This is a genomic window from Bacillus sp. SRB_8 (assembly GCF_003264205.1).
Lineage (GTDB): Bacteria > Bacillota > Bacilli > Bacillales > Bacillaceae_G > Bacillus_A > Bacillus_A mycoides.
This window is the reverse complement of record NZ_NADT01000008.1, coordinates 287,861-345,531: the sequence shown is the minus strand read 5'-3', so window position 1 is coordinate 345,531 and position 57,671 is coordinate 287,861. Positions and strand designations below refer to the sequence as shown.

Annotated in this window: 56 protein-coding genes, 9 pseudogenes and 1 riboswitch (1 of these 66 cut by a window edge); of the genes and pseudogenes, 44 read left to right on the top strand and 21 right to left on the bottom strand. The window is 35.0% G+C overall.

Going from position 1 to position 57,671, the window contains the following annotated elements; translation table 11 throughout:
* Nucleotides 1–274: 274 nt before the first annotated feature.
* A pseudogene (locus B5P40_RS33375) lies at nucleotides 275–538 on the bottom strand (tyrosine-type recombinase/integrase); the annotation flags it as partial.
* Nucleotides 539–760: 222 nt separating this feature from the next.
* Between B5P40_RS33375 and B5P40_RS33370 the strand changes: the two are divergent.
* The 6 genes from B5P40_RS33370 to B5P40_RS08580 all read left to right on the top strand — a co-directional run bounded on the left by B5P40_RS33370 (nucleotide 761) and on the right by B5P40_RS08580 (nucleotide 4,509).
* A complete protein-coding gene (locus B5P40_RS33370; protein ID WP_258402129.1) occupies nucleotides 761–1,144 on the top strand; it encodes a hypothetical protein in 384 nt (127 codons plus the stop codon).
* A 247-nt stretch (nucleotides 1,145–1,391) separates the two neighbouring features.
* Complete coding sequence (locus B5P40_RS08600) at nucleotides 1,392–2,063, top strand: hypothetical protein (protein ID WP_113709138.1); 672 nt, start codon at nucleotides 1,392–1,394, stop codon at nucleotides 2,061–2,063.
* Nucleotides 2,064–2,475: 412 nt separating this feature from the next.
* Entirely contained in the window at nucleotides 2,476–3,126 is a 651-nt protein-coding gene (locus B5P40_RS08590; RefSeq protein WP_113709137.1) for a Yip1 family protein, read from the top strand.
* Nucleotides 3,127–3,391: 265 nt separating this feature from the next.
* A complete protein-coding gene (locus B5P40_RS08585) occupies nucleotides 3,392–3,658 on the top strand; it encodes a DUF4176 domain-containing protein (protein WP_113709136.1) in 267 nt (88 codons plus the stop codon).
* Nucleotides 3,659–3,678: 20 nt separating this feature from the next.
* A complete protein-coding gene (locus tag B5P40_RS32710) occupies nucleotides 3,679–3,846 on the top strand; it encodes a hypothetical protein (protein ID WP_000490950.1) in 168 nt (55 codons plus the stop codon).
* 261 nt (nucleotides 3,847–4,107) lie between these two features.
* Nucleotides 4,108–4,509 (top strand): hypothetical protein, encoded by a 402-nt coding sequence (locus tag B5P40_RS08580; protein ID WP_113709135.1) that lies wholly within the window; start codon nucleotides 4,108–4,110, stop codon nucleotides 4,507–4,509.
* Between the two features lie 178 nt (nucleotides 4,510–4,687).
* Here the strand turns inward: B5P40_RS08580 and B5P40_RS08575 are convergent.
* Nucleotides 4,688–5,117 (bottom strand): annotated as a pseudogene (locus B5P40_RS08575) (tyrosine-type recombinase/integrase); the annotation flags it as partial.
* Here B5P40_RS08575 and B5P40_RS33365 point away from each other — a divergent pair.
* From B5P40_RS33365 to B5P40_RS08565, 3 genes are read left to right on the top strand one after another with little or no spacing between them, the layout of a single operon-like run.
* Nucleotides 5,093–5,275, top strand: coding sequence for a hypothetical protein (locus B5P40_RS33365; RefSeq protein ID WP_258402128.1), 183 nt, complete (start codon nucleotides 5,093–5,095; stop codon nucleotides 5,273–5,275). The pseudogene B5P40_RS08575 and the gene B5P40_RS33365 sit on opposite strands and share 25 nt — an antisense overlap.
* Nucleotides 5,265–5,369, top strand: a complete 105-nt coding sequence (locus B5P40_RS33360; RefSeq protein ID WP_098343272.1) for an HNH endonuclease — start codon at nucleotides 5,265–5,267, stop codon at nucleotides 5,367–5,369. The genes B5P40_RS33365 and B5P40_RS33360 overlap by 11 nt, the downstream gene beginning before the upstream one ends.
* An 18-nt stretch (nucleotides 5,370–5,387) precedes the next feature.
* Nucleotides 5,388–5,867 carry an SMI1/KNR4 family protein gene (locus B5P40_RS08565; RefSeq protein ID WP_113709134.1) on the top strand — a complete coding sequence of 160 codons (480 nt, stop codon included), beginning with the start codon at nucleotides 5,388–5,390 and terminating at the stop codon, nucleotides 5,865–5,867.
* Between the two features lie 153 nt (nucleotides 5,868–6,020).
* Here B5P40_RS08565 and B5P40_RS08560 read toward each other — a convergent pair.
* Nucleotides 6,021–6,160 (bottom strand): annotated as a pseudogene (locus tag B5P40_RS08560) (tyrosine-type recombinase/integrase); the annotation flags it as partial.
* Between the two features lie 87 nt (nucleotides 6,161–6,247).
* Nucleotides 6,248–7,570 carry an MFS transporter gene (locus B5P40_RS08555; RefSeq protein WP_113709132.1) on the bottom strand — a complete coding sequence of 441 codons (1,323 nt, stop codon included), beginning with the start codon at nucleotides 7,568–7,570 and terminating at the stop codon, nucleotides 6,248–6,250.
* Nucleotides 7,571–7,954: 384 nt separating this feature from the next.
* Here B5P40_RS08555 and B5P40_RS08550 point away from each other — a divergent pair, with 384 nt between their 5' ends.
* From B5P40_RS08550 to dnaB, 14 genes and pseudogenes are all read left to right on the top strand, one after another.
* A complete protein-coding gene (locus B5P40_RS08550; RefSeq protein WP_113709131.1) occupies nucleotides 7,955–9,067 on the top strand; it encodes an RNA-guided endonuclease TnpB family protein in 1,113 nt (370 codons plus the stop codon).
* 141 nt (nucleotides 9,068–9,208) lie between these two features.
* Nucleotides 9,209–9,340 (top strand): annotated as a pseudogene (locus B5P40_RS08545) (Two-component sensor kinase citS); the annotation flags it as partial.
* A gap of 36 nt (nucleotides 9,341–9,376) precedes the next feature.
* A pseudogene (locus tag B5P40_RS08540) lies at nucleotides 9,377–9,529 on the top strand (DNA-binding response regulator); the annotation flags it as partial.
* A complete protein-coding gene (locus B5P40_RS08535) occupies nucleotides 9,526–10,500 on the top strand; it encodes a tripartite tricarboxylate transporter substrate binding protein (RefSeq protein WP_113709130.1) in 975 nt (324 codons plus the stop codon). The pseudogene B5P40_RS08540 and the gene B5P40_RS08535, both read left to right, overlap by 4 nt.
* A gap of 88 nt (nucleotides 10,501–10,588) precedes the next feature.
* Nucleotides 10,589–13,128, top strand: a pseudogene (locus B5P40_RS08530) (MrcB family domain-containing protein).
* Nucleotides 13,103–15,547, top strand: coding sequence for a restriction endonuclease-like protein (locus B5P40_RS08525; protein WP_113709159.1), 2,445 nt, complete (start codon nucleotides 13,103–13,105; stop codon nucleotides 15,545–15,547). Before B5P40_RS08530 ends, B5P40_RS08525 begins: the two are co-directional and overlap by 26 nt.
* A gap of 288 nt (nucleotides 15,548–15,835) precedes the next feature.
* Nucleotides 15,836–17,065: pseudogene (locus B5P40_RS08520) on the top strand (type I restriction-modification system subunit M); the annotation flags it as partial.
* The gene (locus B5P40_RS08515) at nucleotides 17,062–18,336 is read left to right on the top strand and encodes a restriction endonuclease subunit S (RefSeq protein WP_113709129.1); all 1,275 of its coding nucleotides are present in this window, start codon (nucleotides 17,062–17,064) and stop codon (nucleotides 18,334–18,336) included. The pseudogene B5P40_RS08520 and the gene B5P40_RS08515, both read left to right, overlap by 4 nt.
* Nucleotide 18,337: 1 nt before the next feature.
* Nucleotides 18,338–19,534: an AAA family ATPase gene (locus tag B5P40_RS08510; RefSeq protein ID WP_113709128.1), complete on the top strand. Its 1,197-nt coding sequence runs from the start codon at nucleotides 18,338–18,340 to the stop codon at nucleotides 19,532–19,534.
* Between the two features lie 38 nt (nucleotides 19,535–19,572).
* The gene (locus B5P40_RS33355; protein WP_258402127.1) at nucleotides 19,573–21,042 is read left to right on the top strand and encodes an HsdR family type I site-specific deoxyribonuclease; all 1,470 of its coding nucleotides are present in this window, start codon (nucleotides 19,573–19,575) and stop codon (nucleotides 21,040–21,042) included.
* Complete coding sequence (locus tag B5P40_RS33350; RefSeq protein ID WP_258402126.1) at nucleotides 21,014–22,672, top strand: type I restriction endonuclease subunit R, EcoR124 family; 1,659 nt, start codon at nucleotides 21,014–21,016, stop codon at nucleotides 22,670–22,672. Before B5P40_RS33355 ends, B5P40_RS33350 begins: the two co-directional genes overlap by 29 nt.
* Nucleotides 22,673–23,138: 466 nt before the next feature.
* Complete coding sequence (locus tag B5P40_RS08495; RefSeq protein WP_113709126.1) at nucleotides 23,139–23,501, top strand: nucleoside triphosphate pyrophosphohydrolase; 363 nt, start codon at nucleotides 23,139–23,141, stop codon at nucleotides 23,499–23,501.
* A 148-nt stretch (nucleotides 23,502–23,649) separates the two neighbouring features.
* Complete coding sequence (locus tag B5P40_RS08485) at nucleotides 23,650–24,510, top strand: DnaD domain-containing protein (protein ID WP_113709125.1); 861 nt, start codon at nucleotides 23,650–23,652, stop codon at nucleotides 24,508–24,510.
* Nucleotides 24,507–25,796: a replicative DNA helicase gene (gene dnaB, locus B5P40_RS08480; RefSeq protein WP_113709124.1), complete on the top strand. Its 1,290-nt coding sequence runs from the start codon at nucleotides 24,507–24,509 to the stop codon at nucleotides 25,794–25,796. Before B5P40_RS08485 ends, dnaB begins: the two co-directional genes overlap by 4 nt.
* Before the next feature lie 227 nt (nucleotides 25,797–26,023).
* Here dnaB and B5P40_RS08475 read toward each other — a convergent pair whose 3' ends face one another.
* On the bottom strand, nucleotides 26,024–26,809 hold the full coding sequence (locus tag B5P40_RS08475; RefSeq protein ID WP_002166243.1) for a TrmB family transcriptional regulator: 786 nt from the start codon (nucleotides 26,807–26,809) through the stop codon (nucleotides 26,024–26,026).
* Nucleotides 26,810–26,919: 110 nt separating this feature from the next.
* Between B5P40_RS08475 and B5P40_RS08470 the strand changes: the two genes are divergently transcribed.
* A complete protein-coding gene (locus B5P40_RS08470; RefSeq protein WP_002030085.1) occupies nucleotides 26,920–27,687 on the top strand; it encodes a TSUP family transporter in 768 nt (255 codons plus the stop codon).
* A gap of 223 nt (nucleotides 27,688–27,910) precedes the next feature.
* Here the strand turns inward: B5P40_RS08470 and B5P40_RS08465 are convergent.
* Together B5P40_RS08465 and B5P40_RS08460 are read right to left on the bottom strand one after the other, a co-directional pair.
* Nucleotides 27,911–28,111: pseudogene (locus B5P40_RS08465) on the bottom strand (EamA family transporter); the annotation flags it as partial.
* 310 nt (nucleotides 28,112–28,421) lie between these two features.
* Nucleotides 28,422–28,997 carry a TetR/AcrR family transcriptional regulator gene (locus tag B5P40_RS08460; RefSeq protein ID WP_113709123.1) on the bottom strand — a complete coding sequence of 192 codons (576 nt, stop codon included), beginning with the start codon at nucleotides 28,995–28,997 and terminating at the stop codon, nucleotides 28,422–28,424.
* 142 nt (nucleotides 28,998–29,139) lie between these two features.
* Between B5P40_RS08460 and B5P40_RS08455 the strand changes: the two genes are divergently transcribed.
* Entirely contained in the window at nucleotides 29,140–30,615 is a 1,476-nt protein-coding gene (locus B5P40_RS08455; protein ID WP_113709122.1) for an MDR family MFS transporter, read from the top strand.
* Nucleotides 30,616–30,657: 42 nt separating this feature from the next.
* Here the strand turns inward: B5P40_RS08455 and B5P40_RS08450 are convergent, their stop codons facing one another.
* The 4 genes from B5P40_RS08450 to B5P40_RS08435 all read right to left on the bottom strand — a co-directional run bounded on the left by B5P40_RS08450 (nucleotide 30,658) and on the right by B5P40_RS08435 (nucleotide 32,413).
* On the bottom strand, nucleotides 30,658–31,185 hold the full coding sequence (locus B5P40_RS08450) for a permease (protein ID WP_033730902.1): 528 nt from the start codon (nucleotides 31,183–31,185) through the stop codon (nucleotides 30,658–30,660).
* Nucleotides 31,182–31,664, bottom strand: coding sequence for a hypothetical protein (locus tag B5P40_RS08445; RefSeq protein ID WP_113709121.1), 483 nt, complete (start codon nucleotides 31,662–31,664; stop codon nucleotides 31,182–31,184). The genes B5P40_RS08450 and B5P40_RS08445 overlap by 4 nt, the downstream gene beginning before the upstream one ends.
* Complete coding sequence (locus B5P40_RS08440; RefSeq protein WP_002159060.1) at nucleotides 31,657–31,998, bottom strand: PadR family transcriptional regulator; 342 nt, start codon at nucleotides 31,996–31,998, stop codon at nucleotides 31,657–31,659. Before B5P40_RS08440 ends, B5P40_RS08445 begins: the two co-directional genes overlap by 8 nt.
* 289 nt (nucleotides 31,999–32,287) lie before the next feature.
* Nucleotides 32,288–32,413 (bottom strand): YjcZ family sporulation protein, encoded by a 126-nt coding sequence (locus B5P40_RS08435; protein ID WP_000540377.1) that lies wholly within the window; start codon nucleotides 32,411–32,413, stop codon nucleotides 32,288–32,290.
* Nucleotides 32,414–32,613: 200 nt separating this feature from the next.
* Here B5P40_RS08435 and B5P40_RS08430 point away from each other — a divergent pair, with 200 nt between their 5' ends.
* A complete protein-coding gene (locus B5P40_RS08430) occupies nucleotides 32,614–32,850 on the top strand; it encodes a hypothetical protein (protein WP_002140614.1) in 237 nt (78 codons plus the stop codon).
* 127 nt (nucleotides 32,851–32,977) lie between these two features.
* Here the strand turns inward: B5P40_RS08430 and B5P40_RS08425 are convergent, their stop codons facing one another.
* The 4 genes from B5P40_RS08425 to B5P40_RS08410 all read right to left on the bottom strand — a co-directional run bounded on the left by B5P40_RS08425 (nucleotide 32,978) and on the right by B5P40_RS08410 (nucleotide 36,617).
* Nucleotides 32,978–33,526: a DUF4352 domain-containing protein gene (locus B5P40_RS08425; RefSeq protein WP_113709120.1), complete on the bottom strand. Its 549-nt coding sequence runs from the start codon at nucleotides 33,524–33,526 to the stop codon at nucleotides 32,978–32,980.
* Nucleotides 33,527–34,080: 554 nt separating this feature from the next.
* Entirely contained in the window at nucleotides 34,081–34,182 is a 102-nt protein-coding gene (locus B5P40_RS08420) for a YjcZ family sporulation protein (protein WP_000505688.1), read from the bottom strand.
* A 661-nt stretch (nucleotides 34,183–34,843) separates the two neighbouring features.
* Complete coding sequence (locus tag B5P40_RS08415) at nucleotides 34,844–36,019, bottom strand: MFS transporter (protein WP_002125689.1); 1,176 nt, start codon at nucleotides 36,017–36,019, stop codon at nucleotides 34,844–34,846.
* Between the two features lie 286 nt (nucleotides 36,020–36,305).
* On the bottom strand, nucleotides 36,306–36,617 hold the full coding sequence (locus tag B5P40_RS08410) for an ArsR/SmtB family transcription factor (protein WP_002140623.1): 312 nt from the start codon (nucleotides 36,615–36,617) through the stop codon (nucleotides 36,306–36,308).
* A 77-nt stretch (nucleotides 36,618–36,694) separates the two neighbouring features.
* Between B5P40_RS08410 and B5P40_RS08405 the strand changes: the two are divergent.
* The 6 genes and pseudogenes from B5P40_RS08405 to B5P40_RS08380 all read left to right on the top strand — a co-directional run.
* Nucleotides 36,695–36,853, top strand: a pseudogene (locus B5P40_RS08405) (family 1 glycosylhydrolase); the annotation flags it as partial.
* 164 nt (nucleotides 36,854–37,017) lie between these two features.
* On the top strand, nucleotides 37,018–37,476 hold the full coding sequence (locus tag B5P40_RS08400) for a MarR family winged helix-turn-helix transcriptional regulator (RefSeq protein ID WP_002140634.1): 459 nt from the start codon (nucleotides 37,018–37,020) through the stop codon (nucleotides 37,474–37,476).
* A complete protein-coding gene (gene pssA / locus B5P40_RS08395; protein ID WP_002140635.1) occupies nucleotides 37,469–38,053 on the top strand; it encodes a CDP-diacylglycerol--serine O-phosphatidyltransferase in 585 nt (194 codons plus the stop codon). The genes B5P40_RS08400 and pssA overlap by 8 nt, the downstream gene beginning before the upstream one ends.
* Before the next feature lie 22 nt (nucleotides 38,054–38,075).
* The gene (locus tag B5P40_RS08390; protein ID WP_033708849.1) at nucleotides 38,076–38,447 is read left to right on the top strand and encodes an ATP synthase subunit I; all 372 of its coding nucleotides are present in this window, start codon (nucleotides 38,076–38,078) and stop codon (nucleotides 38,445–38,447) included.
* Nucleotides 38,448–38,896: 449 nt separating this feature from the next.
* Nucleotides 38,897–39,514: a VanZ family protein gene (locus B5P40_RS08385; RefSeq protein WP_113709119.1), complete on the top strand. Its 618-nt coding sequence runs from the start codon at nucleotides 38,897–38,899 to the stop codon at nucleotides 39,512–39,514.
* 137 nt (nucleotides 39,515–39,651) lie between these two features.
* On the top strand, nucleotides 39,652–40,287 hold the full coding sequence (locus B5P40_RS08380; RefSeq protein ID WP_113709118.1) for a hypothetical protein: 636 nt from the start codon (nucleotides 39,652–39,654) through the stop codon (nucleotides 40,285–40,287).
* Between the two features lie 328 nt (nucleotides 40,288–40,615).
* Here the strand turns inward: B5P40_RS08380 and B5P40_RS08370 are convergent, their stop codons facing one another.
* The 3 genes from B5P40_RS08370 to dhaS form a co-directional block, all read right to left on the bottom strand.
* The gene (locus B5P40_RS08370; protein ID WP_000505673.1) at nucleotides 40,616–40,723 is read right to left on the bottom strand and encodes a YjcZ family sporulation protein; all 108 of its coding nucleotides are present in this window, start codon (nucleotides 40,721–40,723) and stop codon (nucleotides 40,616–40,618) included.
* A gap of 294 nt (nucleotides 40,724–41,017) precedes the next feature.
* A complete protein-coding gene (dhaQ, locus tag B5P40_RS08365; RefSeq protein ID WP_113709117.1) occupies nucleotides 41,018–42,016 on the bottom strand; it encodes a DhaKLM operon coactivator DhaQ in 999 nt (332 codons plus the stop codon).
* Nucleotides 42,017–42,035: 19 nt separating this feature from the next.
* On the bottom strand, nucleotides 42,036–42,602 hold the full coding sequence (gene dhaS / locus B5P40_RS08360; protein WP_000204216.1) for a dihydroxyacetone kinase transcriptional activator DhaS: 567 nt from the start codon (nucleotides 42,600–42,602) through the stop codon (nucleotides 42,036–42,038).
* 178 nt (nucleotides 42,603–42,780) lie between these two features.
* Here dhaS and dhaK point away from each other — a divergent pair, with 178 nt between their 5' ends.
* Nucleotides 42,781–44,532 (top strand): dihydroxyacetone kinase subunit DhaK, encoded by a 1,752-nt coding sequence (dhaK, locus tag B5P40_RS08350; RefSeq protein WP_113709116.1) that lies wholly within the window; start codon nucleotides 42,781–42,783, stop codon nucleotides 44,530–44,532.
* 74 nt (nucleotides 44,533–44,606) lie between these two features.
* Here dhaK and B5P40_RS08345 read toward each other — a convergent pair whose 3' ends face one another.
* Nucleotides 44,607–45,248, bottom strand: a complete 642-nt coding sequence (locus tag B5P40_RS08345; RefSeq protein WP_113709115.1) for an FMN-dependent NADH-azoreductase — start codon at nucleotides 45,246–45,248, stop codon at nucleotides 44,607–44,609.
* Between the two features lie 210 nt (nucleotides 45,249–45,458).
* Here B5P40_RS08345 and B5P40_RS08340 point away from each other — a divergent pair, with 210 nt between their 5' ends.
* Together B5P40_RS08340 and B5P40_RS08335 are read left to right on the top strand one after the other, a co-directional pair.
* Complete coding sequence (locus B5P40_RS08340; protein ID WP_016101675.1) at nucleotides 45,459–45,965, top strand: RrF2 family transcriptional regulator; 507 nt, start codon at nucleotides 45,459–45,461, stop codon at nucleotides 45,963–45,965.
* Between the two features lie 191 nt (nucleotides 45,966–46,156).
* Nucleotides 46,157–46,327 (top strand): DAK2 domain-containing protein, encoded by a 171-nt coding sequence (locus B5P40_RS08335; RefSeq protein ID WP_336619607.1) that lies wholly within the window; start codon nucleotides 46,157–46,159, stop codon nucleotides 46,325–46,327.
* 98 nt (nucleotides 46,328–46,425) lie between these two features.
* Here the strand turns inward: B5P40_RS08335 and B5P40_RS08330 are convergent, their stop codons facing one another.
* Nucleotides 46,426–46,977, bottom strand: coding sequence for a DUF4352 domain-containing protein (locus tag B5P40_RS08330; RefSeq protein ID WP_113709114.1), 552 nt, complete (start codon nucleotides 46,975–46,977; stop codon nucleotides 46,426–46,428).
* Between the two features lie 292 nt (nucleotides 46,978–47,269).
* Between B5P40_RS08330 and B5P40_RS08325 the strand changes: the two genes are divergently transcribed.
* Nucleotides 47,270–47,659, top strand: a complete 390-nt coding sequence (locus B5P40_RS08325) for a hypothetical protein (RefSeq protein WP_113709113.1) — start codon at nucleotides 47,270–47,272, stop codon at nucleotides 47,657–47,659.
* Between the two features lie 249 nt (nucleotides 47,660–47,908).
* On the opposite strand, the gene B5P40_RS08320 is transcribed toward B5P40_RS08325, so the two are convergent.
* Nucleotides 47,909–48,115: a hypothetical protein gene (locus B5P40_RS08320; protein WP_002035364.1), complete on the bottom strand. Its 207-nt coding sequence runs from the start codon at nucleotides 48,113–48,115 to the stop codon at nucleotides 47,909–47,911.
* 257 nt (nucleotides 48,116–48,372) lie between these two features.
* Nucleotides 48,373–48,480, top strand: a riboswitch (SAM riboswitch).
* A gap of 82 nt (nucleotides 48,481–48,562) precedes the next feature.
* Here B5P40_RS08320 and B5P40_RS08315 point away from each other — a divergent pair.
* The 8 genes from B5P40_RS08315 to B5P40_RS08280 all read left to right on the top strand — a co-directional run.
* Nucleotides 48,563–49,621 carry an LLM class flavin-dependent oxidoreductase gene (locus B5P40_RS08315; protein WP_113709112.1) on the top strand — a complete coding sequence of 353 codons (1,059 nt, stop codon included), beginning with the start codon at nucleotides 48,563–48,565 and terminating at the stop codon, nucleotides 49,619–49,621.
* Complete coding sequence (locus B5P40_RS08310) at nucleotides 49,614–50,570, top strand: ATP-grasp domain-containing protein (RefSeq protein WP_113709111.1); 957 nt, start codon at nucleotides 49,614–49,616, stop codon at nucleotides 50,568–50,570. The genes B5P40_RS08315 and B5P40_RS08310 overlap by 8 nt, the downstream gene beginning before the upstream one ends.
* 387 nt (nucleotides 50,571–50,957) lie before the next feature.
* A complete protein-coding gene (locus tag B5P40_RS08305) occupies nucleotides 50,958–53,345 on the top strand; it encodes an immune inhibitor A domain-containing protein (RefSeq protein WP_181462934.1) in 2,388 nt (795 codons plus the stop codon).
* 224 nt (nucleotides 53,346–53,569) lie between these two features.
* Nucleotides 53,570–55,309, top strand: a complete 1,740-nt coding sequence (locus B5P40_RS08300) for an S-layer homology domain-containing protein (protein WP_113709109.1) — start codon at nucleotides 53,570–53,572, stop codon at nucleotides 55,307–55,309.
* Between the two features lie 122 nt (nucleotides 55,310–55,431).
* The gene (locus B5P40_RS08295) at nucleotides 55,432–56,082 is read left to right on the top strand and encodes a hypothetical protein (protein ID WP_113709108.1); all 651 of its coding nucleotides are present in this window, start codon (nucleotides 55,432–55,434) and stop codon (nucleotides 56,080–56,082) included.
* A 155-nt stretch (nucleotides 56,083–56,237) separates the two neighbouring features.
* Nucleotides 56,238–56,552 carry a PadR family transcriptional regulator gene (locus B5P40_RS08290; protein ID WP_001078068.1) on the top strand — a complete coding sequence of 105 codons (315 nt, stop codon included), beginning with the start codon at nucleotides 56,238–56,240 and terminating at the stop codon, nucleotides 56,550–56,552.
* A gap of 16 nt (nucleotides 56,553–56,568) precedes the next feature.
* Nucleotides 56,569–57,180 (top strand): DUF2812 domain-containing protein, encoded by a 612-nt coding sequence (locus B5P40_RS08285; protein WP_002125711.1) that lies wholly within the window; start codon nucleotides 56,569–56,571, stop codon nucleotides 57,178–57,180.
* A 477-nt stretch (nucleotides 57,181–57,657) separates the two neighbouring features.
* On the top strand, nucleotides 57,658–57,671 hold the beginning of the coding sequence (locus B5P40_RS08280) for an alpha/beta fold hydrolase (protein ID WP_113709107.1). Its footprint extends 901 nt past the window's final position; the window shows 14 of its 915 coding nt (coding positions 1–14); it begins with the start codon at nucleotides 57,658–57,660; the stop codon falls past the right edge of the window.

Below are 57,671 nucleotides of genomic sequence, written 5' to 3'. Positions count from 1 at the left end.
AAAATGTGAATTTACAATATTAATTTGTTTCTAGTCTTAAAAATGAATAACTTTAACATCGATAAGGATTTTGAGATAAGTCATACGAGATACTTGTAAGCCTTAGTTGAAGTGTAAAATTAATTAAATATCTATCAATAGAATAAATCATATGGATAGATATTTAATATTGTAAATCTGCAAGTTCTTGATGTTATTTCAGTTTTTTATTAATTTCAATATATTTTAGGTTCATGAGTACTTACTGGGGATATTATTAGAAATCTGTATTGAATTAAATACAAAATGTATCTAGTATATTGTCTTTTTCTTCCTTGTTGATGCCAATATATTTCAGTGTAATTGGTGGGGGGCTATGATTGAGTATTTCTTACAACATAGCGACATCTTTTGTTTGTTTATAGAACCAATAGCCGAAGGTTTTGCGCATGGTGTGAGTCCTAATAGATTCGATACCGGCAAAATCTCCGGCTTTTTGAAATTTTTGATAAGCCTAGATCTTATTAATGGGTTGATCTTCTTTTCGAGAAGGGAATAATATTTCACAAAAGGTGTAAAATGGGATGTTGATTTAGATGGTGAAGGTGAGGATGATAGTATTAAAGATATGGTGAAAACGGGCGCGAAAAAAGCATGGTCAACAGTAGCGGGGTGGTTTAATTAACATGAAAAAAAGTATAGATTTTAATAAGAAAGCTCTTGAATATTATATGGCTCTTTACGCTGTAAATGAAATAAGAGTCCACGTAAAGAAGATGTTTTGAAAAAAGATATGATAGGTATAAAAATTGAAGGAACAGTAGCAGAAGAATCTATTAAAGTTGATACTTCTTCGAAATTTGGAGAGGATCTTACTTTAACTAGTAAACAGGGAACAGCTTCTTATGCTTATGGATTTGAAGGATATACTTTTAAAAGTGAAATGTTGATAGCATTGCAAACATATGAAGCGGAAATTACTAAAATTAAGATACCTGATTATATTCCTGTATTAGGTGATTATGATGTAAGTGTCAAAGGTGAGATTATAATAGGCGGGTATGGTTATAGATTCCGCGCAGGTGAAGAATCAGGGTTTTCCGCAACTTCACCTAACGGTTATGGTGGGGGAGTTTCATTTAAGTTTGAGAAGGAAGCGAGATAATAGAATGCGAAAATTTTCAAAAATAGTTATATGTGTTGGTGCGTTAATAATGATTATACTGGGCATGATTGTACATGATACATGGAAGGATAGGATTTATTTTTCTTTAGCTGTACTTTTTGTTACCGTACTTTCTTTACTATGGAATATAGTTGCTCATAATATTATGGATAAATTTAGAAAAAAGGAGAATAAATAGCTATGAAACTTTTACCGATTGGAACAGTAGCGGGGTGGTTTAATTAACATGAAAAAAAGTATAGATTTTAATAAGAAAGCTTTTGCACATTATATGGCCCTTTATCCTGTAAATGAAATAAGAGTCCACGTAATTGGCCTTGTCCTTTTGGGGGCAGACGTGTTTGTTCTTTTGCCTGCGTTCGCGAATCCTTTTCGATTACTCTATGTATATATAGTAACTCCGCCAGTTATTTTTTTAAATTTGTGGGCGATATGGATTGCTATCAATCCTCGGAAACGACAATTACAATACACTCTATTTCGAGGAGTATATGGCACCATATGTTCAGTCGGATTATTGGTTATAACTCAAAAATATGCCTATGAAGTGTTACAATTACAAACTCCCATCTATTTTATTCTTTCATTTGGTTTGTATGGTTTTGCTTTGTATCATTTTTATAAAAATCATATTGAAAAACTTCAGGAACCAAGAAAAAAATCAAAATCATCGAAAGGAACTGGTGGTGTAAAAGTAGCAGCTATTGCAGCGGGATTGGGGCAGTTAATTGCTAATATAATTCTTAGCATTGCAACACAACAGATGGGGGCAATTGTATTTATGTCTGCATGCACAGTGATTTCGTTTGCTTTGTTTTATATGATTATAGAACTCCATAAGTACTATTATTTACGGAAGCATATAGAAGATGGAGGGAAAATACGTATAGGCTTTTAAAGAGAATTTGTTGCATTTCAAGTATATAAGCGCATTCTTCTTATGGAAGCCATTCACGAGGCTTATAGCAATAAAAGATGTATAAGTGGAAGATTATATTCTGGTAAAACATCTGAAGGAATGGAAATTAGGTTTGTTCTTATTAATGATAAGATTATAACTGTTTATCCAATGTATTAAAGAATGTGAGGTACTCAAAAATGAAAGTAACTACTCAGCCCATAGTTAAAAATGCAAGACAATATAGAGGTAATTGCTAAGAAGCACTCCCCCTAAGTTTCAGATGAAATTAAATGATTGAATATTTATATTTAAATAACCGACTATTTATGCTTTAATATTTCTATGTACATAACTGGGATGATTAGGAAATTATATTTAATATGTTTTAAGAAAGGGGAATGTTTTTTATATGGAAACTCCAGAAAATCAATTTAAACGTGCACTTAATCCTTGGTTCTCCATTTGGACAAAACCACGTGATACAATGAAAGAAATTTTTATATCCAAACCCAAGAATGTGTTTTTACTCATTTTATTAGGCTCATTCGTACAGACTTTAGATCGAGCAGCTGCTAAAAATGTGGCGGATTCAATAAGTAGTCCATTTTCAATAATCTCAATAGTTATATTCGGTACCTTCGTTGTTTTCTTAACTTATTATTTTTTGCTACCAGCGTTATTTAATTGGGTGGCAAAAAAACTTGGTGGACAAGGTACCTTTGAAAAAACACGTTACTCAGTTGCCTATTCTTATATCCCTTACGTTTATTCTCTTATATTAGTTTGGGTGCCTTCATTTTTCTTGTTTGGGATAGAAAACTTTACGAGTGAGACACCGAAAATGGATAGTAGCATAACTTTAACGATTTTGTTTCTTATTTTTGCCATAATTGATGTAGTTATTGGAATTTGGACAATCATTATTTCCTTAAAATGTTTAGGAGAAGCACACCAATTTTCAGCATGGAAAGCATTATTAACAATAATAGTGTCCTTTATGATTATCATTCTTCCTTTGGTAATAATAGTATTTCTTATAGTAGGGGTTACAACCCTTTAATAATTTATTTGCTTCTTATAAACTTAGAAATTTAATTGAGATTTGGGGACAAACACAAAAAATGTATAAAAATAATAACTAAAAAATTAACTTTTATAAAAACATTTAAACTAAAATGCTTCTTAAGCGTGGGTCCAATAGCTCACGCTTTTTATTTTGGGTGACTATAACATTTATTTTTAAAATTTATAATCATACTATTTGTTACGAACAAATTTTCAAAGAATCTATTGGTGCTACAGCTAATTGAAGGCGTATTAACAATTTGAGAGTAGTTATTGATAAGAATGGAAATGTAATAACTGTGGTTCTTGTTGAAGGAATTAATCAACCTCTTATGGTTTACGGTAGAAAACAGGGACAAGTGAATGAAAATAAAATGTGGGATTACGTGTCTTATCCATATCCTCAAGGAAAATTGTCTAAAGAATACAATGTATTTTTTAATCATAATCAAATTGCTAGTTTATTTTTTAAAGGTTTTGAAACAGTTGAAGAGTTAGAGTTAAGAAATAAACTAGCAAAATTTTAATGAAAAGGTAGATTAATTATATGTTTTCAGGATTTCAATGGTTTCCTAAAAAATGGGGAAAAAGAAAAGTTTCAGAACAGTTTCATCAATCAAAGTTTGCTGATGAAGGTAAAGGTATTTTGATTACTATTTATGCTATAGATTTGTATTTTATATCTATTCCTTTAAAGGTAAAAAAATATAATTAGTTTTAATCATATATATATTCTTTATTTGAAGATGAGGGTAGTACTCCTAAAATTTTAATTTACAATATTAATTTGTTTCTAGTCTTAAAAATGAATAACTTTAACATTGATAAGGATTTTGAGATAAGTCATACGAGATACTTGTAAGCCTTAGCTGAAGTGTAAAATTAATTAAATATCTATCAATGGATATAATTTTTTATTATAGTTATTTTTATAAGTTTAATGGTGAAAATTTTATTGGGAATAGAAGGGGGAATGATGGTGAAAATTTTTAAAAATATAATTTTATTTGTTTTGTGTTTAGTAATTCTTAGTGGTTGTTTTACAAGAGAGGGAACTATTGTTGGTGGTAAAGTTTATGGTTCTTCAGATAGTGTATCAGGTAGTATATCTGGAGATTATAGAAAATTTACTGGATCTGCAACTCAAGATAGGAAAGTTAAAAAAGGGGAGAATTGGATTTTTTCTTTTGATGATAAAACTAAACAAGGAAATATAATTGCTTATGTTGTGGATTCAAATGATAATACAATATTAGAGTTTAATAGTGGCGAAGGCGAAAAAAATATTAAAGTGCCTAAGGATGATACATATAAGGTTAAAATTAAAACGGAAGAACATGGTGGGGAATTTCGAATATCATGGAAAAAAGAAAAATAGTTTTTTTAGTCTTTAATTAAATAGTTTTGAATCTGTATTCTGGTGAAATATATAGTAATCATGTTTTTTAAGTAGAAAATCGAGTCAGAATCAGCTCCAATTTAATTCAAAGAATTATTAAGTAATGTTTTTAAATCTGATTGTATATCAAATTTTTCTTTATGTTGATCATATATGATTAGATATAGAAATTATCTAGTATATTATCTTTTTCTTCTTTATTGATTCCAATATATTTAAGCGTAATTTGTGGTGTACTGTGGTTTAATATTTCCTGCAACATAGCCACGTCTTTTGTTTGTTTATAGAACCAATAGCCGAAGGTTTTGCGCATGGTGTGTGTACCAATGGATTCTGCACCGGAAAAATCTCCGGCTTTTTGCAGTTGTCGATAAGCCTGGATTTTACTAATGGGCTGATCTCCTTTTCGGGAAGGGAATAACCAGGTATTTTCTAGGGTTTGGGCATAAGAGTATACTTCATTAAAAATAGAGGTAAGATTAATCATGCGTTCTTTCTTCATTTTTCCCTCTTTGATCTTGAATTCTTTTCTTTTTTCTCTTTTTTCGTTTTATTATGGTTTGTGTTTCGATTTGTAGTAGATCACTTTATTGAGAAAAGTTTAATACCTGATGTTCCTATGAAATTAGGTACACAATATCCTGATTTTAAGAAAGCTGGTTTAATTATTAAATCGGATGAGTTACCAGAGGAAATGTGGTTGGCAAGTGAAAAACAACAATTTAAATGGTTAGATGCCAGGTAAAATGGAATTAGTACCATTTGGAATACATAATAGCATATTTCATAAAGGTGGGCGGAGTGAAGGACATTGGTCTTATAGATCTAAAGGTAGGTAAAGAAATGGAGGAATTAAAATGAAGATTAAAAATGGTAGTGAACTTCAATCACCAAATGATGAATTAATTGAATCATTTGAGGAATATTGTGAGATAAAATTACCAAATGATTTTATAGATTTTTTGAAAAAATATAATGGCTCTATTCCAATTACTAATGTTTTTTCACATGAAAAAAATGAACTTTTAATTGAACGTTTCTTATGTTTGTTGGAGGACCCAGAAGAAGATGATGATGATGATGAAAATGGTTGGTATGATATAGAGGTTGTATTATCTGATATCGATACTCGTTTAACGGATGATGAAGATTTAACAGGGATAAATGTTATTCCGTTTGCTGTTTTATTCGCAGGTGATTTTCTTTGTTTAGATTTTAGAGAAAAAGAAATACCATCTGTTGTGGTATGGTATCATGAAGAATCAGAAGAGTTGAATCCGGTAACTAGTGAAGTTGCAGATAATTTTAGTGAGTTTTTAAGTATGTTAAAAGAATAATGTAAGAAAAGTAATTAAATTTTATTTATGGGTTTGAATTTGTATTAAAGTTTTTTGTTTTTAATATTTTAATTAAAAAAGAAGACTAATATTTGCTTTTTAGTCTTCTTTTATTTGCTTTTTAATAGGTTGATATATATTTTTTAAAAGAAATTAAAGGAGAAATGTATCAAGGATATTATCCTTTTCTTCTTTATTGATACCAATGTATTTAAGTGTAATTTGTGGTGTATTATGATTAAGGATTTCTTGCAACATCGCCATATCTTTTGTTTATAGAACCAATATCCGAAGGCTTTTAAATTATATATGAATGAATTATGCTTTTTTAGATAAAGAAAATCGAGTTCAGGTAAACGAAGAACATAGAATACGTAATTTTAACTAGATTTATTATTAGCTAGTTTATCTCCACCACCAAGCTCCGCCTCAATCTGCGAAGTTTTCGATGACTCATCCATACGCCAATACGTAATAAAGCTTATCGCGATACATCCAGCTACGTAGAAGTAAAATAGTGATTCCATTCCAATACTCTTTAGCCATAATGCGATGAACTCGGCTGTTCCGCCAAATATCGCAACGGTTAGTGCATACGGTAAACCTACAACAAGTGCGCGAATTTCAGTTGGGAAGAGTTCGGCTTTTACAATTGCGTTAATGGAAGTGTAACCAGTAACGATAATGAGGCCGACCATCATGAGTAAAAATGCTACGATTGGTTCTGTCGTTTTTTCCATAAAGAAGAAGATCGGTGCTGTTAGTAACGTTCCGAGAATACCGAAAGCCATTAATAGTGGGCGGCGTCCGATTTTATCGGATAATAGCCCTGCAATTGGTTGAAGTACAACGAATATAAGTAGTGCGGCAAAGTTAATCCAGCTTACAACTTCTTTCGGAAGACCGACTGTATTTACCATGAACTTTTGTAAGTATGTTGTGTACGTATAGAATGCGACAGTGCCTCCTAGTGTTAGGCCGACTACTGTTAATACTGCTTTCGGGTGTTTCATAAGAGCGCGAACGGTTCCTGCGCTTTCGCGGTTTTTCGATTCCATGTTTGAGAACTGCTCTGATTCATCCATTGTACGTCGAAGCCATAATACAGCTACTGCTCCCATCGCACCAATAATGAATGGAATACGCCATCCCCAAGCTTTCATATCTGGTTCGCTTAGTAATTGCTGAAGAACAATTTGAACACCTAACGCAACCATCTGTCCAGCAACGAGCGTTACATATTGAAAACTTGAATAAAAACCACGGCGTCCACTACTAGCCATCTCAGATAAATATGTTGCGGAAGTTCCATACTCTCCGCCAAGTGATAACCCTTGAAGTAAACGAGCAAGAACTAAAATAATTGGCGCCATAATACCGATGCTTTCGTAACTAGGTGTACAGGCGATAATTAAAGAACCACCGGCCATAACCGTAATGGAAAGCGTTAATGCTGCCCGGCGTCCGTGCCGATCTGCATAGCGTCCCATTAGCAAACTTCCAATAGGGCGCATTAAAAATCCAACTGCGAAAATAGCGGCTGTGTTCAGTAACTGACTTGTTGGATCTCCTTTAGGAAAGAACTCTGCTGAGAAGTAAACAGCGAAAGCAGAGTAAACGTACCAATCGTACCATTCAATTAAATTGCCGACGGAACCTTTGAAGATATTGCTGGCGACTCGGCTTGATTTTGCTTGAGCCATATTAATTCCTCCTCTTACTTATAAATAAAATGATAATTATGAAAGCGTGTTCAATGTAGTTGAATTGTACTGTCTTCGGAATAAAATCTCAATATTATGACATTTTTATTCTTTTTGTACTTTATGTACATGGAGAGTTTTAACATATTATCCGAAAGAAGTCTCCTTCCTCCAGCGTGTGAAAAACGATAGTCTAGCGGTAGGTGGGAGATGAATTTCGGTTTGGCGTAGCCAAACATTTGGTTTTCCTATTTATTTCGCCCCTGATATAATCAGTCTTATAAGAGGTAAAGTTTGGTATAACAATGAAAGTAGATAATAATCAGATTGTGTAATCACCGTCATAGCTTATGGGAAATGAAGCGAAAAGTGAGGTGAATGGATGTGCCAAAGCAGAATAAGGCGTACAAGTTTCGTTTGTATCCTACAGAAGAACAAGCACATCTCATACGTAAAACATTCGGATGTGTACGCTTTGTGTATAATAAAATGCTGACTGAGCGGAAAGAAATATACGAAGCATACAAAGAGAACAAGGAAGAACTGAAGAAACAAAAATTCCCTACTCCTGCGAAATACAAAGTGGAGTATGAATGGTTGAAAGAAGTCGATTCCTTAGCATTGGCCAACGCGCAATTAAATTTGCAAACTGCGTATAAGAATTTTTTTAGTGGACAAAGTGAGTTTCCTACATTCAAAAGTAAAAAGAGTAGAAAATCCTACACAACGAATCGAGTTAACGGAAATATTATGTTATTTCATGGTTATATCAAATTACCGAAATTGAAAATGGTGAGACTGAAGCAACATAGAGAAATACCGCCAAACCATATCATCAAATCGTGTACGATTTCGATGACACCAACTGGTAAGTATTACGTGTCTATTTTGACCGAATATGAAAAAGAAATCACTCCAAAAGAAGTAGAACGTGTAGTTGGATTAGACTTCGCAATGGCTGAATTGTATGTGAGTAGCGAAGATGAGAAAGCCAATTATCCTCGCTTTTATCGTCAGATATTAGACAAATTAGCAAAAGCGCAACGAGTATTAGCAAGACGTGTGAAAGATTCGGAGCGCTGGAATAAACAACGCATTCGTGTCGCGAAGTTGCATGAAAAAGTCGCCAATCAACGTAAAAATTTCCTTCATCACAAGTCTAAAGAATTAGCTACGAGTTTTGACGCTGTAGCAATTGAAGACTTACATATGAAAGGAATGTCACGAGCACTACGCTTTGGTAAAAGTGTAGCGGACAACGGTTGGCGGATGTTCACGACATTTTTAGCATATAAGCTACAAGAACAAGGAAAACAGCTTGTAAAAATAGATAAATGGTTTCCTTCTACAAAGATGTGTAGTCGTTGTGGAAATAAAAAAGAACTGCGATTATGTGAACGCATGTATGCGTGTTCGTGTGGACTCACAATCAGTCGTGACTATAACGCAGCTATCAATATCAAAAAGGAAGCCATGCGGTTATTAGCATTGATATAAATCATGAGAAATAACCTTTGGAACAAGGGAGTTAGCTCGGCTGTCCTAGGACAAATTCGTTAGCTATCAAAAGTAGCGATGAACCGAGAAGCCCCCACTTTGGGGTAAGCTCGTAAGAGATACTAAGTGGTGGGTAGTTCACTAAAAGGTATTGAATCTAACATACTGAGCAGAACAAAAGAAATCATACTCTTCTCATTAGCGGTATTATTAGCCGGCATTGTTGGTGGCATTCTTTTAGCAGGTAGCATTCGTAAAGATACACTCAGTTTATAGCCGAATGAAATCGCAGCGCTATACCGGGAACAAATAGAAGAAATGGGAGAACAAATGGGTGCCTCCAGAACAACCGCAAGAAGATATTTAGAATACTTAGTAGCGACAAACGAATGCACAGTAGAATACACATATGGCATTATCGGACGACCAGAACGAAAATATCGCATAGGACGAGGACTATGAAAAAACGATTATTACTATGTATATGGATCATGATAGGAGTAATAGCTGGTTGTTCTGTAGAAAAAACGCACACAAATAAAGTGAACATAGAAGAAGTAGAAATCGTTGCGCCAAACGTTCAAGGGGCAGGATGGGACTTAACAGCACGAGCGATGCAAAAAACGCTGACAGAAGAAAAAATCTTCACAAAACCAATCACTGTCACAAATAAAGTAGGTGGCAGCGGTGACGTCGGATGGAAATATACGAAACAAAAAGGCGGTCACGTACTGGCGATTAACTCAAGCTTACTCATAACGAACAACCTACTAGGCCACAGTAAACTAACATATAAAGACTTCACCCCGCTCGCAACATTAGCATCGGACTGGGAAATCGTTGTCGTCTCAAAAGACTCAAACATAGACAACGCAAACGAACTAATGGAACAACTAAAACAAGACAAGAAAAACTTCAAAATCGGCGTTGCCCCCGGCCTAGGAAACGACGATCACCTATCCTTCGTACAAGTAAGTAAAGCATTTGGCATAAACCCTGCCGAACTACAATTCTTCGTCTACGAAAACAAAGAAAAAATCATAAACGCCCTAATGAACAAACAAATTAACGCCGCAACAATGACCCTATCCGAAGCCGAAAAACAATACAAAGCCGGCAAAATAAAAATATTAGCCGTATCCGCACCAAAACGACTAGACCGACTACCAGAAATCCCAACATGGAAAGAACAAGGAATCGACGTCATCTTCCAGCACTGGAAAGGTATTATGGGGCCGAAAGATATGACTGAGGAAGAGGTTGCTTATTGGGATAGTATTATTAAGAGAATGGTTGAGAGTGATAGTTGGAAGGGGATTTTGAGGGAGCGGGGTTGGGAGAGTTTTTATAAGGATAGTGGGGAGAGTAGGATATTTCTTGAGGAGAGTAGTCAGGAGTATGGGGAGCTAGTGGGGAATAATAGAAATTATTAAATCATACGGTATGGCGTATGATTTTTCTTTTACACATAGTTTGGTAAAATAGTAGTAATTGTAATTTATTGTAACGGTGGGGATGAAAATGTTAGAGCAACTCATAATTGAATTGGCTAAATCAACGAAGCAGGTTGAAGATATAAAAGGTAATAAACCTTATTTGGTTATAAACAAGGATGATGAAGGATTATACGTTGAAACTAAACTTTCACTTGAGCAATATGAAAAGGGCGAGACAGCAATATCTTATTTTAAAGTGAGTTTTGAAATTCTTAAGAATGCTTGGGAAAAACTTATTGATGTTCGTAAGGTAAAGCATGAGGATTTTGGGCAAGTGGGAGAATGTAATGCTTTCTTGGTAGCTTTTTTTCTCAGTTTCCATTTGTGAATGTGACTGGATCGCGAGCTATTACATTTAAAGAATTCCAAACTGATAATCTACCGAGTGAAAAATATGATAAAGTTATGCTCTTTTTAGAAGAGGTAATGAATGATACATATAATCCGATTAAGTTACGTGAACAAACGGATGAAAATTTATATAGTAGGAAGTCTCGTGCGCGTCAAGATTTAAGGTTACTGGGCTTTTTGAATGAATCCCATGAAATGAATAAGCTTCTATTAAATGAATATGTTCAATCGGAAGATAAAAATGTCTACATTGTCCAGTTAGTTTTAAAGCAGGAATATTTCCGTTATGCTTTATTTGTTCTTGGAGTGTTAGAGAACTATTCAAAGGATGAAAAGAAAGAAGCTTTAGTAGATTTAGGAATGGCGATTGTCCGAAATTCATTAGGGGATAATTTGATGGTTGAATCAGTAGCGAAGCGGCGTACGAATAACTTACTAGATTGGCTTGAACAAGTAGGGTTAGTTAATAGTGAATGGATTCCATCTGAACAATAAATAAAAAAGGATGGAGAAAAGGGCGGTAGTATGAACAGTAATTTACGTGAAAAGTTTTTAATGGTTATGAATGAGTATTTACAGGCAAGGACAGAAAGATTTGCGGGCCATAAAATGGGATCGGTTGTTAGGAATGAGATGACAACGGAAATAACGAGGTTACCATTTATTGATCATAATCAGTATGTTGTCACAGGATCAATTGGACAAGGAAACTGGGCTGCTGTTCCATGGCTTGCAATTATGAATAAAGATATTACGACATCTACGCAGCGAGGATATTATATCGTTTATTTATTTAGTGAAGATATGGAGCGATTATATTTAACGTTGGCACAAGGTGTGACGGAAACGTCTAAAGAAGAGATGCAAAAGATTAAAGAAGATATCCGCGAGCAAATACATATGTCCCAAAAGGTGAAGAAAGATGATGAAATCTTCCTAGGGACAAGTCTGAAAGCGAAAGGATATGCGAATTCAACAGCGGCTTATATTGCGTACGATGCTAATAAAATGCCAAGCGAGAAAGAGTTAGTAGAAGACCTAGAAGAAATGCTTCGCTATTATGAGGGGTTCATAGCTTATAAAGAGGAAGGAACGAAATATGAAATGATTTATGAGAGGAAAGAAGTGTATTTAGATCAACAATCAATTATCGATCACGTGTCTTCTTATATTCAAAGTAAAGGTTTCTTTTATGAAAAAAAGGATCTTATTAATTTCTTCCTGTCATTAAAGACGAAGCCGTTTGTGATTTTATCAGGCATTTCGGGTACAGGGAAAACGAAAATTGTTCAGTGGTTTGCAGAGAGTTTAGGAGCAACGGAAGAGAATGGACAATTTACGCTTATTCCGGTTCGACCTGATTGGAGTGATAGCTCTGATTTACTTGGTTATGTGAACCTTCAAGGGGAGTTTCAAGAAAGACCGTTAATTAAAGTTCTTGAAAATGCAGATGCAAATCCAAATAGGCCGTATTTTGTAGTGTTGGACGAGATGAACTTAGCTCGAGTGGAATACTACTTTAGTGACTTTTTAAGTGTAATTGAAAGTCGTAAGTGGAAAGATGGAAAAATTGTTACGTCACCAGTACTTCCAGAATCAATTACGAATAAGCGCATTATAATTCCGTCAAATGTATATATTATCGGGACGGTAAATATGGATGAAACGACACATCCGTTAAGTAAAAAAGTATTAGATCGTGCGAATACAATTGAATTTAATACCGTTAACTTAGATTATTTTAATTTCTTAATGGATATAGAAGAGAAAGAGGCTGAAATTGTTTCTAATCGTTCTTTAGCAACCGAGTATCTTCATTTAAAAGAATGTTTTAAAGAAAACGAAGATCTTGTGAGAAACATATCAAATATTCTAATAGAAATAAATAAAACCCTTGAATCAGTTGGAGCCCAAGTTGGATATCGTATACGAGATGAAATTTGCTTCTATATGGCATACAACGAAAAAGGAAAGTTATTGTCATTCGATGAAGCACTTGATTATCAAATATATCAAAAGATTTTACCGCGTCTTGCAGGTAGTGATGGAAGAACAGAAGAGGGATTAAAGCAGTTGTATGTATTATGTGCAAATGAAGAATATGATAGCGGCAATAATGATGCTTCATATGCTAAGTATCCTCGATCAGCTAACAAGCTCTCTCATATGTTAAGGAGGTTCGAGTATGATGGTTTCACCTCTTTCTGGATCTAATAATGAGATAGAGCTAGTTAAGATTGAAACAGAGGAGCTATCATTGACGATTAAAGGAAATCCTTATCATGAGAAATATGAGAGTTTAAAAGAATATCACACTATGAACGCAGATGAGATGATGTATTTTCATGTAGAGGGGAAGGCAGAATCTGTTTCTGTATTTGATGCGAGATTGCAGAGGCTAGACGAATGGAACGAACACCCGCCAATCTTTTTTGAGAATAGAAGTTATCAGCTTGTTGTTGTTCCGAAAAATAATAGGCAGTTTTCTTTTTATCATGAACATCCGGGTTTTCGAAAACAAGTTAGTTCTATTCAAATGGGGTCACTTCATGTGTTAATGGGGAATCTTTCATTTCCGAATGAAGTAGGAAATACAACGTTTGAAATTAAAGATGATAAAGATACTTTATTAACTGTTACATTTGAAGTTTTCCCGGCAAAGCTTGATTATAAGGATGATTACAGAGCTTTATTAGATGAGGTAAATGATGAAATTTATAATTTAGCGTTTCATTTACTAAAGAGAACTTACTTAGGAGCATCTACAATTTACGCTACAAATCCATCGAAGAGTGAGTTTTATCGTATTTTAAATGATTCCTTTGGGCGATTTATGAAGTCGATCTCTCACATTAAAAGACAACCGCATCATACGCTTATGACTAGGCATCAAGTTGTACGGGGAGAAAAAATTCGTAAATTGGATTCTGTCGGAATGAACTATTTGCGAAAGCGACCACACTTGTTGCAAGGAGAAAACAGTATACCGACTAAAGGGATTACAGCTTATAAGGAAGTGTCTTATGATACGCTGGAAAATCGATTTGTTAAATGGATGATTCAAAGAGTGGTACATAAAATAGATGATCTACTTAAGGCGCTAGAGTCAAAGTCTAGATATACTCGTGGTGTAACTGATGAAGATTTGTTAGAACGTGTAAAAAATATGAAGTATCGAATGAAAAACGAGTTGAACGATCCATTTTGGAGAGGAATCGGAAATTTGGATCGCTCAGTCTTTTCACTCGTTATCCAGATGGCGGCAGGCTATAGAGAGGCGTATCAAATCTTCTTAATGCTATCGCGAGGTTTAACATTACGAGGACAAATTTTCAAAATGTCGGTAAAAGATGTTGCTAGATTATACGAATACTGGACGTATTTAAAGCTTGGACAAATTCTATCAAAGAAATATATACCGCTCCATCAAGAGGTTATCCAAGTTAAACAAGATGGTTTATATGTAACGCTAGATGAAAGTAAAACTGCGAAAAGAACGTTCAAACATCCAGAAACAGACGAGGTAATCGAACTTTACTTCCAGAAAAGAAACGGTGGACTGCCAACAGTTACACAAAAACCAGATACGATGCTCGCTATTGAGAAAAAGGGAAAGAGCTATCAATACCAATACATTTTTGATGCGAAATATCGAATTGATTTTGCTGAAAGCTCTCATTATAAAAGGAAGTATGGCACCCCTGGTCCAATGGAAGAAGACATTAATACAATGCACCGCTACAGAGATGCATTAGTAGTAGAACAAGAAGGACCATTTGAACGAACAGCTTACGGAGCATACGTATTATTCCCGTGGAACCAAGAGGAAGAGTATGAGAACCATCCATTTTATAAAAGTATCGAAAAAGTAAATATCGGTGGCTTCCCGTTCTTACCAAACGCAACAAGACTAGTCGAACAATTTTTAGATCACCTTATTGAAAAGAGCCCAGAAGAAATTATAAGAGAAGGCATCCTTCCAAGAGGAACAAAAGAAGAATGGCACTCCTCACTAGAAGAAAAAGTATTAGTGGGCAGCGTGAAAACCGAAAACGACTATGAAATGTATAGAAAGAATGGCTTATATCAGTTACCAGTCACACAACTAAAACCAGGATGGCAAGAAGCGAAGTATATAGCATTATATGCACCGAAAAAATGGCACGGAGAAAAAGGTGGCATTCAATACGTAGCAAAAATAAAGCATATTCAAGTGCAACAAAACGATGACTATGTACATTTCGAACTAGAGCCATGGAAAAAACTAGACCACCTCATCCGCCCAGTAGGATATGGCATTCAAACATACACAATAACAACTATGTCGTTATTAAAAGAAGTACAAGAACTCCCAGAACTTTTCATGAAATCAAAGGAAGAACGAACTCTGTGGAAAACGCTGCGTCGTTTTACGAAGCAAGTTAAGGTTGAGCTGGATCATCTTAATTTAGATGAGGCATCTTCTGTTAAGAACTATTATGTGCAGGATGTTCAGATTTGGGTTGATTATGAGAATGGGGCTGTTATGGTGGGGAGAGATGGGTGTGTTAAAGAAGTTCCTATGGAGTTGGTTGTTGGGAGAGGTTCGGTGTTGTTTAGAGAAGTTTTAGAAGTGTTAAATGTTGGAGAATAGCAGTAATTTAGTTTCCGTAAGTATGGAACTATGTACATTAATAAATAAATATAATAAAAAGTGCAATTATAATTAGATATTCAGATATATTGTTTTTTTCTTGAAGGCGTAAATCTTTGTTTCAAATGTTTCGCTTGGACTTTTTACATGTTCTTTTGTTAGTTCATTGTCAACCTTGAATAGCTTTTTCTCAGGGTAGTTTCTGGGTACTACTTGTGAATGTGTGGATTTAGGGAATCTTAGTTGAAAGGGATTTTATGAATGGCATGATTTTCTTTAGATACAGATTTAGCTGCTATATTTTCTGCTATTGAAAGTTCAGCAAATGGTTATCCTTCTGAATTGGATATTAAAGGATTATTCGCAGATTTTGACACGACAAGCAATAGATTAGGAAATACTGTAAAGGATAAAAACAGTCGTTTAGCTGCTGTCATTAAAGGCGTTGAAGGGCTTAATTTTGGTGATTTTGAAGATAGTCAAATTGACCTTTTTGGTGATGCCTATGAGTTTTTAATCTCTAATTATGCTGCCAATGCTGGTAAATCTGGAGGAGAATTTTTTACACCGCAGAGTGTGTCTAAGCTTATTGCTCAATTAGCAATCCACAAGCAAACAACCATTAATAAGATTTATGACCCTGCAGCCGGTTCAGGTTCATTGCTATTACAAGCAAAAAAACAGTTTGATGATCATATTATCGAAGATGGTTTTTATGGACAGGAGATTAACCATACAACTTATAACCTTGCTCGTATGAATATGTTTTTACACAATATAAACTACGATAAGTTTAATATTGCTTTAGGAAATACGCTATTAGACCCTCACTTTGGTGATGAAAAACCTTTTGATGCTATCGTATCTAATCCACCTTATTCCGTAAATTGGATTGGCAGTGCTGATCCAACACTTATTAATGATGAAAGATTTGCTCCTGCAGGCGTATTAGCCCCAAAATCTAAAGCCGATTTCGCCTTTGTGCTTCATACGCTTAGTTATCTTTCAAGCAAAGGTCGTGCTGCTATCGTTTGCTTCCCTGGTATTTTTTACCGTGGTGGTGCAGAGCAGAAAATTAGAAAGTATCTGATTGATAATAACTTTGTTGAAACGGTTATTTCATTAGCACCTAACCTTTTTTATGGAACTTCAATAGCGGTTAATATCTTGGTTCTCGCTAAGCATAAAACCGATAATAAAACTCAATTTATTGATGCAAGTGGAGTAGATTTCTATAAAAAAGAAACCAATAATAACATACTTACAGATGAACATATTGAGCAAATCATGAAAATGTTTGACAGCAAAGAAGATGTTGACTATGTTGCAAAATCCGTTGATTATGATGTAATCGTTCAAAATAATTATAACCTATCTGTGAGCTCCTATGTGGAAGTAAAAGACACAAGGGAAATCATTGATATAAATGAGCTGAATGCAGAGATAAAAACGACTGTAGCAAAGATAGACCAACTTCGTGGTGAAATTAATGACATTATTGAGGTGCTTGAATCATGATTAAGCCGAATTATATGGAGAAACTCCTTGAGGGGGTTGAGGTTGAGTGGAAGACTTTAGAAACTGTAATTAAGTCATTAAAAACGGGTTTAAATCCTCGTAAAAAGTTTCAATTAAATACACCTGATTCAGAAGGATTTTATGTGACAGTCCGTGAAATACAGAATGGGAAAATTGTATTTCTTGACAAGACAGATAGGGTAGATACTAAAGCTTTAGAATTAATAAATAACCGTTCTAATTTAGAAAGTGGCGATGTTTTATTTTCAGGAACTGGAACTGTTGGACGTACTGCCGTTATAGAAACTAAACCTATAAATTGGAACATTAAAGAAGGGGTTTATGTGATAAAACCTATTCAAGAAATTATTAGTTCAAAATATCTTTCTTATTTACTTAATTCTCAGGATATTGTAAGCGATTATAGTAGAAAAATTGTTGGTTCACCTGTTGTGAGCTTACCAATGGGCGAGTTAAAGAAACTCAAGATCCCTATCCCACCCCTTAAGGTACAAGAAGAAATCGTTCGTATGTTGGACATCTTTACAGAGCTTACAGCAAAGCTTACAGCAGAGCTTACAGCAGAGCTTACAGCAGAGCTTACAGCTCGTAAAAAACAATATACCTATTATCGTGATAAGTTGTTCACTTTTGACGAGGGAGAAGTTGAATGGAAGACATTGGGGGATGTGGGCGAATTTACACGAGGTAAGAGGTTTGTAAAAAACGACATGCTTTCAGAGGGTTTCCCATGTATTCATTATGGTGAAATGTATACGCATTATAATATCTGGGCAGAAAAGACAAAATCGTTTGTTAGTTATGATTTAGCTTCAAAGCTAAGAGTTGCAGATCATGGTGATGTGGTAATTGTTGCCGCTGGAGAAACAATTGAAGATATTGGGAAAGGTACTGCTTGGCTTGGCAATACGGGAGTTGTTATTCATGATGCTTGTTTTTCATACAGAAGTTCTTTGAATCCTAAGTATGTTTCATACTTTTTACGCACCAAGCACTTTCATGACCAAATTAGGAAACATATATCTTCGGGGAAAATCTCAGCGATTAATACCAATGGTTTGGGTAAAGCAAAAATCCCCATCCCACCCCTTGAAGAACAAGCCCGCATCGTTTCTATCCTCGATAAATTCGATGCATTGACATCATCAATTTCCGAAGTTTTACCTCGTGAAATAGAGTTGCGTCAAAAACAATACAATTATTACCGTAATATGCTTCTTAGCTTTCCAAAAGAGGAGGTAGAAGCGTAATATGGGTGTTTCATTAACTGATATTGCACAAACGTTGAAAGATGCCAAACATAAAACTAAAGCTAAAGATGCGAGAGAGTCTGATGTAACAGTTCAGTTGATTTATGCTTTTAATGGAACTGGTAAAACTAGGCTTTCCCGGGAATTCAAATCGTTAATGCCACCGAAATCAGATGAGGATACGGAGTTAGAAGTATCGGGAGTTGTTGGTAGAAAATACCTTTATTATAATGCTTTTACGGAAGATTTATTTTATTGGGATAATGACTTAGAAAATGATGTTGAACCAAAACTTAAAATCCATCCTAATTCTTTTACAAAATGGATTTTTGAAGAGCAGGGACAAGACGGAAATATTATTTCTAATTTTCAACGTTATACCGATAAAAAATTGACACCGCATTTTAATGCAGAATATTTTATTAAAAATAAAGATGGGAGAAATATAACAGTAGAAGCTTTTACAGAAATAACCTTTTCATATGAGCGTGGAAATGATGAACGTTCCAATAACATTAAAATTTCAAAAGGAGAAGAAAGTAACTTTGTATGGTCTGTATTTTATTCTCTACTTGAACAAGTTATTGATGTCTTAAATGTAGCTGAACCAAGTGAGAGAGAAACAGACCAATTTGACCAGCTGGAATATGTATTTATAGATGACCCTGTAAGTACATTAGATGATAACCACTTGATTGAGTTAGCAGTAAATTTAGCACAATTAATAAAATCCAGTGAATCAAAGCTTAAATTTATCATAACCACTCATAATCCTTTATTTTATAATGTGTTGCATAATGAGTTTAAGAAGGGTACATTTAAAAAATATTTTTTCAAAAAAAACGAAGATGAAGAATATGAATTAATTTCCCAAAGTAATGATTCTCCTTTTTCCTATCATCTTTTCTTAAAAACTGAAATTGAAAAAGCCATTGAAACAGGTCAGTTAAAAAAGTATCATTTTAATTTTTTAAGAAACATTTTGGAGAGAACATCCACCTTTTTAGGTTATGACAACTGGGGAGAACTTCTACCTAAAGATACAAATGGGAATATTAATCCTTACGAGACAAGAATTATAAATATATCAAGTCATTCAAAACATTCAGGAGATGAGACGGTTGAATTGACAGACGATGATAAACGTATATTAGGTTATTTAATGAGTAAAATTAATGAAATGTATCGGTTTAAATAAGCTGAAAGAAATGAAATTTTATATAGGGGGGAAAATTAATGAGCGATTTCAAACCCATCACGGAATCAAACAACTTTATAATTTTGGATAAATATTCCAATATAGACCAACAAGGATCTGGCTATCAAACAGAAGCCGATTTAGAACGAGAACTCATCCAAGATTTAGTAAATCAAGGTTATGAACATCTACCAAGTTTAACCACTCCTAAAAAAATGCTTGCTAATGTCCGAGTGCAACTGCAAAACCTTAATAATGTACAATTTTCAGAAGCTGAATGGATTAGATTTTGTGAGCAGTTTTTAGATAAAGCCAGTGATAACCACATTGATAAAACCCGTAGAATTCATAACGATTATATTTATGACTTTGTTTTTGATGATGGGCATATTCAAAACATTTACCTAGTAGACAAAAAGAATATTGCTAACAATAAAGTGCAGGTAATTTCCCAATTTGAACAAAAAGGAACGCAAACCAATAGATATGATGTTACCATTTTAGTCAATGGCTTACCTTTAGTACAAGTAGAGCTTAAAAAGCGTGGAATTGCTATTCGTGAAGCCTTTAATCAGGTTCATCGATATAGTAAAGAGAGCTTTAATTCAGAAAACTCTCTGTTTAAATATTTACAGATTTTTGTGATTTCTAATGGGACAGATAGCCGTTATTTTGCTAATACGACTAAACGTGATAAAAACAGTTTTGATTTTACTATGAATTGGGCAAAATCGGATAATACCCTGATAAAAGATCTAAAAGATTTCACGGCTACATTTTTTCAGAAAAATACTTTATTGAATGTACTACTGAAATACTCCGTTTTTGATGTGGGCGATAACCTGCTGATTATGCGTCCTTATCAAATTGCTGCCACGGAAAGGGTTTTATGGAAAATTAAAAGTTCATACCTAGCCAAAAATTGGAGAACTACTGAAAGTGGTGGATATATTTGGCATACAACGGGTTCGGGGAAAACGCTCACGAGTTTTAAAGCAGCTCGTTTAGCTACTGAACTGGATTTTATAGATAAAGTATTTTTTGTTGTAGATAGGAAAGACCTAGATTTTCAGACGATGAAAGAGTATCAGCGTTTTTCCCCTGATAGTGTTAATGGTTCAGAAAGTACCGCAGGATTAAAGCGTAACATTGAAAAAGATGATAATAAAATTATTGTGACGACGATTCAAAAACTCAATAACTTAATTAAAAGCGAAACAGAGTTACCTATATATAATAAGCAAGTGGTATTTATTTTTGATGAAGCCCACCGTTCACAATTTGGTGAAGCTCAAAAGAATATCAATAAAAAGTTTAAGAAGTTCTATCAATTTGGATTTACAGGTACGCCTATTTTCCAAGAAAATGCGTTAGGTTCTGAAACGACTGCTTCTGTCTTTGGTCGAGAGTTACACTCTTATGTAATTACGGATGCCATTAGAGATGAAAAAGTTTTAAAGTTCAAAGTAGATTATAACGATGTACGTCCCAAGTTTCAAAACGATTGAAAAAGAACAGGACGAGAAAAAGCTATCGGCAGCAGAAAATAAAGAAGCATTACTACATCCTGAACGGATTAAAGAAATATCTCAATATATTCTGAATAATTTTAGAATAAAAACCCACCGGTTAAATGCGAATGGAAAAGGATTTAATGCCATGTTTGCTGTGAGTAGTGTTGACGCAGCCAAACTCTACTATGAATCATTAAATAACTTACAACAGGGAAGCAGTAAACCCCTTAAGATTGCGACAATCTTCTCCTTTGCTGCTAATGAAGAGCAAACTGCTATAGGTGAAATTCTTGATGAAACTTTTGAACCTTCAGCAATGGATAGTAGTGCAAAAGAGTTTTTAAGTTTAGCCATTAAAGACTATAATGACATGTTTAAAACCAATTATGGCGTAGAAAGTAAGGAATTTCAAAATTATTATCGTGACCTTGCTAAACGAGTAAAAGACAAAGAGATTGATTTGTTGATTGTTGTAGGAATGTTTTTAACTGGTTTTGATGCACCTACATTAAATACTTTATTTGTTGATAAAAATCTTAGGTATCATGGTTTAATGCAAGCTTTTTCGAGAACAAATCGTATTTATGATTCCACCAAAACCTTTGGAAATATTGTTACTTTTAGAGATTTAGAACAAGCAACCATAGACGCCATTACTCTTTTTGGAGATAAAAACACTAAAAATGTGGTGCTGGAGAAAAGCTACAAGGAGTATATGGAAGGATTCACTGATGTGGCAACTGGTGAAGCCCGTCGTGGATACGTAGATGTAGTAAAAGAATTAAAGGAACGTTTTCCTAATGTTGATGATATTGTTACTGAAAAGGAAAAAAAAGAGTTTGCGAAACTCTTTGGTGAATATTTGCGTATTGAAAATATCTTGCAGAACTATGATGAATTTTCAGGTTTAAAAGCTTTGCAAGCAATAGATATTACTGATCCTAAAGCTTTAGAAGATTTTAAATCTACTCACTATGTTACTGATGAAGATATTGCTGTTATGCAAGAGATTCAGGTGTTAGAAGAAAGAGCTATTCAAGATTATCGTTCTTCATATAATGATATTCGTGATTGGCTCCGCAGTGAAAGAAATGGAAAAGAAAAGGAAAATGTTTCTATTGATTGGGATGATGTTGTCTTTGAAGTAGATCTTTTAAAATCCCAAGAGATTAATTTAGATTACATTCTTGAACTTATTTTTGAACAAAACAAGAAAGTAAAAGATAAAGCAACATTGGTTGAAGAGGTTCGTCGTTTAATTCGATCTAGCGTAGGAAACCGTGCAAAAGAAAGCTTAGTAGTTGATTTTATCAACCAAGCTGATTTAGACAATATTCAAGATAAAGCAAGTATTATTGATGCCTTCTTCTCATTTGCTCAAACTGAGCAAAAACGCGAAGCAGAAGAGTTGATTAATACTGAAAAACTTAATGAAGAGGCTGCAAAAAGATATATTTTTAATTCATTAAAAAGAGAATACGCTAGTGAAAACGGAACGGAACTTAATGAAATTCTTCCTAAAATGAGTCCTCTTAATCCTCAATATTTAACAAAAAAGCAGGGCGTTTTTCAGAAAATTTCTGCCTTCGTAGAGAAGTTTAAGGGAGTAGGTGGAAAAATTTAATAACTTTAAAATAGAAAGGGTAGGGTGGAAATAAATCGAACTACTTTTGAAATACATTTTTATAAAATGTAGTCAAAAATATAATCAATTGTCCCCGCAAACTTTGATTTAACAGTATTCTGAGACGGTAGGTTCGACTCCCACCGTTTCGCATCTACACATAACAAATCAATGTGGGGTTGTTTGGATTATCCTACTCCAATATAAAAAGTGGACTTAGGAAATTAGCGGAAACAAAAGTTATAAATTAGATAATAAATACTTATTTTCTTTATGATTTTACAATATCTTTATACTATTATTTCCATCTTGATAATGTATTATTGCATTTATCCTGTTTGCTGAAGTAAATTTATTTATAAAAAACCACACCTCCAATTGTTGAATACAGTCTAACAATTGGAGGTGTAGTTCACTAACTGCTTTTCCATTATAATAGAAAAAAAACAAACGGAGGAAAACCCACATGCCAACCTATAACAAACTAATCCGAAACAAAATCCCACAAATAATAAAAAACAACGGAAAAACACCCACAACAAGAATTCTATCCGAAGACGAATACATAAAAGAAATCTGCAAGAAAACACAAGAAGAACTAACGGAATACATCGAAGCAAAAACAAAACCCAATAAACTCGAAGAACTATCCGACCTACTAGAACTAATAAACGCTCTAGCCGAACACGAAGGCACAACATTAGAAGAAATCAATAACATCCGTAAAAAGAAAGCAGAAGAACGAGGCGGCTTTTCAAATCGAGTCTTCCTAATCAAAGTAACCGACACCAAGCCCCTCCCAAGCCCCTCCCAAGTAAAAAATCACTAAGAAAAAACACAACAAAACAAAAACAACAACAAACACCGTAGTAGTAGTCAAAAAAAATTTGAAATAACACGCCAAAAACCCGCTCCTCCTTCCTATATATAGTACAAAGAGAAATTTTTATTTTTGAATGAGGACGGGAGGAATTGGGATGGCGGTGTATCGTAATGTGCAGGTGAATTTTTGGCAGGATGATTTTGTTTTGGATTTGACGCCGGAGGAGCGGTATTTTTATGTGTATTTGTTAACTTGTTCGAAGACGACGCAGTGCGGGATTTTTCCGTTTCCAAAGCGGTTAGCTGAGATGGAGACTGGTTATAATCGGGAGACTGTTGATAAGTTGGTGCAGCGCTTTATTGATTATGGAAAGATTCTGTATGATGCGGAGACGAGGGAGTTATTTATTTTAAATTGGCTTCGTTATAATCCTGTGACGAATACGAATGTGGAGAAGTGTGTGCTTCGTGAGCTGAAGGGTGTGAAGAATAAGGAGTTTGTACATATGTTTCTTCAGAAGTGCGTAGAGGAGGAGCTGAATGTTCCGATGCTTTTAGCACATTTCGGTATGCCGAGTGATTTGGCTGTTGATGATGTAGAGCCAGTTTGCGAGGAGACAGAGGAAGAAGAGGTTGCACGGGAAGAAACGGGAAGCCGTGTGTTTTCTTTTTACGAGCAACATTTCGGTAGTTTGTCTCCGTTTGCGGTAGAGGAATTGAGTGCGTGGATGGTTGATTTGTCAGAGGAGCTCGTGCTGAAGGCTCTTCAAATTGCGTTTGAGAATAATAAGCGAACGGTTGCTTATGTGAAGGGGATTTTGAGGGGGTGGCACGGGAAAGGATTTACGAAAGTGTCTGAGGTTGAGGCGGATACGGCTCAGTTTAGGAAGAAGGAGTCGTCTGTTAGTACTGCGGAGACGGAGAATTTTTTAGCGAAGTGTGAGGAGTGGGAGAAGAATGTGCCATCTGAGGAAGAGTTGCAGCGCTTTTTAGCTGAGCGCGGGTGGCGTCCATGAGTATTCAAAATGTGGAGGCGGAAAAGACGGTGTTAGGTTCTCTTTTAATTGATGGAGAGCTTATTAAGGAGTGCCGTTTGACGGAGCATTATTTTTCTATGCCAGTGCATAAGTCTATATTTCGGTTAATGCGAAAAATTGAAGATGAAGGGCAACCCATTGATCTTGTGACGCTCGTTTCTCGGATGAATCCTAATTTTTTGGAGAATATCGGGGGAATGGAGTATTTTATAGCATTAATAGAGGGTGTGCCTACGACTAGCAACTTTTCTTATTATGAGGGGCTTGTTCGAGGTGCATGGAAAATGTATCAGGCTGGCGTTCTCGGGCACAAGATGGGAGAGCGTCTTATTGCGGAGAAGAATGAGAAAATTATTGGTGAGACGATTACGGAACTTTGTGAGTTAGAGGAAAAGGACCATGTATGTGAGTTTGATTTGAAGGATGCTTTAGTTGGGCTATATGAGGAGCTTCATCAAGATACGAAAGAGAATACTGGTATTGAGACTGGTTATACATCGCTAAATAAGATGACGTGCGGATTGCAGGAAGGTGATTTTGTCGTTCTTGGAGCGCGTCCTTCTATGGGAAAAACGGCATTTTCGTTAAATATCGCACTGCATGCGGCGAAGTCTGGAGCGGCGGTTGGGTTGTTTTCATTAGAGATGAGTAGTAAGCAATTGCTAAAAAGGCTGGCGTCTTGCGCGGGCGAAGTGTCAGGAGGTAGGCTGAAAAATCCGAAGCATCGTTTTACGATAGAAGACTGGGAAAAGGTGAGTAAGGCGTTTGCGGAGATTGGTGAGTTACCGCTTGAGATTTATGATAAGGCCGGTGTTACAATGCAAGATATTTGGATGCAGACTCGTAAGTTAAAGAGGAAGCACGGTGATAAAAAGCTGTTAGTTATTGTAGATTATTTGCAGCTTATTACGGGCGATCCGAAGCATAAGGGCAATCGATTTCAAGAGATAAGTGAAATTTCACGTAAGCTTAAGTTGTTAGCGCGTGATTTAAATGTTTGTATAGTAGCATTATCGCAATTGTCTCGTTCTGTAGAGTCACGTCAAGATAAGCGTCCGCTTTTATCTGATTTAAGAGAGACGGGGCAAATTGAGCAAGATGCGGATGTCATTATGCTTATGTATCGTGAGGATTATTACGATAAGGAAACGATACAGAAAGAGATGACGGAGATCCATGTGGCGAAGCATCGGAATGGGCCTGTGGGTAGTTTTAAGCTGAGATTTTTGAAGGAGTTTGGGCGGTTTGTGGAGATGGTAAATTAGTAGGAGGAAAAAGGTGTGATTAAAAGAGATACTATAATTTTTTTTACAAAGATTAGTATAAAGAAAGACGTAAATAATGTTGAGAGATAATCAAAAAGTTCTTAAATATATAAATTTATTAAAGGAGTATCCCTAGCTTTATGCTTTATTTGGATAGAGGTAAATAAAGCATAAGTTTTCTATTTAATTAACTTATGCTTTATTTTTTGATTCTTTGAATATGCTTCTTATTTTTCCATAAAGAAGGATTTTCTCTCTGTAGTAATCCATTGCTCCAAATCATCTTGGCTACGTTGTACAAGTCGATTCACTAAAACATCATGCCATACATAATCCTCTAATAGGTATATATGAACGGGATCATCTGTATAAAAAGCAATATTACGCTCCTCAAGTGATGGTCCATAAATCATCTCTTTAGAATCTATAGATAAAATAAACCAATGTTCTGTAGACAGAGTTTCTGTATAAGGTGTTATACGATGGGCTTCTAGATTTTTAATGGGATTTTCAACATGCAGGGTAATACCTTGTACTGTAACTTTATCAGCTACCTCAGATAGTTCCTCTTTTAACGCTTCATACATCTCATCCCACATTGAAATGACAATACGTTTTTGGGCTTTTTTTATTAATGCCTGACAGTAGCTAATTATTGTTTTATTGTCTTTTAAAGTAATCACTCGATTATCTGTTTTTTCCTCGAAAGTTTCTAGTTTTTTTAATGAATCACTGATTCCTTCATAAGTAGACTGCCATTCTGATTGTGCCTTTTGTAAAAAGATTTCAACGGGTAGAGGTGAATAGCGAGTGGTGTCATTTATTTCTTCTTTCATGACAATTCCTTTTTCTACAAGGTTACCCAAAATCTCATAAATTCGCGCTCTTGGGATACCCGAATCCTTACTCACTTGGTAGGCTGTGACAGGCCCCTGTTTAACAAGAGATACATAAGATTTAGCTTCATATTCATTAAAACCAATTTTTTTAAGCTGTTGCACTATGTAGTCCACTTTTTTCGTCCTCCGATGTTTGCTTTTATATTTTAACGTTACAATAACTGTTTACATTTAGCAAATTATTAGTTACTATTCGAATAGTGACTAAAGGGGAGGTTAATAATATGGATTTTTATTTAGACCCATCCGTATTAATTATTTTGATTGCTTTTGGATTTTTAGCTGCATTTATTGATTCAGTTGTAGGTGGTGGAGGACTCATTGCTTTACCAGCTTTATTATTTACAGGACTGAACCCAGCAAGTGCAGTAGCTACGAATAAACTAGCGTCGACAATGGGGTGTGCAACTAGTAATATTGTGTTTTATCGTTCTGGTAATCTTGATTTGAAATCGGCGTTTAAATTATTTCCGCTCACTTTCATAGGTTCCATAATAGGGGCATGGACCGTTCATTTAATGAACCCAGAAGTACTGAAGCCATTGATGCTGATCATGCTTGGTGCGGTTGCTATTTATACGATTTTCAAAAAGGATTGGGGTAGTGTTTCCACTCATAAGAAATTGTCCAGTCAACACTTCATTATTTTTACTTTTTTTATTTTTATTATTGGTTTTTATGATGGGTTTCTAGGCCCTGGTACAGGTTCGTTTTTAATGTTTTCTCTTTTATTTATTGGGTATGATTTTTTAAAAGCAGCAGGTAATGCGAAGCTTCTTAATTTAGGAAGTAATGTTGGTGCATTGTTGATGTTTATGTATGTAGGGCAAGTAAACTATGTGTATGGTTTTATAATGGGGATTGCTCAAATTGCTGGAGGGATTGTTGGATCCAAATTTGCTATAAAAAAAGGAAGTGGGTATGTTCGTGCTCTTTTCATTACAGTAACTTGTTTATTGTTAGCGAAAAATCTGTATGACTATATTCAGTAAGTGATTTTGAACATCTTTTCTTCAAAGAACGTAGAAAAGGTCAAATATGAAGACTACATAAAGTATAAGAAGATACCAGGGGGGAATTCTTTTTAACAATTTTAGATGCTACCTTATTCGAAGATAGCATCTAAAAAAGTCTCATTTAAAAGAAAATCTAAGTGAAGAGAATGATATAAACTCATATTTTTCTGGGGTATGTTTATTGATCATAGTAAAATGTTTACTCTATATTCTTCTTATAATTAGGCCGCAACAACCCCTTAAAATCCACCTCAGCAATCAACACACTTACTAAGATAAGCGTCGCGCCTAAGTATCCTTTTCCCGTGAGTGTTTCACCTGTGAAAACGAAAGCGAAGCCTGCGGAAAAGACAGGTTCTAATGAAAAAACAAGGCCTGTAGGTGTAGTGTATTGCTGTGCAAAATATGCTTGGCCATGAGTCCGTAGTGCTAGAAATTTTCAGCGTATTTTTTGCGGAAGCAACTTCTGGATAAGGACAACAAAAAAAACACTCTGCGCCGTAGGAAGCAAAAGGGTGGGTTTCGTAAAAAATCATAACGTATAATAACCACCACCCTATACGGTAGCAGTTAAGGAAGAGATGTTAGCGCATCTCTTCTTTTTATTATATGCCATTTCATTCGATGTCACACTTATATAGTATTCTACCGAAAATATATCATATTCCTATTTTGTGGTCAATTTGATTACATGAGCGAAAATTGTAATACTATTCCTTTTCAAACTGAAAAATATCCCGATTAATAAGTTGGTGGAAATACCTATCCATTTCAGCTGCAGAAACTGTTCTTCCGTTTTGAAACCACCACGCGCTTAATGATGTGATTACTCCTGAATAAAATTCAATGATTAAATCATTTGGCATCGTATGATTTTTGCACAGCTGATTTAACGCTTCTGTTTCTTGTTTTCTTGTTTCGTGACTTAAATAATGTATACGGCTAATAAATTGCTCATCAGACATTTGTGCCTCTAATATTTTACCGATTTCTTCATGATGTAGGAATTGTTCCATCACTTGAAATGGCTTACTTAATCGATCTGAAATCGGTATTTCAGTAATCATCTCGCCATATCGTTTAAACCCAAATGCTAATAAAGCATCTTTATCTTCAAAATGTTTATAAAAGGTTGTTCGGTGTACCATCGCGCGATCGCATATTTGGTTAATCGTGATGGAACTATATTTTTGTTTTGATTGCGTCATTAATTCAAATAAGGAATCCCAAAGTAATTTATGTGTACGTCTAATACGTAAATCAAGCTGTTTTTCATTATCGTTCATCTACAATTCTCCTTTTTTGTAGATTAAATATACAATGGCTGAAAATTGATTCTCCCTTTTTAATCTACATATGTATATTATATTACATGTGTTCCGGTGTATTTAAAGCTTTTCAAGTAAGAAACAGGAGGAGAATTTGCAAATGAATATAACAACTAAGAGCCCTGCAAGTGGCAAAGTTGATACTTCTAATATGAAACATACCCCGATTTTAATTGCATTACTTTTAGGGGCAATGGTTGCATTATTAAACGAAACATTACTTGGTAATGCGTTAACTGTATTAATGAAAGAATTTGACGTAACAGCTTCAACTATTCAATGGCTTTCTACAGCTTACATGTTGGTGGTTGGGGTTTTAGTCCCGATTACAGCGTTACTTCAGCAATGGCTCACAACGAGACAAATGTTTTTGATCGCTATGGTAACGTTTTTAGTCGGTACATTAATTGCGGGATTTGCACCGACATTTTCCGTTTTATTAGTCGGCCGTATCGTCCAAGCAGTAGCGACGGGGTTAATTTCACCGTTATTAATGAATACGATTTTAATTATTTGTCCACCTGAAAAGCGCGGTGCCACGATGGGATTAATCGCACTTGTGATGATGTCAGCTCCAGCAATTGGTCCTACATTATCTGGAGTAATCGTTGATTCATTAAATTGGCGCTGGTTATTCTACATTGTTATTCCTATCGTGATCATTTCAATTGTAATTGGAATGAAATACATTAAAAATGTTACAGCGTTAACAAGACCGAAAGTAGATTATCCATCTATCCTTTTATCGACATTAGGATTTGGCGGGCTTGTGTATAGCTTTAGTGCATCAGGTGATTTAGGGTGGCCCGATCCGAAAGTGTATGGCGCCTTAATTGTTGGGCTTATATCACAATGTATTTTTGTAGTGCGACAATTAAAAATCGAGAATCCAATTTTAGAATTACGTGCATTTAAAGTTCCGATGTTTACAATATCAGTTGGATTAATCGTCATTGTTATGATGTCGTTATTTTCAACGATGACTTTATTACCGATGTTCCTGCAAACAGTGTTACTCGTTACAGCCTTTAAATCAGGAATAATAATGCTTCCGGGAAGTATTATTAGCGCCATAATGGGACCAATCGCAGGTAAACTATTTGATAAATTTAGTCCGAAAGTTGTTATTGTTCCCGGCATTGTGTTAGTTGGGATTGCAATGTTCTTATTTAAAGGCATTACTCCTGATACATCAATGGTACAAATTATTGTCATGCATAGCGTATTAATGGTCGGACTCATGTTTGTAATGACAGCACAAACATATGGTTTAAATCAATTAACACCAGATCTATATCCGCACGGAACAGCGCTGTTTAATACGTTACAGCAAGTAGCTGGCGCAATTGGTACGGCTATCTTTATTTCGAAAATGTCTTCAGGAACAACTAAGTATATGGAAAGCTCCGCAAATCCAATGGATCCAGTAGAGAAGTTAAACGGTTTAACATCCGGCTTCCAAGGTGCATTTACACTAGGGTTAATCTTTATCATTATTGCTTTTATCGTATCGTTGTTCTTAAAAGAAGAGAAAAAAGGAGTAGAAGCAGCGGGGGTTTTACAGAACGAAAATTAAGGTTAATATAAAAAAGACATCTTTATGATTAAAGATGTCTTCTTACATTTCTTTCGTAATATCATACTGCAACAACTGCCGTTGATCATAAAACTTCTCAAAAACGATGCCCATTACGTAGAAGAACAACAGACCGAAGCAAATGTGAACGAGCGTAAAGGTAGCTCCGAATGAAGAAAATTCATACACCATAATTGGTAATTTCGCAGTTGTCCAAACACCTAAGAAAAATACGATGTACCTAATGCTGGCGCCTTTTTTTAATAGTAGTGCTGCAATCGGAAAGGCAACATAGAGGGGACCAGCTGCAATTCCGCCTAATAATAGAGAGAATAATATTCCATATATGCCGGACTTTTCTCCCATATATTTCATTAGCGTTTCTTTCTTCACCCACTGATCAAGTAACCCTACAAATATTAGGACAGGGGGGAGTAGAAACAACATATCTAAAATGCTATTCCCTGTTAATTGTAATGCGCTCCATCCTAAAGATTGGTTTATAAAAGTTAGTATGATAAGTCCAATCAGCAAAATGAAAAAGAAGCGATATCTTTTTAGTTCATTCATACCATCACCACCCAAATGATATATGAGAATAGGAGTGACATGAGTAATGCAGATGCATTACGTGCGTAAGCAAAGCTTCGTCCGAATATCTTTTGTTCCATCGGCAAGGTTGTAATTCCTACTGACATTAGTGTAGACATGAGTGCCGCAACTTGAGGAAGACCTGCGCCGTGCTGTACTAACGTATTACCAAGAGGAAACACGACAAAGCTTGGGATAAGTGCCACAGATCCGAGTAGTGCTGAATAAATAATACCTAAAAATCCAGACTGTTCTCCAATGATGGAAGAGATGAAGGACGGCGTTAAGATAGAAAGTGATAGTCCAACGAAAAGCATAATGGAGAGCATGGCAGGGAGGAGGTTTCGAAATATTTTCCATGATTTTAATAGGGAAAATTTCGTTTTATTCCGATCTTTCATAAAAGAAATCCCCGTAAGAATAATGGCCAAAGTGTAAAGGATAGCGCCATTAATCATGATTAGATTCCTTTAAGTCTTTATATTTGTCTAAGAAAAATGATAAGTTTTTCATTTTTTCCTCAATATCCATTTGAAAATCCGCTAATTGTTCTTTTCCGGCTGTAGTAATTTTGTACATCTTTCTCGGCTTATCTGGAACTGATGTACTTACATAAGATTCAATAGCACCTTCATTTTCTAATTTCTTCAGCGTGCGGTAAAGGATGGCACTATCGATTGGATTGACCGGAAGTTCTTCTTCACATTTCTGAAGTAGCTGTCCGCCATAGTTATCACCTTCTGCTAAAAATAACAAAAGAAATGCACCTGTATGTCTTCCTGTATGCTTCATGAATATACCTCCTAGAATGTATACTGTTAATGACAGTATACTGTTGTTAACAGTATATGGTGCATGAAGTGCTATGTCAATTTAAAAATGTTACTGAGGGGAAATGGCAATTCATGTTTTAATCTTGTTAAATAACAAAATAAAAGCCTACTGTTTTCTTGTGACAGTGGCTTTCATAGTTGGTAAACTACTATATTACGCTTAGGGAATCTCGCCTTTTGATAGTAACACATATATGTTAGCCCTATATTGAGAAATAAAAAAAAGACACTCTCAAGAGTGCCTCTTATTAGCAGCCGAATCCGCCGCCCCAACAGCTAGCTCCAACGATGATTAATAAGATAAAGAGCACAACAAGTAAGGCGAATCCACCGCCAAAACCACAGCCTCCACCACAACTACCACCATAGCCCATATTAACTCCTCCTTCCATAAAGTCCATATATTAATGGATTTATATCACTTTATGTTTTTACGGATAAACTTGAGCAGGTCCTTTTGAAAAAATAAAAGTACTCGGTATTTTAAAAGAGTTGACGAACTTATTTTTGTCACGAGTATTCCGCTTATTACATATGGTATTTTATTCTGTGCATTGGGGGAAAGGAGATCGTTATGGCTAATTCTGAGATGATATTACGTTTACTTACGGATTTAAAGATTGAGCAGCAAGCTTTAAAAGAACAGCTGGAGAAAATGCAAACAGCTTTGAGTATTCTTGAAGAAAAACCAACTATTCCTGAAGAGAAATCAACTACTCTTCAAGAGAAACCAGTTGTTACAAAGCAACGTGGACATTCTGGGTTTCCAACATCTTTTCGTGATTGGAGAGCATCTTCTCAAAAGAACTAAGGAATCCTGTTATAGTGAGTTATACAAAATCACAAATGAAAAAGTACAGTCTACTGTAGTTAATACAGAGGCTGTACTTTTTGTTATGTTAGTATAAGTTGTGATAGGCGGTTTGTATTTTCTTTGACTATTCCACCTTTAACTCGATCCCTTCATCCAGCATATCTCCATTAATTTTCAAAGTTAATCCTTGCGTATTTTTCGGTACATCGAATACAATGTTCCCTTCCGAATTTTCATTAGGATTAAGAACACCAAATTTAAATGTAGCAGTATTTGCAGCTTTAAGTACTAATTGAGATTCATTAGAAATGTGATATTCTCTTCCGGTTCCGTCAATTAATTTAAAGTTATTGCTATTTAGTGTAATGGGTTCCTCTTGACGATTATAAACTGCGACGTCTAATACTTTAAATACACCTTGTGCTTTAACTTCTCCATTGCCTATAACATCTAATGAATCGGCAGAGCGTATTGATATGTATACATCAGAAGAATCTCCATGGGTGGGAAGTTCTTTTTGAGGATCCTTGTTGCTAAGTTCATCATTTTTTGTTTCTTTAGAAGTCTCCTGTTCGTTTTTCGTGTTCCTGCTAGATGTATCATGTGAACTGCAAGCTGATAATCCAAACAAGAATGTGCTACATAATAATGTTGTTAATAACTTTTTGTTCATATTGTGTTCCTCCAAAATAAAAGTACTTTCATGGGTGCCATAATGATTTAATAAATCTATATTTTTCTTTATATGTATTAAATGTTACATTTTGTTATATTGGTTTTGGGATAAAAAGGAAACTTGATGCAAATAAACAAGACACTTTGCAGTGTCTTGTTTATTTAAGTTATGCGCATTACTTAATAAGACGTTAGTTTCTCATCCTGAACATGAGTAACTATGTAGGGTGGTTTAATTATAACATTTCAACCAGTAATGGGTCTATATGGAATTTTTAATAGTTGTTTTTAATTATTCAGAATGATACATGTGGTGAAAGGTATATATTATCTATAATAATTGTATATATAACTAGCCTTGTAATGAGTTTCTACTATATTTGAAATTGAAATATAAATGAAAAGAAAAGAAAAGCACAAAGAAGGGGCTGTGGAATATGGGCGCTTGGGGAACTGGATTATTTGTATGTCACACTAAAGACCGAAAGTGATGAAGAGCTTTTTATTACAAAGAAAAGACACCCATATAAGAGTGTCTTTTCCGATAGTTTTTTAGCAGAAGCAAGAAGCTCCAACAATGATCAATAAAATAAACAATACAACTAGTAAAGCAAAGCCGCCGCCACAACTACTACAACTACCACCAAATCCCATAATAGTTCCTCCTTTAATAAGAGGGGAAAACAAGGGGTCACTCATGTATTTTAACGGATTCAATTTACTTTATGTTTTTTACGCAATAATTGAGCAGGTCCTTTTGAAAATAAAGAAAAGACACCCTAAGGTGCCTTTCTCCGACTTGAACCATCTTAATTTTAATAATATTGGACTCCCGTCCAAATATTATTTTACCATGTTAAGTTGTTTTTGGAAATATGCCATATCGATAATTACAATACACGTTTTAGTTTTTAAATTATTTATCTTTCTAAAAGTTGAAATTAATAAGAACCCCATAAATGATAAACCATTCCACTAACAAAAAACACTAATCCTAAAAACAAAACAATTAAAGCAAGTACTCCATTTTGATTATGTTCCATAAAATTAGCTCCTTTTAGATTTATTTTTATCCCGCTATTTGTGGGCAGTAAAACTCCCACCTCAAAATTCAGCTGGAGCAAAGAAGTTAGGTGGGAGCCCTGCTGCCCGTAAACACCCGATTGGTGAAGGCTAATACTCAGTGGGGGGATGAACAAAACCCCCCACTGAGTAAAGTTTCACTTTATATACAAAAAAGCCTTTAGTCGTAATTATGGCTAAAGGCTTTGATCATTATACTTTTTAGTTTATAAAATTTGAAACTGAAAATGTACTAACTTGATAATGAAGCTTGGCTATTAGAATTGAAAAATTTTAGTTTTATTATAATTAACAGAAATGAGAGTAGTGTGAAAATGAATCCGCTCCAAATAAGCTGGTGAATACCTAAGTTTGAAATGAACCAGCCTCCAATAGTTGTTCCTAAAGTAATTCCGAGATTTGAGAATGAAACGAATAGGCTATTACCAAATTCAGGCGCTTCTTTTGCTTCGCTTATTAACCATGTTTGACCAACAATTAATCCACCAGCATGTACGATTCCCCAAATGAATACGATAAAAATCATTGGAACAAGGTAGGAACCTAAATAATAAACCAATATGTAAACAATAGAATATAGGATAGGGAATAATATTACTGTATTTACTATACTTTTTTGCAGGAGACTACCAAATAAATGATTACCTAAAATCATAACTATGCCAAATATGAATAGCATGATACTGATGAGAGATCCATTCATGGAAGTTACTTTTGCAAGGTACTCAGCGAAGTAGCTGTATACGGAAAACATGGCTGCAAAAAGGAATGTGACGGTTAAAATATTTAACCATAATCCTGGTTTGCCGAGTATACGAATTTGTTTGCCGAAAGACATTTTTTCTTTAACAGGCATAGAAGGAAGTAGGATTAGTATTCCAATGAATGCAAGAGTGTTAACAAGCGCTCCGAATAAGAAAGCAATTTCGAGTGAAAATTGGTCTGCAAGGTAAGAGGTTAGTGGTACACCTAAAGCAAAGCCAACAGTAATTCCCATGAAAACTTTTGTAACCGCTTGACCGCTCTTTTCTGGAGGGACAAGTTTAGCAGCTGTTACAAGAGCGATTGAAAAGAAGAGTGGATGAAGTGCTGCTGGTAAAATACGAAAAATAAGCATGATTTCAAATTGTGTTGTATAAGCGTAGATTATATTTGAAATAACAAATATGAAAATTGCTGATAATAAAATTATTTTGCGATTAATACTAGAGACGAGCAGAATTAAAAACGGACCAGAAATAGCAACAACTAGTGCAAATATACTTACTAAAAATCCAGCTTGTGTAGTTGAAATTCCAAATTTTTGAGTGATTTGTGGTAATACGCCGACAATACCCATCTCGGTAGTAATAATTCCGAACACACCTATTGCGAGTGTCAGAATAAGTAAAGGATTTACTTTTTTCATTTATAAAACTCTCCATTCGTATCGGTATTTTGAAAGTAAATTCATTAACAAAGAAGCATTATTACAAGTATGATTGGATGCCAATATTATCAGGACTATGTAATTTTAAACACAATAACAGATATCTAAATAACTAGATATGATATATTAAAAAATTTTCTCCTTTCTATGTTTCTTGCTTTTATAGGTAGTGCAATCTTATAAAAAGTAATTGGATACCCGTAAAAAGCAGAATGTGTGAAAGCTAATAATCAATTAGTATGCAGATTGATTATTAGCTTTCATTTTATAATTCGTTTTGAACGTATTCAGAAAACTCTCGTATTGTTTTTTCATTTCGGCGATAGTATGTCCATTTTCCAATTCGGTCAGAGTCTAGTAATCCTGCCTTTTTCATTGTTAATAAATAACTAGAAATAACCGATTGGGCTAAGCCAGTTTTAAGCTGGATATCTCCTACGCACACTCCAACTTGAAAGTTAAGGTCTTGCTCTAGATAAGGTTTTTCATCGAAATGGTTTTCTGGATTTTTCAACCATGATAAAATTTGACATCTTGTTTCATTTGACAATGCTTTATAAATTAATAAAGGTTCCATAAGGATATTATATCTACTTTTATAGATTTGTAAATGGGTTTTGGTGATTTTAGGAGGAGAAAGTATATGTAGATTCCCTTGTAAGTGCCTCTACTGGAGAAATGAAAAAACGTTACGGATATATATACGTTGATAAAGATAATGAAGGAAAAGGCTCATTAAAAAGATCGAAGAAGAACAGTTTCAATTGGTATAAAGAAGTAATTGAGACGAATGGTGAGAGTTTGAAATCTTAAGTATAAAAAGAAGATATCAATTAAGATGTCTTCTTTTTTTCATTGTGAATAAAGTATGGGGCTATATTTTCCTTTACACGAACATAACGGTATAATATAGTTAAGTTAAGTGAACTTAACTGTTTAACAAAACGAAATAACAGAATAACTGGAGGAAGAATGCTATGACTAGATCATATAAAGAAGTAATTAATGAAATGAACCGAGCCTATAATGAATTCTACATTTTAATATTTCAGGAGTTGAAAGATGAGTACGGTCTTACAGGACAGCAAGAGAGCATGCTATTTCATATTAATTTAAATGAAAATACAACAGCAAATCACATTGCGACTACTTTTAATATATCGAAAAGTGCTGTGAGCCAAGTTTTATCGAAATTGGAAAAACAGAAGATGATTTCGAAACAAGTAAACCCTAATAATAAACGGGAGTATTTCCTTACACTTGGTCCAAACGGTAGTAAGTATATAGAGCGGTTGTCTGAGTTAGATGATGTATTAATTGAGAAATACTTTTCTAAAATCGACATAAATGCTTTAGAGCAAATGACGGATACGTTAACGAAAATAAATAAAGTGATATTGGAAGAAAAACAGAAGGATCTTGATTGTAATGAGTAAGAACCTTGATGAAGCAATTAGTAGAAAGGAGGAGAAGCCTGTTATGAGTTACATACCAAATATGATTACGATAGCAAATTTTGTATGTGGGCTTTTGGCTATTTACGCTGTCCTCGTTCACGATATGTATTTGGGGGCAGTTTTTATTATTACAGGTATGTTATTTGATTTTTTTGATGGCATGGTCGCTCGGAAACTTGATTCTGTTTCGGAAATGGGTGGAGAGCTAGATTCATTTGCGGATTTAGTTACCTTCGGTGTGGCACCTTCTATTCTTGCATATAGTATTGCGTTAAAAGATTTGCAGTCTATCGGGATGATATGTGCACTCGCGTATAGTATTTGCGGAATGCTGCGGCTTGCGAGATTTAACACGCAGCAAAGCAAACTCCCAACATTTATAGGAATGCCTATTCCATTTGCGGCAATGTGTCTCCTCATTTTATGCCTCCTAAATAATCCAGTTTCCGTGGCGTTTGGCACATGCGTACTTGCTTATTTAATGGTGAGCAAAATCAAATTCCCCCATTTTAAAAAAGATATATCGGAAAGCTTGAAGTCCGAAAGATGGGATTAATGAGAAAGGTAAGGAGCATAACATGATTCGTATGGCATTAAGATCATTTAACATACAAATATATTGTTTGCTAGGCGTGATGTTATTAGGATGGTTGCTGACACCTTTTTCAGCCCAGTTTGTAGGGATAAGCATTGGCCTTTTAGTGAGTATGTACTGCGCCTGGATTTTAGGAAGGCGTATTGAAAAGTTCGGAGATAGCATTGTAAAAAAAGAAAAAGCACCGATGCTTGGAATGATGAATCGGTTTGCAGCTGCAATACTCGGCGCGATTATTATGTATGAAATTGAACACCATGAATTCATGTGGACATTTGCAGCTGGAATTATGGGTGGGTATTTCTTGATTATTATTAATTTAGGGTATTACAGTATGAGAGATGGGAAGGAATAAAGTGAAACTTTAATCAGCGCACATCAATCGGTGTTTTTAAAAGCGAAGAACGTAGCTATTTTGATAGTTTTTGTGTTGTATGAAAAAAATTAAGGGATTGCCATATCGCAATCCCTTAATTAATATAATTCATTAATCGTTTCTTTCGTGATTTTATTAGAAGCATCTAATTTCATCAAGTACCTTTTCATTCATGCCTACTGTTTTCCTCTTGTCAGAATAAGTATATCTGATTGAGTCAGACTTTAACTGAACAAACGATACACATGATTATATATACTGTATTGATGAAAATACTACAAGGGTTGCATGTGAAGATTTAAGAAAAATTTAATGTTTACCCCGCTCTTTATTTTAAAAGTTTTTCCTATCCTATAAATGAGTTACATCAAGAAGGATACTAAAAACGATAAAGTCATAGATGAAAATGTAAAGTTAGGGGATTCTACATGCATACAGGAGTTTTGATGGGTTATTTGTATACTTATTTCTTTACTATTATTTTTTGTGTTGTGTTTCAAATTGGATTTTATTTTAAAGCGAAAAGAAATATATCTATTGGGCATTTTCTATGGGTATATGTTTTTCTATTCTACCTTTCGCTAGTATATGGGGTGACGCAGATCGCAACTGTATGGGATATAAGTAGATATGAAACGTGGATTCGTGTAAGTCAAATCAACTGGACTCTATTTGATACTGCAGGTAGTACTGCGTATCTTTTGAACATTTTGCTGTTTATGCCGTTAGGTTTTTTATTACCGGCTATTTGGCCGCATTTTAGAAAAATGAAAAACACCGTATGTGCGGGATTCTTTTTTTCATTGGCAATTGAGTTAAATCAATTACTAAATAATAGAATTACAGATATTGATGATTTATTTACGAATACCCTCGGGGCGATTGTTGGGTATGTATTATATAGAGTTTTATTTAAAATGATATTTAAAAGAGAGGAAAAAAAGCTTGATGCCAACTCTTCTCTAGTCATAAAATACGAAGCTGCTTTTTGTTTAGTGTGTTCATTTGTAGGTGCGATGTTAATTTATTATCCTGGAGACCTGTAATCCTCCAATGAGATACGACCTCGTTTATAAAATGATTCTAGTTCTCCTCGCTTAAACACGGTAAAATGTGAATGATTCATCCCTTTTTCTAACTTAATAGATACAGTTTATGTATTACATGATAGGTAGGTGTAAATGTGTTAAATGTTCAATTATCTCAATACTTACTAAAAGAGTCTCAACCCGCTCTTCATACAGATGGAAAACGAGTGTATATGTTAAATGATGAAGGGTTATCACCTTATCCTATTTATTTAAATCAACCTATTATGATGGGTGTGGGAACGAATTGGAATCAACATAAAGGGTTTGAAGAAATCATTAAAGGGTTTATAGGCTTAATTAACAAATTTCCTATGTATATGATATTTGAAACTTATTTGTGTAGGGACTTTATTGAAAGGTTTTTAGAAGAGAATAAATTCCCGTTTGAGCTGATTTTTACTAATAAGAAAAGGAATACGAACTTTTTTAAAGTGTGCATTACCGATAGTGATGATATAGCTACACTTATGAAGTATTTTTTCCAATCAGCACAAGATTCTCTCTATACGTTATTAAGCTATTCAGCAGACTGTAAGATTATTAGTAATCGTACTGGTGAGATTGAAATAAAAGTGGACAGTTTCTATCCAAGCTTTTCATTTATGTATGATGCGCAAGAATTATTTATTATTGGCGGGGAAGAAAAGTGGTCAGATATCCATTATATAAAAAGATTCTTCCATCTTGAGCAGATTACAGATGAGCTAACTATTGATGTAAGAAAATGAATTTAATGATGATGTGTTAAAGTTTTTACCAAGTAGAGAAGTTGATAAGCTTATATTAATATTTTCTGATTTAAGAATAGGTGTATTAATTGGTGATGAGTGTTTTAATTATATAAGTTTTGGATCTAAGGAATTAAAGTTAGTTGAGCAACTTTGTGTAGGGGAAGGCTTATTTGTATGTCAGACTAAAGGCCGAAAGTGATAAGGTGCTGTATAAATAACTAATTTGGATGACTTGAATGTATAAACTTAAAAATTTTCCTTTATGGAGAGTTTTTTATTACAAAGAAAAGACACCCATATAAGAGTGTCTTTTCCGATAGTTTGTTTAGCAGAAGCAAGAAGCTCCAACTATGATTAATAAAATAAACAATACTACTAATAAAGCAAAGCCGCCAGAAAATCCACAGCCGCCACAACTACCACCAAATCCCATAATAGTTCCTCCTTTAATAAGAGGGGAAAACAAGGGGTCACTCATGTATTTTAACGGATTCAATTTACTTTATGTTTTTTACGCAATAATTGAGCAGGTCCTTTTGAAAATAAAAAAAAGACACATTAAGGTGCCTTTCTCCGACTGGATAACCGCATTTCGAAACTGGTGGATAACTTGCAAATAGTATGTATGCTTCGATTTATTTACAGATACCTAAGGTTTATACATTCTTCATATAAGTCAGTACTTTTGATTACTAAACGTTCAATCATCATAATGTTTAGTTTATTGTTACCAACCGCTCGCTCCAACATCCGTCTTCAACCACTTCACCCAATCCGAATCTTCTATTTTAAGCAAACTGAGCGAAACACCTTTCATATCTAAAGAAGTGAGAAGGGTACCAACCTTTACGAACTTCACATGTAAGCCTTCCAGCTCACATAAACGGCGAATATCGTTTGCGAAAATGTATTGTTCCATTAATGGTGTCGTACCGAGTCCGTTAATGAGGATGGCGAAGTTGTCACCTTTTCTCCAGCGATAAATGCTTTTTAGTTTGTTCATAAGTTCGATCGCTAATATTTCAGAAGAGGATAGTGCTTCTTTGCGGTAACCTTTTTCGCCATGAATACCAACGCCGTAAAAGACTTCATCGTCGTTTAATGTGAATGAAGCTTTTCCTTGTACTGGATCATTTGCAGGTGAAAGGGCGACTCCTAATGTGTGTAAGTTTTTGATGACAGAACGGCCAAGTGTTGTTAGTTCTTCTAAAGAATGACCGCTCTCAGCGGCCGCGCCTACTATTTTTTGAATGAAAACAGTACCAGCGACGCCGCGTCTTCTTTTGTTAAAAGAAGCATCATCTTCAATTGAAACGTCGTCATTTACGATGATGTGGTCAATTTGTCTTCCTTCTTCTTGGGCGATTTGTTCTGCAGCTAAAAAGTTTTCTACGTCATCTTTAAAGTTTTTAATAATGAATAAAATACTTTTATCTTTTGGCATTAAGCGAGTTGCCGCCACAATTTGTTCCACTGTAGGCGGAGTGAAAATACTGCCGTTTACGGCCGCTGTAAGCATTCCTTTTCCTACATAACCTATATCAGCAGGTTCATGTCCGCTACCACCGCCGCTTATAATAGCGACGTCTTGCTTCAGTTTTTCGATATCTTTTACATAAATGATGTTATGTGTTTCGTCGTAATTTACTTTGTCGTTATGTTCAAAATAAAAGCCATGCAGCATATCTTGAACGATATTTTGTACATCATTCATAATCTTTTTCATTGCTTTTGCCACCCTTTAATTACTTTGCTGATTGCTCCAGTAATAGTAGTAATTGATTGTTTATCATATTTTTCATGAGAGAAGACATAATGGACGGATCTACTTCACATTTACTTTCAATCCAATCTTTTATCGTCCCAACGAAGCCGTGACTATAAAAAGAGGCAATCGTATTTTTTGTCTCATCAGAAAGGCTGAATCCACAGCTCATCGATAGTTCATCAATAATCTTCATATATAAGTTTTTCGTATGCTCAAATAAATAGTGATTAAACGAGTTTTGTTCAATGACTTTAAAAGCATTTCGGTAAAATTTTTGATTTTCATAAAAGTAATCAAATAATAAATCGAAAATGTTTTCCCATGTTTCATAATCAAGAAAGTCTATAATGTTTTCTTTCGTTTCTTCTCTATAAATCCAGCTTAATAGTTCAAATTTATCTTTAAAATGATAATAAAAAGTTTGCCTACGCATTTGACAGTGTAACATAATATCGCTCACTGATATTTTATGAAACGACTCTGTTTCCATTAAATACTTCAATGAATTCGCGATTATCTTTTTAGAAATTATAGAAGAGGTCATCTGAATCATCCCTAGAATGTTAGTAATATGAAAATCCTACCTACAAATGAGAGCGGTGTCTTTAGACAGATTGTCCATTTTGTCCGTTTACTATAAAACGCTTTCATTTTAACATGAGTAGTAAGAAGAAGATTTCAAATATATCACAATATATTAAAGGAATTGAGGGAGAAGCACAATGAAAAAGATTATAAACAAACCAGAAACATTAGTAATGGAAATGTGCAACGGAATGGTTATGGCTCATCCAGAGCTGGAGCTTTTGAAAAAATATAAAGTCATTAAGAAGAAAGAAATGAATGAAAATAAAGTAACGTTAATTAGTGGCGGCGGTAGTGGTCACGAGCCAGCACATGCAGGTCTAGTCGGAAAAGGAATGTTAGATGCGGCAGTATGCGGAGATGTGTTTGCTTCGCCTTCACAAATTCAGGTATACCAAGCGATTAAAGAAACAGCTAGTAAAAAAGGTACGTTATTAATTATTAAAAATTATAGCGGCGATATTATGAATTTCAAAAACGGTGCGCATTTAGCGACTGAAGATGGAATTGAAGTAGACTACGTAAAAGTAGACGATGATATTGCGGTAGAAGATAGTTTGTATACAGTAGGACGCCGCGGCGTTGCGGGAGTTATTTTAGTTCATAAAATTGCCGGTGCAGCAGCGGAAGCAGGAATGGATTTAGGAGCGGTGAAAGCTATCGCAGAAAAAGCAGCGGCTAACGTGCGTACAATCGGTTTAGCATTAACTTCTTGTACAGTTCCAGCGAGCGGATCACCTACTTTTACACTTGCGGAAGATGAAATGGAATACGGCGTAGGTATTCACGGTGAACCAGGTATTAAACGTGAAAAAACGCTGTCAGCAGATGAATTAGCTAACCGTATGACAAATGATTTAATAAAAGATTTAGGAGTAAAAGATGGTGAGGAAATCGCACTTCTAGTAAATGGTTTTGGCGGCACACCACTGCAAGAACTTTATCTATTTAATAATGCAGTTACGAGAGAATTAGCTGCTAGAAACATTAAAATCAATAGAGTATTCGTCGGTAATTATATGACGAGTATCGATATGGCTGGTATGTCTTTAACAGTGATGAAGTTAGATGACGAGCTAAAAACGTTATTATCGAAAGAGTGTAATACACCTGCATTTAAAGTAGATGGACCAGTTGAGAGTGTAGAGTACGTGAATGTGCTTGAAGATGTAGAAGAGACGGAAGTTTCATTTGAACTAGAAACAGCGGAAGAGCACGCTGTTATTAAAGATAATGTCATTACATTAAATAACATGATTTATCTCGTTGATAAAATGAGTGACATTATTATTAAAAATGAAGTACCGTTCTGTGAGTTAGATACACATGCAGGTGACGGAGACTTCGGAATGAGTGTTGCAAAAGGATTTAAGCAATTAAAGCGTGAGTGGCATTCTATTGTAGATCAAGAGAACGTAACGATCGGATCATTCCTTGACGGTTGTTCAATGATTATTATGGAACATTGCGGCGGCGCTTCTGGTCCAATTTGGGGCGGAGCATTCCGCGCAGCTAGTAAAGCAGCAGGCGAAAAACGTGAGTTAACAGCCAAAGAGTTCGCTGAAATATTGCAAGCGGCACTTCAAGGCATACAATCTATCGGTGAAAGATCGTTCGGTAGAGGAGCGGTAGTTGGTGATAAAACACTTGTTGATGCACTTGCTCCATGTGTAGACTCTTGGTTAAATAGCGCTTCAAACGAATCAGACATGAAAACTGCCTTTGAAAAAGGAGCAGAAGCAGCGGTTAAAGGAGCAGAGTATACGAAAGAAATCGTAGCTCGTATGGGCCGCGCTGGTACAGTTGGTGAAAGAAGCTTAGGCTATCCAGATGCAGGTGCACATGCACTTGGGGTTATCTTTACGGAGATTGCGGGTAGTTTGAAATAGGAATTAGAAGATCCCCTCTGCCTTAAGGTGGAGGGGATCTTTAATTATAACCATCATTCTTCCAGTGAAAAAATTTATTTGTTAGCCAATCTAGAAGCTGCTTCTTTAACTTCTTTATATGCATTTTGTAATACTTCATTTGGATCTAGTACTGCTGTTCCTTGTGCACGAACGATTTGATAATCTTCAATACCTAGGAAATTAAACATTGCTTTTAAATATTTATGAGAGTATTCCACTTCTGTATACCAATCATCATTTGTATAGATTCCTCCACTTGCTTGTATAACAAGCATTCTTCTTCCATCTTTAAGTAATCCCACTGATCCAGTTTCAGTATATTTAAATGTTTCACGTGCAATCATGATATTGTCCATGTAATCTTTTAACTTTGATGGAATATTAAAGTTGTGCAAAGGTAATACGATAACATACGTATTTGCACTTTTAAATTGTTGTAAAATTTCGGACATACGCTCTGTTACTTTTTGTTCTGCATCAGTTAACTTCTGTCCATTTCCTTGCTTTTCCCATGCGCTTAAAACAGTTTTATCTATCATTGGTACTACATCATCGTATAAATTAATCTGTTCAATCGTTTCATTATTAGGAATTAATTCTTTATAAGATACTAAAAAGTGGTTAAGAACCTTAATGCTGACTGATGATGTATCATCCACTTTCGGATGTGCGTTTATGATAAGTGTTTTGTTCATTTGTATTTCCCCTTCTTAAAAGTTTTTACGTTTTAATTATCGACTAAATTAATCGTCGATTAGTTCGGTCTTTAATATAAACTCTGAAATTATTTTTGTCAAATGAAATACATACTATTCTAAAAGAGCCTTTTTTTATTTGACTAAAATTCTAAATGGTCCTAAGATACAATTTGATAACCCTTAAAATAAAAAGCAGGTGATTTGTATATGCAATATAGTGTTGGGGTTGAATATGCCTTGCATTGCCTAGTTTATTTAATTAATACTCCTTCCAAGGAAAGTGTTGGAATAAAAGATTTGGCAGAGTTTCAAGGACTTTCTGAAACATTTCTTTCAAAAGTTTTCGGTAAATTATCTAAAGCTGACATTGTGAATTCTGTCCCAGGTGTAAAGGGAGGATATAGGTTAGCTAAGTCTCCAGAAGATATCTCTTTTTGGGATGTAATAGAAGCTGTCGAAGGTCCAAAACCTATTTTTCAATGTAAAAATATTGTGCAGAATGGCCTACTATATCGAGACGAGGCTTGTAATTCTTGTGAACCTAGCAATTCTTCTTGTACAATTAACTTAGTAATGCTTGAAGCAGAAGAACACATGCGTGAGTTTCTCCGTAAAAAGACTCTTGCATGGTTAGATAAAGAACTTGACATTGTTTTACCTGAAAAAATAAGGGTAGATACTCGTGAATACTTCAAACAAAAAAACTCTAACTAAATCGCCATGACGAATTAGTTAGAGTTTTTTTGTTTTTTAACATTAATTCCATCATGTGAGTACTTCATCATAAATTCCTTCTTTAAATATCACATTTAATTAACTCATAAAGTTTCAAATTGATTAACATTAAAATTCTAAAAAATACAATTTTATTTTCGTAAAAAGTAAATGAATTTATGTTTTCAGATATTTTAAACATAGTGAAAATCGCCTTTGAAAAAGGAGCAGAGTATACGAAAGAAATCGTAGCTCGTATGGGCCGCGCTGGTACAGTTGGTGAAAGAAGCTTAGGCTATCCAGATGCAGGTGCACATGCAATTGGGGTTATCTTTACGGAGATTGCGGGTAGTTTGAAATAGGAATTAGAAAGTCCCTCTGCCTTAAGGCGGAGGGACTTTTATATATTCTTCATTTGTATCTATATCAAATTTTTCATTGCTTTTTGCTTATTTGAGACTTAGTTTTTTTGTGATTGCAGCTTATCGATTTTCCAGTGTGCTTCTAGAGATTCTAAAGAGCTTTCAATATAAAACATATATTCATCTGCGGTACTTGTTACTTCAAAAGCTATTTTTAATTCTACCGTTTCATTTGGTTTAACTTGTATATCAGAAGGGTTTTGGTCAAGCACCTTGCCTTCATAGGCCTTTCCGTCTTTTTCATCTTTTAAGTTATATTTTAATTCTGATAGTCCAATCATTTGACCTCGTACATTTTTTACAGAGACATTAACAACGACGGAATCGTTACTAGCATTTAAATATGCATTTTGAACGGTGGCCAAGTAATAGCCTCCCTTAACACTCTCACCAACTAATAAAATACCTTGTTCCAAGCGGCTCATATCTTCTTTTTCTTCAAAATTTATTAATTCTTCATTTTCATTTTTTGCGGTTGGTTCTTCTATTGGACCATTTTCAACGGCACTATCTTTTTTATCTTGTGTGCAAGCAGCCGTAACACTGGCTAATACTAGAATTAAAGTAAGTAATATGAATAATTTCCTCATAAAATTGATCTGTCTCCTTAAGTTTCTCAATTTTGTTCAGCTATACATATAAGATTAACATAATGTCTCATTATTGGATCAAAATAGGGGTTCTTTTAGATACCTTATTCTTTTTCCTTTTAATATACATTCGATTGGTTCTCACGATATTTTTTAATCTTTTAAATCATTGTCTTAGTAATACCAAGGGTTATTATAGATATATTAATCATATAATTTGTCCCTATCAAAATGAACGTTTCTTGCATCTAATATATTGTAAATATATTTTATTTTGAAAGGATGTGATTATATGGCTCATAAATCTACGGGAGTGTTTCGAGTTCCAGTTTCTGAAAATGGGATTATTCCAACTGCTCTCAACATTATGTTAAACAATGATTCACGCTGTCATACCAGTAATGTAACGGTAAGTGTTAAGAGAAGTCGAAACATTTCTTTCCCGATTCAAAATGAGTTAGTTGAAATCTCTCGTACTTTTGTTTCTTTAGAACCAAACAGAACAACTAAGATTGTGTTGTTTACACCAGAATTCGAAATAGAAGATTTTCTTGATGTCATCGTTAGTGGAAATAAAGATGATGTTAAGGAGGTTCTTGTATATTCTTTCTTAGCAGATTCAGCAGGTCACAATCTGCCATCTACTGTTTTCAGAAATGCAGAATACACTTTTGCTTGCTGACACCGTGATGATGTATTCTTTACTGTCATATATCTGAAGGAAAATGTTAAATAGGAGTTGATTTAACTTTTATTTGGGTTCTCCAAAGAAGTCTGCTTTAGCCAAATAAACAAGGAATCGACTAATAGGTTCCTTGTTTTTTTATTAATATGATTGGTGTATTTACTCTAGTTGTAGCGAAATCGTCCGTTGTTATCATTCCTACTGTATCATTAATAAACATCTGCATAATATGTAATTAGTATTATTTTATTCTTTAAATATCTCCGGTTTTTCAACTCTAAATGATTGCACCTCACCGCACTCTAAACAAAATGTGGTTAATAGTTTGGAACGTTTCCCTCCTGAAAAGAATCTACTAGATTCATCCTCACAAACATATGCATGATAAGCAGATCCAACCCTTCCTTCTTTAAATGTAGTAGAACCACAATTCTCGCATCGTTTATTTTTCATGTTACTAACACCTCATTTGATTGATATTTATTTTTCTGTGTTTTTAAGATAGAAGTAAAGCAACTTGGTTATAAATGATGTTTTCGACATGATACAACATAGCCCTTTATATATTCGTAAGTAAAACAACATAATACCCCTATAATTCTCTATAACAATATGATTTTTCATATATCATTTAATGTTTATCGGAAAAATAAGTATTAAAGTATTGAGTTTTATTATTCTGATGATTATAATAAATAAAAAACAAACAATTCTTATGTTGAGAAGTGGAGGGACGGGCCCTATGAAACTTCGGCAACCTCGTTTTAGACGAAAGGTGCCAAATCCTGCAGGTGAAAAAAACACCTGAAAGATAAGAGCAGTTCACTTAGTCAAGAAGGCTACTCTTATTTCGATAAGAGTAGCTTTTTTTATGGCTAAAAGTTAAAGGGGGAATATGTAGTGGAGTATGGTTTTTGGTTACCGATTTTTGGGGGATGGCTTCGAAATGTAGATGATGAATCTATGCCACCTACGTTTGAATATGCAAAACAAACAGCGCAAGCGGCAGAACAATTAGGTTTTTCAACAACACTTATAGCAGAATTAAATTTAAATGATATAAAAGGTGTTTCAGCACCAAGTTTAGAGGCGTGGACAACTGCGGCAGCACTTGCAGCAGTAACGGATCGATTAGAGATTATGACAGCTGTAAGACCTGGTTTTCACAATCCAGCAGTTACAGCGAAAATGGCAGCGAATATTGATCAATTAAGTAATGGCCGTTTTACATTGAATGTAGTTTCAGCATGGTGGGAAGAAGAAGCGAGACAGTACGGCGGGGTATTTACCGCACATGATGAACGATATGATCGCACAGAGGAATTTGTAACAGTTTTGAAAGAGCTTTGGAAAGAAGAAGAGTTTTCTTATAAAGGGAACTTTTATGAGCTTCATCATACACATTTAAGTCCAAAACCTGTGCAGAAACAAGGCATTAAGATCTATGCAGGTGGTGAGAGTGAGCGAGGAAAAGAAGTAATTGTAAATCACGCGGATGCATATGTAATGCATGGCGGAACAGTGGAAGAAGTATTTGTGAAAATAGAAGATATGAAGAATCGTAGAAAGAAAGTCACAGAGGAGCCATTGCAGTCATTCGGGCTTGCGGCTTACGTCATTTGTCGTGATACAGAAGAAGAGGCGTTAGAGGAATGGGGACGCATAACGGATGTGAAAGACGATGCTTTAGGTTACGCGGGTTATCAAGACTTTATTAGTAAATCGCATTTGGAACAGCAAGTGAAGCTCAATGATTATTCCGTATCTAATCGCGGGTTACGTCCTAATTTAATCGGAACACCAGAACAAATTGCAGAAAGGATACTCGCTTTTGAAAAAGTGGGTGTTACGTTATTACTTTTACAATTTTCGCCACAGCTTGAAGAGATGAAACGATTTTCTGAAAAAGTGATGCCATTAGTTGAAGCAAAAAGAAAGGAATTGATTACAAATGAGTAAAATTTACATATTACATGAGAATAAGGAATGGACGGATCATTTAGTGAAAAGGTTGGAAGAACTGGAGTTACCTTATGAGGAGTGGTTTTTAGATGAAGGAACTGTTTCGTTAGAACAAGAACCTCCCCAAGGTGTTTTTTATAGCCGTATGAGTGCCTCTTCACATACGAGAGGGCATCGATATGCACCTGAATTGACTGAAGGGGTTCTTGCTTGGCTAGAGGGATACGGACGAACAGTATTTAATGGGTCTCGTGCATTACGCCTTGAAGTAAGTAAATTGAATCAATATGCAGCATTAAGAAATTTTGGGATACAAGTGCCGAAAACAATTGGTGCTGTTGGCCGTGATCATATAGTAAAAGCAGCAAGGGAGTTAGGGGAAGTACCGTTCATTACAAAGCATAACCGTGCAGGTAAAGGCCTTGGTGTTCAACTGTTTCATTCCATTGATGCTTTAGAACAATATTTGGATGGTTCGACGTTTGAAGAGCCTATTGATGGAATTACTTTAATCCAGCAGTATATTGAAGCGCCAGAACCATATATTACACGTTGTGAGTTTGTAGGCGGTCAGTTTGTATATGCAGTTAAAGTAGATACATCAGAAGGATTTGAGCTTTGTCCGGCAGATGCGTGTTCTATTCACGATGCTTTTTGCCCAGTAGGAGAAGAGAGTAAGAAAGAGTCGTCAACAAAATTTGAAATTATATCGGACTTCCAAGAGCCAATTATTGAACAATACAAAGAATTTTTGAAAGAAAATGAAATTACCGTTGCTGGTATTGAATTTATTCGCAGTTCGGATGGAACAATTTATACGTATGATATTAATACAAACACAAACTATAATTCTGACGCAGAGTCTGTAGCTAATCAATTTGGTATGCTTGAGCTTGCTAAATTCCTTGGAATAGAATTAGAAAAACAAGTAGAGTCAGTTAAATAATGTTGATTAAAAAATAAGGTTCTGGTGCAAACCTTTGCTAAATTAATAGTATCAGTATGTCCAAGTTTAAGAGCGTACTTACAAGGTTTTTAGAGTTTTTGCACCAGCAAGAAAAGTATCAGTTTTTATGTTGTATTTTTTTTTCCTTTCCTAGCACTACTCTATCGCCATCAAAACAAAAGAACGAGTGATCCCACTTTATGGTTATGTACAAAACATAAACTAGTAGAAGTTTTGTATTTTTTATCCTACGTATCCCACCCTGCACAAAAAAATATTTCTCAACATTTTATTTGTTGAAAAATATTGAATATTCTCTATAAAGAGAATATTATGTTTCTATCGGCAAAAAAAACGATAATTCGCAGACACTGGGGAGGAAATGCATTGAAAAAGAATAAGAAGTTAAAACCATTATCAGTTTTAGCAACAGCGGCAGTACTAAGTAGTAGTTTTGCTTTTGGAAGTCATGCAGCGTATGCTGAAACACCAACATCATCTCTACCAATAGATGAGCATTTAATACCGGAAGAGCGTTTGGCAGAAGCGCTAAAACAACGGGGCGTAATTGATCAATCTGCATCACAAGCTGAGACGTCAAAGGCTGTCGAAAAATATGTTGAGAAAAAGAAAGGGGAAAACCCTGGTAAAGAAATCTTGACAGGAGATAGTCTTACGCAAGAAGCTTCTGATTTTATGAAAAAAGTAAAAGATGCAAAAATGAAGGAAAATGAACAGGCGCAGCAGCCAACAGTAGGGCCAGTAGCTGGACAAGGTGCGGGATTGAATTCTAGTAAATTAAATGGAGAAGTCCCTACTGCACCAGCGAAGCAAGAAGAGTACAACGGTGCTGTTCGAAAAGATAAAGTACTTGTTTTACTTGTAGAATTTAGCGATTTTAAGCATAACAATATTGATCAAGAGCCAGGATACATGTATTCTAAGGACTTTAATCGTGAACATTATCAAAAAATGTTATTTGGTGATGAACCATTTACGTTATTTGATGGATCGAAGATTAATACATTTAAACAATATTATGAAGAACAATCTGGCGGCAGCTACACAGTTGATGGAACTGTAACGGAATGGCTTACTGTTCCAGGGAAAGCTTCAGATTACGGTTCGGATGCAGGAACTGGCCATGATAATAAGGGTCCTTTAGGGCCACGTGATTTTGTGAAAGAAGCATTAAAAGCAGCGGTAGCAAAAGGAATTAATTTAGCAGATTATGATCAATTTGATCAATACGATCAAAATGGTGATGGAAATAAAAACGAGCCAGATGGCATTATTGATCATTTAATGGTTGTACATGCTGGCGTTGGTCAAGAAGCTGGCGGCGGTAAATTGAAAGATGATGCGATTTGGTCTCATCGTTCAAAACTTGGATCAAAACCATATGCGATTGATGGCACAAAATCTTCTGTTTCGAATTGGGGCGGAAAGATGGCTGCATACGATTATACAATCGAGCCTGAAGATGGAGCAGTTGGTGTGTTTGCGCATGAGTATGGTCATGATTTAGGATTACCAGATGAATACGATACGAAGTACTCAGGGCAAGGTGAACCTGTTGAGTCATGGTCTATTATGAGTGGCGGCAGCTGGGCTGGAAAAATTGCAGGAACAGAGCCAACAAGTTTCTCACCACAAAATAAAGAGTTTTTCCAAAAGAATATGAATGGCAACTGGGCGAATATCGTTGAGGTAGATTATGATAAACTTCGCACGGGAGTCGGTGTTGCAACATATTTAGATCAAAGTGTTACAAAATCAAAACGACCAGGAATCGTTCGTGTTAACTTACCAGACAAAGATATTAAAAATATCGAGTCAGCATTTGGTAAGAAGTTTTATTACAGCACAAAAGGAAATGATATTCATACAATACTTGAGACACCAGTATTTGACTTAACAAATGCCAAGGATGCTAAGTTCGATTATAAGGCATTCTATGAACTTGAAGCGAAGTATGATTTCCTTGACGTATATGCGATTGCAGAAGATGGAACGAAGACACGTATTGATAGAATGGGCGAAAAAGATGTAAAAGGCGGCGTGGATACAACTGATGGTAAGTGGGTTGATAAATCATACGATTTAAGCCAATTCAAAGGGAAAAAAGTAAAACTGCAATTTGAGTATTTAACAGATATTGCAGTAGCTTATAAAGGATTTGCGTTAGATAATGCTGCATTAACTGTAGATGGCAAAGTTGTTTTCTCAGATGATGCAGAAGGCGGGCCAGCAATGACGTTAAAAGGATTTACTGTATCTAACGGATTGGAACAGAAAAAAAATAACTACTACGTAGAGTGGAGAAATTACGCTGGTTCTGACACGGCGTTACAACATGCGCGTGGTCCAGTGTTTAATACAGGAATGGTTGTATGGTATGCGGATCAAAGCTTTACAGATAACTGGGTAGGCGTTCATCCAGGTGAAGGATTCTTAGGAGTAGTAGATTCTCATCCAGAGGCAATCGTAGGAACATTAAACGGACAACCGACTGTGAAGAGCAGTACGCGTTATCAAATTGCCGATGCGGCATTCTCATTTGATCAAGCGCCGGCATGGAGAGTAGATTCGCCAACTCGCGGTATCTTTGACTATAAAGGATTACCAGGAGTTGCAAAATTTGATGATTCTAAGCAGTACATCAACAGCATGATTCCAGATGCAGGACGTAAGTTGCCGAAACTAGGATTGAAGTTTGAAGTAGTAGGTCAAGCTGAAGACAAGTCTGCAGGTGCAGTTTGGATTCATCGATAGAATAAGGTGAAACTAAGAGGAGCTGTCCGAATTATGGACAGCTCTCTTCTTGTTGTAAAAACCATAATATCACTATGAATCTCTATAACAATATGAGTTTTTGCATATTTTTAAATTTAATATATCCTCCGAAAAGTTTTAATTGTATAATATGTTTTGTCATATTCTTTTAGATTTTTCGACAAAAAATAACAAAAATAGAAGACGTATTGGGAGAATGCATTATGTACATAAAACTATTAAAATCAATTACATCATTATCACTTATTGGTGGTGCTTTATTATATACAAATGGCAGTGATGTGAAAGCTGCTGAAACGGGTGCTTTTTCGGATGTACCTACATCGCACTGGTCCTATCCTGCGATTAAAGACTTAGCGAGTAAAAATATTATTTCAGGCTATGGAAATGGGATGTTTGGTTTTGGTGATGTTGCGACGAGGGAGCAGGTGGCAGCGTTAGTTTATCGAGTGTTAGTACCGAATAAGCAAGGTGGTACGTTTAGTAATGATGGTGCTCGTTATGTATTAAAAGATGGGTCTACTTTAAACAATCCTTATCGTGATATTCGCTCAGGTTCTACACTGTTTCCTGAAGAGGTTTTAACGTTAACGAAATTAGGGGTTTTTAAAGGTGATGCAAACGGTGGATTTAGACCGAAAGATTCAGTTAGCCGCGCAGAAATGGCACAAATTCTTACAAACGCTTTCCATCTTTCTGCGAAACAAAAGCATACGTTTAACGATGTTCCAAGCGGTTTTTGGGGTGAAAATGCAATAAGTGCAGTGCAATCAAACGGGATTGCATCTGGTACAGGAGACGGGAAATTTGAACCAGCTAAAACGGTAACGCGTGAACAGTATGCACAGTTTTTATATAATGCATTGAAATATAAAAAGCCTGAGGTTGCGGTGCAAGATACAGAAGATGCGGCATTATTAACAGCATTCAAAAATGAAGTGCAAACGCGTATTAATACGTATGAAACGAACATTACACTTCCATATAAAACGAAAAATAATAATACAAAAGAAGTTATGAATACACTTTTTAACGCATATGAAGAAGTCGCAAATAAAAATGAGTATACAAATTATAATAGATCGAATATTTCATACTCACTATCTGGATCACCTGGAAATTATACATTTACGCTAAATATTACATATCGCGAAACGAAAGAACAAACAGAGTATGTGATGAAACAAGCGAAAGCGATCGTTTCTTCTATTATTCAAACGGGAATGGATGATCATGAAAAAGTGAAGGCGGTTCATGATTACGTAGTAAAACATGTTTCTTACGATACGTCTTATAAAGCCTATACAGCATATGAGGCACTCGCGAATCGTTCTGCCGTTTGCCAAGGTTACACACTATTAACCTATCAATTATTAAAAGAGGCTGGAATTGAGAATCATTTTGTAGTAGGAACTGGAGACGGTCAGCCTCATGCTTGGAATTTAGTGAAAATCGATAACAAATGGTACCATCTTGATACAACATTTGATGATCCAGTGCCAGATGAACAAGGCCGCGTAACGTATTCTTATTTCAACTTATCAGATGAGCAAATCGCAAAAAATCATGAGTGGAACCGCGGGGACTATCCGCAGGCTACTACAAATTATTATGATACACTGATGAGTAAAATCGCAGGGGGTAGCTCGAAATCAACTGCATACGGACAAATATTAAAAGATACAAAATTAAATTATTTAGCAAATGAATACATCGCAAATAACTATACTGAGTTGAAAAATAAAATGCAGCAGCGTTATAGCGAAAAACCAGAAAAGATTGAAATTCTTTATAAGCAATCAATGGACGGTGCACTGCAAGATGTGAAAAAAGCAATTGGAGAAATCAGTTTTCCAAAAGGATCAAACCGTGTTTCTTATAAAGCGGAGCCGTATAATGCAAAAGAAGGATATTCTTTGGTGACGATTACGTTTATGTATTGATAATGAAAAAAGCATCTATTTCAGATGCTTTTTTATTATTTTAGTTCGACATAATGTGATAACGGAACATAATTGCATCTGTTATGATAACTTTTGAAATTTTACATTTTGGAGGATTAGCAATGGACAAAAAGAAGATTTTTGCTGCGTTAATAGGAATCGTGGTTTTAATTGTAATTATTAATGTAGTTGTTACGAAAGGGAAGACGGCATCAACTAGTGAAAGAATGTACACTGAGAAAGAATATAATAAATTAGTAGATGAGCATTTTGAAGAAACGCAAAAGTTAAAAGGTGATAAGAGTGCATTAGAAACTGAAAATAAATCTCTTGATGCACAAGTTAAGAAGTTAAAAGATGAATTAGCGAAAAAAGAGCAACAAGTAGCGCAGCAGCCAGTTCAACAAGAACAGCCGAAACAACAACCGCAACAACCAACACCAGCACCAACTCCACAGCCGGAAACGAAAGAAGAGCCTAAAACAGAACAGCCTACGGGTGCATTCGCAAATCCTGTGAAAAGTATAAATAAAACAGAGGCAATGAATAAAGTGAAAGAAAAGGCGAAGCAAGACTTCCAAGATGACTATATGACGCAAAATTTTGTTGCTGAGGAGCAATCAAAAGCATTTGACTTCTTAAATGGAGTAGAAATCAAATCACAAGAAGAATTAAATGTGATGAAGAAGGCATTGAAAGATTTTCCTAACGATTTTATGACAGTGAAGTTTGTTTATGAAGAGCAAATGAAGGCGAAGAATAAGCAGGGGTAATACTAAAAACGCTATCTTTTAAAAAGGTAGCGTTTTTGTTATGGAGTATAAAGTTATTTCTGCATTTGACATATACAGTCTAACTGTATAAAATCAAACTATGCAGTTAAACTATATAGTTTAGCTATATATTAATCGTTACATTGGAGGTCTTTATGAATAGAGATAAAAATTTACCATTAACGGAAACAACGTATTACGTTCTTTTAGCTTTATTAGAGCCAGCTCATGGATATTTAATTATGCAAAAGGTGGAGGAACTTAGTAATCATCAAGTGAAAATCGCAGCGGGTACATTGTATGGTGCGGTTGAAAATTTATTAAAACAAGGGTTAATAGAATCGGTAAAAAGTGAAGATAAACGAAGAAAAGTGTATGTCATTACGGAACGCGGGAAGGAAGTATTGCACTTAGACTTTATGAGAATGCAGCACATTATTGGGGTTACAAAAAGCTTATTAAATGTATAGTTAGGGGGAAGCGAAGATGTGGAGATTGAAATTCTTTTTAGATTTTGAGAAAGAGGAAAAATGGTTAGAAGAGATGGCTTGGAAAGGCTATCAACTAGAAAGTAATACATTTGGTTATAAATTTAAAATCGCAGAACCAGAGGATGCGACAATTAAAATAGATTATAGAATATTTTATAGACGAAGTGATTTTATTAATTATTGTACGTTATTTGAAGATAGCGGCTGGAAGCATATAGCCGGTAAATGGTGGGCAGGCACGCAATATTTTAAAAAGATAGATGAGGAAAGTGAAGATGACATTTTTTCAGATCAAATGTCACGAGCAGGGAAGTATAAACGTTTATCTAAGACATTTTTAGAATTAGCAATATGTTATTTTCCTCTATTAATGCTATTTATGTTTAATAATACAATTGATTTAGGAGTGATGTTAAATCCGAAAGGCCTATACTATACACCAGGATTATGGGATATGCACGGCGCAGCATTTTTAGGATCATTTTTATTTGAAACGCCATTTGCATTAATGAGGGGCATTTCATGGTTGTTTATCCCAGCTGCGATTGGTATGTTTTTCTTTTTCTCATATAAAGCAAATCGATTGTATGAAGAGAGAAAATACTAAGAGGACCCCCTTAAAGCTGATGTTTTGAGGGGGATTCTTTTGAATTTGTAAATGGTATACTTGGTTGTAATCAACATTAATTCCCTTTATTAGTGTTTGAATGTGATGTAATTTTGATAATAATATTCCTTAGGAGGATGATTATCATTAATATACTTTTAGGTGTCATCACTGCTATTGTCCTCTTATTAATCGCTGCATGGACTACAAAAAGACCTAATACAGACGACCAGCATAGATAAACCATTGTATTTCTCAATGAACAAAACAACTTAACATGGTAAAATAATATTTGGATGGGAGTCCAATATATATTATTAAAATTAAGATGGTTCAAGTCGGAGAAAGGCACCTTAGGGTGTCTTTTCTTTTTTCTAAATGAGAGTTTTGGCTTAAAGAAGATAAATTTTCAACGGATTATTGTCATGAATATATTGATAAAGTTCATCAATATATTTGTAGAAAGGAGGAATTCAAGTGAAGAGAGATGA

Bases quoted from the DNA above. Each gene is read 5' to 3' on its own strand.
- B5P40_RS08420 (WP_000505688.1), bottom strand. From the start codon at position 34,182: ATGGGATTTGGTGGTAGTTGTAGTAGTTGTGGCGGCGGCTTTGCTTTA.
- B5P40_RS33350 (WP_258402126.1), top strand. From the start codon at position 21,014: ATGTACGTCCCAAGTTTCAAAACGATTGAAAAAGAACAGGACGAGAAA.
- B5P40_RS08440 (WP_002159060.1), bottom strand. From the start codon at position 31,998: ATGAAGCATACAGGAAGACATACAGGTGCATTTCTTTTGTTATTTTTA.
- B5P40_RS08325 (WP_113709113.1), top strand. From the start codon at position 47,270: ATGGCTCATAAATCTACGGGAGTGTTTCGAGTTCCAGTTTCTGAAAAT.
- B5P40_RS08455 (WP_113709122.1), top strand. From the start codon at position 29,140: ATGAATATAACAACTAAGAGCCCTGCAAGTGGCAAAGTTGATACTTCT.
- B5P40_RS08450 (WP_033730902.1), bottom strand. From the start codon at position 31,185: ATGAATGAACTAAAAAGATATCGCTTCTTTTTCATTTTGCTGATTGGA.
- B5P40_RS08320 (WP_002035364.1), bottom strand. From the start codon at position 48,115: ATGAAAAATAAACGATGCGAGAATTGTGGTTCTACTACATTTAAAGAA.
- pssA (WP_002140635.1), top strand. From the start codon at position 37,469: ATGAGTAAGAACCTTGATGAAGCAATTAGTAGAAAGGAGGAGAAGCCT.
- B5P40_RS08310 (WP_113709111.1), top strand. From the start codon at position 49,614: ATGAGTAAAATTTACATATTACATGAGAATAAGGAATGGACGGATCAT.
- B5P40_RS08390 (WP_033708849.1), top strand. From the start codon at position 38,076: ATGATTCGTATGGCATTAAGATCATTTAACATACAAATATATTGTTTG.
- B5P40_RS33355 (WP_258402127.1), top strand. From the start codon at position 19,573: ATGAGCGATTTCAAACCCATCACGGAATCAAACAACTTTATAATTTTG.
- B5P40_RS08425 (WP_113709120.1), bottom strand. From the start codon at position 33,526: ATGAACAAAAAGTTATTAACAACATTATTATGTAGCACATTCTTGTTT.
- B5P40_RS08565 (WP_113709134.1), top strand. From the start codon at position 5,388: ATGAAGATTAAAAATGGTAGTGAACTTCAATCACCAAATGATGAATTA.
- B5P40_RS08345 (WP_113709115.1), bottom strand. From the start codon at position 45,248: ATGAACAAAACACTTATCATAAACGCACATCCGAAAGTGGATGATACA.
- B5P40_RS08445 (WP_113709121.1), bottom strand. From the start codon at position 31,664: ATGATTAATGGCGCTATCCTTTACACTTTGGCCATTATTCTTACGGGG.
- dnaB (WP_113709124.1), top strand. From the start codon at position 24,507: ATGAGTATTCAAAATGTGGAGGCGGAAAAGACGGTGTTAGGTTCTCTT.
- B5P40_RS08555 (WP_113709132.1), bottom strand. From the start codon at position 7,570: ATGGCTCAAGCAAAATCAAGCCGAGTCGCCAGCAATATCTTCAAAGGT.
- B5P40_RS08515 (WP_113709129.1), top strand. From the start codon at position 17,062: ATGATTAAGCCGAATTATATGGAGAAACTCCTTGAGGGGGTTGAGGTT.
- B5P40_RS08370 (WP_000505673.1), bottom strand. From the start codon at position 40,723: ATGGGATTTGGTGGTAGTTGTGGCGGCTGTGGATTTTCTGGCGGCTTT.
- B5P40_RS08285 (WP_002125711.1), top strand. From the start codon at position 56,569: ATGTGGAGATTGAAATTCTTTTTAGATTTTGAGAAAGAGGAAAAATGG.
- B5P40_RS08290 (WP_001078068.1), top strand. From the start codon at position 56,238: ATGAATAGAGATAAAAATTTACCATTAACGGAAACAACGTATTACGTT.
- B5P40_RS33360 (WP_098343272.1), top strand. From the start codon at position 5,265: ATGCCAGGTAAAATGGAATTAGTACCATTTGGAATACATAATAGCATA.
- B5P40_RS08410 (WP_002140623.1), bottom strand. From the start codon at position 36,617: ATGGAACCTTTATTAATTTATAAAGCATTGTCAAATGAAACAAGATGT.
- B5P40_RS08535 (WP_113709130.1), top strand. From the start codon at position 9,526: ATGAAAAAACGATTATTACTATGTATATGGATCATGATAGGAGTAATA.
- B5P40_RS08300 (WP_113709109.1), top strand. From the start codon at position 53,570: ATGTACATAAAACTATTAAAATCAATTACATCATTATCACTTATTGGT.
- B5P40_RS08385 (WP_113709119.1), top strand. From the start codon at position 38,897: ATGCATACAGGAGTTTTGATGGGTTATTTGTATACTTATTTCTTTACT.
- B5P40_RS08600 (WP_113709138.1), top strand. From the start codon at position 1,392: ATGAAAAAAAGTATAGATTTTAATAAGAAAGCTTTTGCACATTATATG.
- B5P40_RS08330 (WP_113709114.1), bottom strand. From the start codon at position 46,977: ATGAGGAAATTATTCATATTACTTACTTTAATTCTAGTATTAGCCAGT.
- B5P40_RS08460 (WP_113709123.1), bottom strand. From the start codon at position 28,997: ATGAACGATAATGAAAAACAGCTTGATTTACGTATTAGACGTACACAT.
- B5P40_RS08435 (WP_000540377.1), bottom strand. From the start codon at position 32,413: ATGGGCTATGGTGGTAGTTGTGGTGGAGGCTGTGGTTTTGGCGGTGGA.
- B5P40_RS08470 (WP_002030085.1), top strand. From the start codon at position 26,920: ATGGATTTTTATTTAGACCCATCCGTATTAATTATTTTGATTGCTTTT.
- B5P40_RS08430 (WP_002140614.1), top strand. From the start codon at position 32,614: ATGGCTAATTCTGAGATGATATTACGTTTACTTACGGATTTAAAGATT.
- B5P40_RS32710 (WP_000490950.1), top strand. From the start codon at position 3,679: ATGTTTTCAGGATTTCAATGGTTTCCTAAAAAATGGGGAAAAAGAAAA.
- B5P40_RS08415 (WP_002125689.1), bottom strand. From the start codon at position 36,019: ATGAAAAAAGTAAATCCTTTACTTATTCTGACACTCGCAATAGGTGTG.
- B5P40_RS08510 (WP_113709128.1), top strand. From the start codon at position 18,338: ATGGGTGTTTCATTAACTGATATTGCACAAACGTTGAAAGATGCCAAA.
- B5P40_RS08525 (WP_113709159.1), top strand. From the start codon at position 13,103: ATGGTTTCACCTCTTTCTGGATCTAATAATGAGATAGAGCTAGTTAAG.
- B5P40_RS08495 (WP_113709126.1), top strand. From the start codon at position 23,139: ATGCCAACCTATAACAAACTAATCCGAAACAAAATCCCACAAATAATA.
- dhaS (WP_000204216.1), bottom strand. From the start codon at position 42,602: ATGACCTCTTCTATAATTTCTAAAAAGATAATCGCGAATTCATTGAAG.
- B5P40_RS08485 (WP_113709125.1), top strand. From the start codon at position 23,650: ATGGCGGTGTATCGTAATGTGCAGGTGAATTTTTGGCAGGATGATTTT.
- dhaK (WP_113709116.1), top strand. From the start codon at position 42,781: ATGAAAAAGATTATAAACAAACCAGAAACATTAGTAATGGAAATGTGC.
- B5P40_RS08580 (WP_113709135.1), top strand. From the start codon at position 4,108: ATGGTGAAAATTTTTAAAAATATAATTTTATTTGTTTTGTGTTTAGTA.
- B5P40_RS08340 (WP_016101675.1), top strand. From the start codon at position 45,459: ATGCAATATAGTGTTGGGGTTGAATATGCCTTGCATTGCCTAGTTTAT.
- B5P40_RS08400 (WP_002140634.1), top strand. From the start codon at position 37,018: ATGACTAGATCATATAAAGAAGTAATTAATGAAATGAACCGAGCCTAT.
- B5P40_RS08295 (WP_113709108.1), top strand. From the start codon at position 55,432: ATGGACAAAAAGAAGATTTTTGCTGCGTTAATAGGAATCGTGGTTTTA.
- dhaQ (WP_113709117.1), bottom strand. From the start codon at position 42,016: ATGAAAAAGATTATGAATGATGTACAAAATATCGTTCAAGATATGCTG.
- B5P40_RS08590 (WP_113709137.1), top strand. From the start codon at position 2,476: ATGGAAACTCCAGAAAATCAATTTAAACGTGCACTTAATCCTTGGTTC.